45 protein-coding genes and 1 tRNA gene are annotated in these 57,671 nt (G+C 37.8%); 14 read left to right on the top strand and 32 right to left on the bottom strand.

The window, feature by feature from the left end; genetic code table 11:
- Positions 1–114 precede the first annotated feature (114 nt).
- From radA to panC, 4 genes are all read right to left on the bottom strand, one after another.
- Complete coding sequence (radA, locus tag KO524_RS12175) at positions 115–1,482, bottom strand: DNA repair protein RadA (RefSeq protein WP_219294451.1); 1,368 nt, start codon at positions 1,480–1,482, stop codon at positions 115–117.
- A 178-nt stretch (positions 1,483–1,660) separates the two neighbouring features.
- On the bottom strand, positions 1,661–2,635 hold the full coding sequence (locus KO524_RS12170; protein WP_219294450.1) for a lysylphosphatidylglycerol synthase transmembrane domain-containing protein: 975 nt from the start codon (positions 2,633–2,635) through the stop codon (positions 1,661–1,663).
- A gap of 1 nt (position 2,636) precedes the next feature.
- Positions 2,637–2,987, bottom strand: a complete 351-nt coding sequence (panD, locus tag KO524_RS12165; protein WP_219294449.1) for an aspartate 1-decarboxylase — start codon at positions 2,985–2,987, stop codon at positions 2,637–2,639.
- Positions 2,988–3,000: 13 nt separating this feature from the next.
- Complete coding sequence (gene panC / locus KO524_RS12160; RefSeq protein WP_219294448.1) at positions 3,001–3,849, bottom strand: pantoate--beta-alanine ligase; 849 nt, start codon at positions 3,847–3,849, stop codon at positions 3,001–3,003.
- Positions 3,850–3,957: 108 nt separating this feature from the next.
- On the opposite strand from panC, the gene KO524_RS12155 reads away from it, so the two are divergent.
- Genes KO524_RS12155 through glmS form a run of 3 tightly spaced genes read left to right on the top strand, consistent with a single transcriptional unit; the run spans position 3,958 to position 8,306 of the window.
- Complete coding sequence (locus tag KO524_RS12155; protein WP_219294447.1) at positions 3,958–4,761, top strand: glycogen/starch synthase; 804 nt, start codon at positions 3,958–3,960, stop codon at positions 4,759–4,761.
- A gap of 24 nt (positions 4,762–4,785) precedes the next feature.
- Positions 4,786–6,456: a DUF4270 domain-containing protein gene (locus tag KO524_RS12150; RefSeq protein ID WP_219294446.1), complete on the top strand. Its 1,671-nt coding sequence runs from the start codon at positions 4,786–4,788 to the stop codon at positions 6,454–6,456.
- A gap of 5 nt (positions 6,457–6,461) precedes the next feature.
- On the top strand, positions 6,462–8,306 hold the full coding sequence (gene glmS, locus KO524_RS12145; protein WP_219294445.1) for a glutamine--fructose-6-phosphate transaminase (isomerizing): 1,845 nt from the start codon (positions 6,462–6,464) through the stop codon (positions 8,304–8,306).
- A gap of 74 nt (positions 8,307–8,380) precedes the next feature.
- Here glmS and KO524_RS12140 read toward each other — a convergent pair whose 3' ends face one another.
- Positions 8,381–9,295, bottom strand: coding sequence for a hydrogen peroxide-inducible genes activator (locus KO524_RS12140; RefSeq protein ID WP_219294444.1), 915 nt, complete (start codon positions 9,293–9,295; stop codon positions 8,381–8,383).
- 137 nt (positions 9,296–9,432) lie between these two features.
- Here KO524_RS12140 and KO524_RS12135 point away from each other — a divergent pair, with 137 nt between their 5' ends.
- From KO524_RS12135 to KO524_RS12125, 3 genes are all read left to right on the top strand, one after another.
- Positions 9,433–10,947 (top strand): catalase, encoded by a 1,515-nt coding sequence (locus KO524_RS12135; RefSeq protein WP_219294443.1) that lies wholly within the window; start codon positions 9,433–9,435, stop codon positions 10,945–10,947.
- A gap of 292 nt (positions 10,948–11,239) precedes the next feature.
- Entirely contained in the window at positions 11,240–12,751 is a 1,512-nt protein-coding gene (gene atpD, locus KO524_RS12130) for a F0F1 ATP synthase subunit beta (protein ID WP_219294442.1), read from the top strand.
- A 21-nt stretch (positions 12,752–12,772) separates the two neighbouring features.
- Positions 12,773–13,054 (top strand): F0F1 ATP synthase subunit epsilon, encoded by a 282-nt coding sequence (locus tag KO524_RS12125; protein ID WP_219294441.1) that lies wholly within the window; start codon positions 12,773–12,775, stop codon positions 13,052–13,054.
- Between the two features lie 253 nt (positions 13,055–13,307).
- Here the strand turns inward: KO524_RS12125 and KO524_RS12120 are convergent, their stop codons facing one another.
- The 3 genes from KO524_RS12120 to KO524_RS12110 all read right to left on the bottom strand — a co-directional run bounded on the left by KO524_RS12120 (position 13,308) and on the right by KO524_RS12110 (position 14,987).
- Positions 13,308–13,961 carry a hypothetical protein gene (locus KO524_RS12120; RefSeq protein ID WP_219294440.1) on the bottom strand — a complete coding sequence of 218 codons (654 nt, stop codon included), beginning with the start codon at positions 13,959–13,961 and terminating at the stop codon, positions 13,308–13,310.
- A 231-nt stretch (positions 13,962–14,192) separates the two neighbouring features.
- A tRNA-Asn gene (locus KO524_RS12115) sits at positions 14,193–14,266 on the bottom strand.
- An 82-nt stretch (positions 14,267–14,348) separates the two neighbouring features.
- Positions 14,349–14,987 carry a trimeric intracellular cation channel family protein gene (locus KO524_RS12110; RefSeq protein ID WP_219294439.1) on the bottom strand — a complete coding sequence of 213 codons (639 nt, stop codon included), beginning with the start codon at positions 14,985–14,987 and terminating at the stop codon, positions 14,349–14,351.
- 239 nt (positions 14,988–15,226) lie between these two features.
- On the opposite strand from KO524_RS12110, the gene KO524_RS12105 reads away from it, so the two are divergent.
- A complete protein-coding gene (locus KO524_RS12105; protein ID WP_219294438.1) occupies positions 15,227–15,394 on the top strand; it encodes a hypothetical protein in 168 nt (55 codons plus the stop codon).
- 194 nt (positions 15,395–15,588) lie between these two features.
- Here the strand turns inward: KO524_RS12105 and KO524_RS12100 are convergent, their stop codons facing one another.
- Complete coding sequence (locus KO524_RS12100; protein ID WP_219294437.1) at positions 15,589–16,542, bottom strand: NAD-dependent epimerase/dehydratase family protein; 954 nt, start codon at positions 16,540–16,542, stop codon at positions 15,589–15,591.
- A gap of 249 nt (positions 16,543–16,791) precedes the next feature.
- Between KO524_RS12100 and KO524_RS12095 the strand changes: the two genes are divergently transcribed.
- From KO524_RS12095 to KO524_RS12085, 3 genes are all read left to right on the top strand, one after another.
- Positions 16,792–17,376 carry a hypothetical protein gene (locus KO524_RS12095; protein ID WP_219294436.1) on the top strand — a complete coding sequence of 195 codons (585 nt, stop codon included), beginning with the start codon at positions 16,792–16,794 and terminating at the stop codon, positions 17,374–17,376.
- Between the two features lie 6 nt (positions 17,377–17,382).
- Positions 17,383–20,730, top strand: coding sequence for a transcription-repair coupling factor (gene mfd, locus KO524_RS12090; protein ID WP_219294435.1), 3,348 nt, complete (start codon positions 17,383–17,385; stop codon positions 20,728–20,730).
- Between the two features lie 151 nt (positions 20,731–20,881).
- On the top strand, positions 20,882–21,517 hold the full coding sequence (locus KO524_RS12085) for a DsbA family oxidoreductase (protein ID WP_219294434.1): 636 nt from the start codon (positions 20,882–20,884) through the stop codon (positions 21,515–21,517).
- Between the two features lie 395 nt (positions 21,518–21,912).
- On the opposite strand, the gene KO524_RS12080 is transcribed toward KO524_RS12085, so the two are convergent.
- The 12 genes from KO524_RS12080 to uvrC form a co-directional block, all read right to left on the bottom strand.
- Complete coding sequence (locus KO524_RS12080) at positions 21,913–22,386, bottom strand: hypothetical protein (RefSeq protein ID WP_219294433.1); 474 nt, start codon at positions 22,384–22,386, stop codon at positions 21,913–21,915.
- Between the two features lie 291 nt (positions 22,387–22,677).
- A complete protein-coding gene (locus tag KO524_RS12075) occupies positions 22,678–25,593 on the bottom strand; it encodes a pitrilysin family protein (protein WP_219294432.1) in 2,916 nt (971 codons plus the stop codon).
- A gap of 174 nt (positions 25,594–25,767) precedes the next feature.
- Positions 25,768–29,697 carry a T9SS type A sorting domain-containing protein gene (locus KO524_RS12070; RefSeq protein ID WP_219294431.1) on the bottom strand — a complete coding sequence of 1,310 codons (3,930 nt, stop codon included), beginning with the start codon at positions 29,695–29,697 and terminating at the stop codon, positions 25,768–25,770.
- A 544-nt stretch (positions 29,698–30,241) separates the two neighbouring features.
- Positions 30,242–33,100: a TonB-dependent receptor gene (locus KO524_RS12065; RefSeq protein WP_219294430.1), complete on the bottom strand. Its 2,859-nt coding sequence runs from the start codon at positions 33,098–33,100 to the stop codon at positions 30,242–30,244.
- Positions 33,101–33,200: 100 nt separating this feature from the next.
- The gene (gene pgi, locus KO524_RS12060) at positions 33,201–34,826 is read right to left on the bottom strand and encodes a glucose-6-phosphate isomerase (RefSeq protein WP_219294429.1); all 1,626 of its coding nucleotides are present in this window, start codon (positions 34,824–34,826) and stop codon (positions 33,201–33,203) included.
- Positions 34,826–36,058 (bottom strand): peptidoglycan DD-metalloendopeptidase family protein, encoded by a 1,233-nt coding sequence (locus tag KO524_RS12055; protein ID WP_219294428.1) that lies wholly within the window; start codon positions 36,056–36,058, stop codon positions 34,826–34,828. Before KO524_RS12055 ends, pgi begins: the two co-directional genes overlap by 1 nt.
- Before the next feature lie 21 nt (positions 36,059–36,079).
- Positions 36,080–37,015, bottom strand: a complete 936-nt coding sequence (locus KO524_RS12050) for a tryptophan 2,3-dioxygenase family protein (RefSeq protein ID WP_219294427.1) — start codon at positions 37,013–37,015, stop codon at positions 36,080–36,082.
- A 7-nt stretch (positions 37,016–37,022) separates the two neighbouring features.
- Positions 37,023–37,799, bottom strand: coding sequence for a DUF3108 domain-containing protein (locus KO524_RS12045; RefSeq protein ID WP_219294426.1), 777 nt, complete (start codon positions 37,797–37,799; stop codon positions 37,023–37,025).
- A gap of 353 nt (positions 37,800–38,152) precedes the next feature.
- Positions 38,153–39,313, bottom strand: coding sequence for a 4-hydroxyphenylpyruvate dioxygenase (hppD, locus tag KO524_RS12040; protein WP_219294425.1), 1,161 nt, complete (start codon positions 39,311–39,313; stop codon positions 38,153–38,155).
- A gap of 34 nt (positions 39,314–39,347) precedes the next feature.
- On the bottom strand, positions 39,348–40,514 hold the full coding sequence (locus tag KO524_RS12035; protein WP_219294424.1) for a homogentisate 1,2-dioxygenase: 1,167 nt from the start codon (positions 40,512–40,514) through the stop codon (positions 39,348–39,350).
- Positions 40,515–40,872: 358 nt separating this feature from the next.
- Positions 40,873–43,119, bottom strand: coding sequence for a patatin-like phospholipase family protein (locus tag KO524_RS12030; protein WP_255555252.1), 2,247 nt, complete (start codon positions 43,117–43,119; stop codon positions 40,873–40,875).
- 11 nt (positions 43,120–43,130) lie between these two features.
- Positions 43,131–44,927, bottom strand: coding sequence for an excinuclease ABC subunit UvrC (gene uvrC, locus KO524_RS12025; protein ID WP_219294423.1), 1,797 nt, complete (start codon positions 44,925–44,927; stop codon positions 43,131–43,133).
- 127 nt (positions 44,928–45,054) lie between these two features.
- Here uvrC and KO524_RS12020 point away from each other — a divergent pair, with 127 nt between their 5' ends.
- From KO524_RS12020 to KO524_RS12010, 3 genes are read left to right on the top strand one after another with little or no spacing between them, the layout of a single operon-like run.
- Entirely contained in the window at positions 45,055–46,029 is a 975-nt protein-coding gene (locus tag KO524_RS12020; RefSeq protein ID WP_219294420.1) for a succinylglutamate desuccinylase/aspartoacylase family protein, read from the top strand.
- On the top strand, positions 46,022–46,585 hold the full coding sequence (locus tag KO524_RS12015) for a 5-formyltetrahydrofolate cyclo-ligase (protein WP_219294418.1): 564 nt from the start codon (positions 46,022–46,024) through the stop codon (positions 46,583–46,585). The genes KO524_RS12020 and KO524_RS12015 overlap by 8 nt, the downstream gene beginning before the upstream one ends.
- A 44-nt stretch (positions 46,586–46,629) precedes the next feature.
- Positions 46,630–46,851 carry a hypothetical protein gene (locus tag KO524_RS12010; RefSeq protein WP_219294417.1) on the top strand — a complete coding sequence of 74 codons (222 nt, stop codon included), beginning with the start codon at positions 46,630–46,632 and terminating at the stop codon, positions 46,849–46,851.
- 164 nt (positions 46,852–47,015) lie between these two features.
- On the opposite strand, the gene KO524_RS12005 is transcribed toward KO524_RS12010, so the two are convergent.
- From KO524_RS12005 to KO524_RS11990, 4 genes are all read right to left on the bottom strand, one after another.
- Positions 47,016–47,609 carry a lipoprotein signal peptidase gene (locus tag KO524_RS12005; RefSeq protein ID WP_219294415.1) on the bottom strand — a complete coding sequence of 198 codons (594 nt, stop codon included), beginning with the start codon at positions 47,607–47,609 and terminating at the stop codon, positions 47,016–47,018.
- Between the two features lie 88 nt (positions 47,610–47,697).
- A complete protein-coding gene (locus KO524_RS12000; protein WP_219294413.1) occupies positions 47,698–48,078 on the bottom strand; it encodes a TraR/DksA C4-type zinc finger protein in 381 nt (126 codons plus the stop codon).
- 7 nt (positions 48,079–48,085) lie between these two features.
- Entirely contained in the window at positions 48,086–51,487 is a 3,402-nt protein-coding gene (gene ileS, locus KO524_RS11995; protein ID WP_219294412.1) for an isoleucine--tRNA ligase, read from the bottom strand.
- Positions 51,488–51,953: 466 nt separating this feature from the next.
- Positions 51,954–52,382, bottom strand: a complete 429-nt coding sequence (locus KO524_RS11990; RefSeq protein ID WP_219294410.1) for a hypothetical protein — start codon at positions 52,380–52,382, stop codon at positions 51,954–51,956.
- A 400-nt stretch (positions 52,383–52,782) separates the two neighbouring features.
- Here KO524_RS11990 and KO524_RS11985 point away from each other — a divergent pair, with 400 nt between their 5' ends.
- Positions 52,783–53,082 carry a hypothetical protein gene (locus KO524_RS11985; protein WP_219294408.1) on the top strand — a complete coding sequence of 100 codons (300 nt, stop codon included), beginning with the start codon at positions 52,783–52,785 and terminating at the stop codon, positions 53,080–53,082.
- Between the two features lie 594 nt (positions 53,083–53,676).
- On the opposite strand, the gene KO524_RS11980 is transcribed toward KO524_RS11985, so the two are convergent.
- The 7 genes from KO524_RS11980 to KO524_RS15580 form a co-directional block, all read right to left on the bottom strand.
- Entirely contained in the window at positions 53,677–54,543 is an 867-nt protein-coding gene (locus tag KO524_RS11980; RefSeq protein ID WP_219294406.1) for a hypothetical protein, read from the bottom strand.
- Positions 54,527–55,186: a hypothetical protein gene (locus KO524_RS15465; protein WP_370629740.1), complete on the bottom strand. Its 660-nt coding sequence runs from the start codon at positions 55,184–55,186 to the stop codon at positions 54,527–54,529. Before KO524_RS15465 ends, KO524_RS11980 begins: the two co-directional genes overlap by 17 nt.
- A 45-nt stretch (positions 55,187–55,231) precedes the next feature.
- Positions 55,232–55,768 carry a hypothetical protein gene (locus KO524_RS11970; protein WP_219294403.1) on the bottom strand — a complete coding sequence of 179 codons (537 nt, stop codon included), beginning with the start codon at positions 55,766–55,768 and terminating at the stop codon, positions 55,232–55,234.
- Positions 55,710–56,381 carry a hypothetical protein gene (locus tag KO524_RS11965; RefSeq protein WP_219294401.1) on the bottom strand — a complete coding sequence of 224 codons (672 nt, stop codon included), beginning with the start codon at positions 56,379–56,381 and terminating at the stop codon, positions 55,710–55,712. The genes KO524_RS11970 and KO524_RS11965 overlap by 59 nt, the downstream gene beginning before the upstream one ends.
- Before the next feature lie 464 nt (positions 56,382–56,845).
- The gene (locus KO524_RS11960) at positions 56,846–57,352 is read right to left on the bottom strand and encodes a hypothetical protein (protein WP_219294399.1); all 507 of its coding nucleotides are present in this window, start codon (positions 57,350–57,352) and stop codon (positions 56,846–56,848) included.
- Entirely contained in the window at positions 57,313–57,546 is a 234-nt protein-coding gene (locus KO524_RS15585) for a hypothetical protein (RefSeq protein ID WP_219294397.1), read from the bottom strand. The genes KO524_RS11960 and KO524_RS15585 overlap by 40 nt, the downstream gene beginning before the upstream one ends.
- A gap of 12 nt (positions 57,547–57,558) precedes the next feature.
- Positions 57,559–57,624, bottom strand: a complete 66-nt coding sequence (locus KO524_RS15580; protein WP_370629739.1) for a hypothetical protein — start codon at positions 57,622–57,624, stop codon at positions 57,559–57,561.
- Between the last annotated feature and the right edge of the window lie 47 nt (positions 57,625–57,671).

Raw genomic sequence — 57,671 nt, 5'->3', positions numbered from 1 at the left:
TATTTTGGTTAAGTCCTTTTAATCATTTTGCCGTACCGATTCTATTTCTTTATTTGAACCTACTATCAACACAAAGGAGCGGATTTACAATCTTATAATCCAATACCTTGCCAATTATCCAAAAAGGTATTCCACCACATCTTCAATTTTAGAAACCAGTATTACTTTTATACCTGTTCCCTTATAAGAAATCTTGTTGTATTTAGATACAAACATCGAGGTAAAGCCCAATTTCTCAGCTTCTTGTATGCGTTGATCAACTCTATTGATTGGTCGAATTTCACCAGATAATCCTACCTCACCTGCAAAACAAAATTCTTTGGGCACTGCTATATCTTCGTTAGACGATAAAATAGCGGCAACCACAGCTAAATCAATAGCCGGATCATCAACGGAGATACCGCCAGTAATATTTAAGAAAACGTCTTTGGCTCCCAATCGAAAACCGGCTCTTTTTTCTAAAACCGCCAAAATCATGTTTAGTCGCTTTAGATTATAGCCCGTAGCGCTACGCTGTGGAGTCCCATAGACCGCAGTACTGACCAAAGCTTGTATTTCAACCATCAAGGTACGCATGCCCTCTAAAGTTGCAGAAATAGCCGTCCCAGACAATTCTTCTTCTTTGTGAGAAATCAATATTTCGGACGGATTAGATACTTCTCTCAAGCCATTTCCTTGCATCTCATAAATTCCCAATTCAGCTGTAGATCCAAAACGATTTTTTAGTGAACGCAAAATGCGATATACGTGATTGCGATCGCCTTCAAATTGAAGCACGGTATCTACCATATGTTCCAATATTTTTGGTCCAGCTATATTTCCATCTTTGGTAATGTGCCCGATAATAATTACAGGAGTATTGGTTTCCTTTGCAAACTTGATGAGTTCGGCAGTCGTTTCCTTAATTTGAGAAATACTACCTGCTGACGATTCTATATAATCGGTATGTAAGGTTTGTATGGAATCGATAATCAACACATCGGGTTCGATAGCTTCTATTTGGCGAAAAATATTCTGAGTGTTGGTTTCCGTCAATATATAACAGTTTTCACTTGTGGGATTGATGCGTTCAGCCCGCATCTTAATTTGCTTTTGGCTTTCTTCACCAGAAACATAAAGTGTTTTGTAAGGCAACTTTAGAGAAATTTGAAGCAGCAAAGTACTTTTTCCAATACCGGGCTCCCCTCCTAAAAGAATCATAGACCCTGGAACAATTCCACCACCCAATACGCGATTCAATTCTCCATCTAAGGTATTCATTCGAATTTCCTCAGTACTGTCGATTTCTTTGACACGCAGGGGTTTTGAAACCCGCTTGGTTCCGGAACCGGAACTAGCTGTTGCCCAAGCCGTTTTTTCTTCCTTTTGAACAACCTCTTCAACCAGGGTGTTCCACTCTTTACATGACGGACATTGTCCCATCCATTTCGGCGATTGCGCACCACAACTCTGACAGAAAAATGCCGTTTTTACCTTTGCCATACTTTTTTCATTAAAAGGTAAAAGTACGATTTTTTGCTGATTCGTTTATACGCTTGGAGTCGAGTACGAATTTTAAACAGTACTTGATTGGCTGGAATCTCGAGCAGTAGATTCGTTTATTCGCTTTGGAATCTTGTCTGAATTTTGAGTAGTGTGTAATTCGGCATGCAGTAGCACGCTAGTTACTGGTAACTTTCTTATAAATAAGTGGTAAAAACAAAAAAGATAAGGCTCCCAAAATAACGACTAGAGCAGTTTGTGAAGTCCATAATATCCACCCAAAAGCCGTTCCTGCCGTTTGAGGAATGTGATAAAAAAGAAGTAGTTCTGAAACGATTAAAGGAAAAGCTCCAAAGCCACCGTTTGTGAACGTAACGGCAAAACTACCGGCTACAAACGAAGACATCACCATACCTAAATCCATATCACTGGTTGCGGTCAAAGCAAAAATTCCAAAATAAAAAGTGAGTATGTAGGTGCTCCAAATAATTAAAGTATGAAAGAGGAAAGCGCCTCTTTTGGGCAATTTATAGATACTGCTCACGCCTTCTATAAGTCCTCCCACTTTTTTCTTAATCAACAGTATAAACTTCCACTTCGCATAGCGAAAAAGCACTACCACCAACAAAAAAAGGAAGAGACCGATAACCCCTAAGACAATCAATTGCTTTACGGGAATTTTTTCGAGTAGAAATTGCTTTAAAATATCGTATTGAAATACCAAAGCAATCACTACACATAACAGCAAGCAAATCAAATCGATAACCCTTTCAGATATGATGGTACCAAAACCTTTATCAAACGGGACTTTCTCGTACTTCTGTAAGATTAAAGCTCTGGAAAACTCCCCAGAACGCGGTAGGGTAAGGTTGAGTAAATAGCCTATGGAAATGGCCATAAAATTGGTGGTGAATTTGGATTTATAACCCAAAAATTCCAAGGAAAAATTCCATCGATAAGCCCTTGAAGCCAAACTGATTATAGAAAAAATAGAAGAGAGGATAATATAATTATAATTGGCATTTTTAAAATAGCCTTTCATCTCTTCTATTTGCTCTGGACTAAACTTATTATAAGCATAATATACCAAAAAAACGCCCAACAAAAGCGGCAGTACAATATTGGCTATTTTACCTATTTGAGGTTTGGTCATATTAGGTTAGCGTATTGTCTTTTTCATTAGGGAAAACAATTGACGGCTTGAAAGATTTAGCCTCTTCGGCATCAATGATACCATAAGCGATAATGATAATAACATCACCTTGATGTACTTTACGAGCCGCAGGCCCATTAAGGGTAATCTCTCCGCTATTTCTAGGTCCAGGTATGGCATAAGTCTCAAAACGCTCCCCATTGTTAATGTTAACAATGGCAACCTTTTCCCCTTCAACGATGTTAGACGCTTCCAATAGCGCTTCATCAATAGTGATACTTCCAATATAATGAAGATCAGCACCAGTTACCGTTACACGATGAATTTTAGATTTTACTACTTCTATTTGCATCAGACAATATTAATTAATTTAAAGATATGTTATCTATGAGACGAACCCCTTCTAAATGAGCGACAAGAAATCCCCTATATTTATGACCGGCTTCTTTTTCAACAATCGGTTTTAAAGTTGCCTCGTCAGCTATAGTAAAATATTCGAGCTCAAAGTTAGGATTATTTTTAAATTCACTCTCAACAAATTGCTGAACTTTAACGGGATTTTCAGAAACAAATCGCTTTTTGGCCTCTTCCAAGACTCGATATAAGTAAGTTGCGTCTTTTAATCCTTGAATCGACAATCTTTCGTTTCGAGAACTCATCGCTAATCCGGAATGCTCTCGATGTATAGGCACTCCAACAACTTCAACATCCAATCCTGTTTTTTCGACCATTTTCTTTATAATCTGCAATTGCTGAAAATCTTTTTCGCCGAAATAAGCCACGTTGGGACGTACTATTTCAAAGAGTTTTTTTACCACTGTTCCAACACCGTCGAAATGCCCTGGGCGCTGTGCCCCTTCCATTTCAAACTCCAATCCATCATAAGAAAAGGATTCGGAGACCGTATTATTTTCATAAATCTCGTTAACACTAGGAGCAAAAATGACAATTTGATTCGAAAGTGATTCAATTGTCGTCACATCGCGGTCCAAATCACGAGGGTATTTCTCCAAATCTTCGGCATTGTTAAACTGCGTAGGATTAACAAAAATACTGACCACAGTACAATCGTTATTTCGCATCGATTTCTCAAGCAAAGTCAAGTGTCCGTGGTGAATGGCACCCATTGTTGGCACAAAGCCAATGGTTTTGTTTTGATCTCTAAACGCTTTTAAATGACGCTCTAAAGTCGTTTTTGTGGTATAAATAAACATCTCATTTAGATTTAAAATGACTGCAAAATTAGTTAATTACCAAATAACTCACTAAATTTTTGTAAATTTGCAACGTTTTTTATAACGAACATAAAATCAAAATTCAAGATGGAAGATAAGAGGATATTGTATGTATCATCTGAAGTGGTACCGTATTTAGCAGAAAATGAGGTTTCATTAATGTCCTATGACGCCCCAAAGATGATCAACGACCAAGGAGGTCAAATCAGAATCTTCATGCCAAGATACGGAAGCATTAACGAGAGAAGACATCAATTGCATGAGGTGATACGCTTATCAGGTATGAATCTGGTAGTAAATGACATGGATATGCCCTTGATTATCAAAGTGGCTTCTATCCCAAAAGAACGCATTCAAGTTTACTTTATCGATAACGACGAATATTTTAAGAGGAAATCAACTTTTACCGACGAGGACGGGAACTTATTTACCGACAACGACGAAAGAGCCATTTTCTTTACCAAAGGGGTTATAGAAACGGTTAAGAAATTAAATTGGGTTCCAGATATCATCCACGTACAAGGTTGGTTGGCTTCTTTGTTGCCTGTTTATTTAAAAAACTTTTATAAAGACGAGGCTATTTTTTCTGAAACTAAAATTATCACCTCCGTTTTTAGTCAGTCTTTTGACGGTCCATTAGGGGCGAATATGAAGAGCAAGGTAGCTTTTGACGAATTGCCAGAAGCCACTATAGCAGATTTGGACGACCCAACTTATGAAAACATTATGAAGAACGCTATACTTCACTCAGACGGGGTAATTATAGCCTCTGAAAACGTGTCTTCAAGTTTAACAAAATTTATAGAATCTTCAAAAAAACCTTTTTTACCTTTCACACCGAAAGAAAAATTTGCAGAAGCATATACTGATTTTTATAAAAAACAGGTATAATCTTAAAATTGGAAAAACCCACACATGAATAGAAAAGCATTATTAAAAGGTATATTACTCTTAATTGGGACTCTGAGTATCCAATCTTGTGACAAAGATTTCAACACCATCGGTTCGGAAATTATCGGAGAAGAAAATTTCTTACTGGACAAATACACTGCCCAAAACGTTGTTGCTTACAATCAAGTTACAGGAGAAGGAACCCAACCAGGTGCAGTAGAAACTGGTTATTTACCCTATAATGCAATAGGAGCTATGGTCGACCCTGTCTTTGGAAAAACCGTAGCGAATTTTGTAACTCAAGTGTCATTTCCCACTAATAACAGCTTGGGGTCTTTGGGGAAAAACCCAAAAGTAGATTCTGTATATGTTTACATTCCCTATATAGCAGACACCCCGACAACGAATAACGATGTCACAGAATACCAATTACCCTCTACTTATGGTACAGGTGTTTTTAGTTTAAAAGTTTATGAGAACGGATATTTCTTAAGTAATTTTAGCCCCGATCCCACTAATGTCAGTAGAATTTACTCGGATGAAAACTCCAAGATTGAGAACTTTATTAAAGGAACTCCGTTAAATGACTCGAACGACGTTTCTCAAAATTCGGCTTTCTATTTTAAAAAGACCGCCATTAACCTGTATCAATACAATGAAGACGGTTCTATAAAAACAGACGAAAATACAGGAAAACCTATAGTAAAAGAGACTTTAACTCCAGGTATGTGGCTAGACTTAAACAAAGCATACTTTGAAAAAATGTTATTCACACCTGAAAACCTACCAAACTTTGGCAATAATAATCTTTTCCAAAACTTTTTTAGAGGACTTTATTTTAAAGCTGAAAGTACTATTGGAACAGGCGCCCTAGGTGTTATGAACTTTGCCGCGGCAAAGTTGGTTATCATTTATTCTCAGGACTCTGAAACCGCAGGTAAAAAGAGAGAGAGAAAACAACTTGAATTAGACATCAGCAGTGATGTTGTCAAATTAGGTGTTACCGACAATACCCTGATAACAGGTAATTATTTCAATAATGACTTCAGCAGTAACTACCTTCACAACATAGCAAACCCAAATAAAACTCAAGGAGATGAAAAACTGTTCATCAAAGGCGGTAGTGGTTCTTTTGCGGTAATCGAATTATTTAAGAAAAACAGCAACGGCGTTTCTGAGGAATTGAATTATTTAAGAGAAAACAAGTGGTTGATAAACGATGCTCGACTGAATTTCTATGTGGACAAAGTAACCATGTCCGACGGTAAACAAATAGAACCAACACGTATTTATTTATATGACTTGGACAACAACATGATTTTAAAAGATTATGCCACGGACAATACTGCTCAAAATTCTATATATGCTAAAGCCGTTTACGGAGGAATTTTAGAAAAAGAAAATACAGAAGACAAAAAGGGGATACGATATCGAATAAAAATTGCTGACCACATCAACAACCTGATCAATAAAGATTCTACCAATGTAAAATTGGGATTGGCAGTTAGTTATGATATCAACAATGTTTCTTCTAAACGATTGAAGACACCGATAAACAATTCACCCCGAGCTATAAAATCGATTCCGACTTCGTCAATTATGTCTCCACTAGGTACTGTTTTATATGGAACAAATACCAGCGACGAAAACAAAAAACTGAAACTCGAAATCTTTTACACCAAATCTAAAAACTAAAAACTATGTGTGGAATAGTAGGATATATAGGTTATCGTGATGCCTACCCTGTAATCATCAAGGGTTTGACACGACTAGAATACAGAGGTTATGATAGTGCTGGATTGGCAGTATATGACGGAAATCAAATCAATCTTTGTAAAACCAAAGGGAAGGTTTCCGACTTAGAAGCTATTGCAACTGATGCCGTTAAAGTAGGTACCGTTGGAATTGGACATACCCGTTGGGCAACTCACGGTATTCCTAACGACGTCAATTCACATCCTCATTTTTCTAATTCAGGAGAACTGGTTATCATTCACAACGGAATTATTGAAAACTACGATTCGCTAAAAAAGGAATTGATCAATAGAGGTTATACTTTTAAATCCGACACGGATACAGAAGTTTTAATTAACTTGATTGAAGACATACAAAAAACAAATAATTTAAAACTTGGAAAAGCCGTTCAAGTAGCACTTAACCAAGTTGTGGGCGCCTACGCGATTGCCGTTTTCGACATTAAAAAACCCAATGAAATTATAGCCGCAAGACTGGGAAGTCCTTTGGCAATAGGAATTGGAGAAAATGAATACTTCGTAACTTCAGACGCTTCGCCATTTATAGAATACACCAATAATGCCATCTATTTAGAAGACGAAGAAATGGCGATTATCAGATTGCATAAACCTCTAAAACTAAGAAAAATTAAAGACGATTCTTTGGTTATTCCTTATGTTCAAGAATTGCAGTTGAACCTTGAACAAATAGAAAAAGATGGTTACGACCATTTTATGCTTAAAGAAATCCACGAACAACCCAATGTAATCAAAGACACTTATAGAGGTCGATTACTTTCTGATCGTGGCTTAATAAAAATGGCTGGAGTTGAAGACAACTTAGAGAAATTTCTAAACGCCGATCGCATCATCATTATCGCTTGCGGAACTTCTTGGCATGCTGGTTTAGTTGCAGAATACATCTTTGAAGAATTTGCAAGAATTCCGGTTGAGGTTGAATACGCTTCAGAATTTAGATATAGAAATCCGATTATTTATCCAAATGATGTGGTTATCGCTATTTCTCAATCAGGTGAAACGGCCGATACTTTGGCTGCTATCAAATTAGCCAAACAACGCGGAGCCTTTGTTTTCGGAGTATGTAATGTGGTTGGTTCCTCTATCTCTAGAGAAACGCACGCAGGCGCTTATACCCACGCAGGTCCAGAGATTGGAGTGGCATCTACCAAGGCTTTTACAACACAAATTACGGTGCTAACACTTATCGCATTGCGTTTAGCCAAGGCTAAGGGTACCATGAATAATTCAGACTATCAGCGCTATTTATTAGAGATGGAAATGATTCCTGAAAGAGTGGAGGAAGCTTTAAAGATGAATGAAGAAATTCTTAAAATAGCTAAGGTATATCAAAATGCAACAAACTGCCTTTATCTAGGTCGTGGTTATAACTATCCAGTAGCATTAGAAGGTGCCTTAAAATTGAAAGAAATTTCTTATATCCATGCGGAAGGTTATCCTGCTGCAGAGATGAAACACGGCCCAATCGCCTTAATAGACGAACATATGCCTGTAATCGTAGTGGCACAACAACAAAATCATTACGATAAAATTGTCAGCAACGTACAAGAGATTAAAGCTCGTAATGGAAAAATTATCGCTGTCGTTACCAAAGGTGACGAACAAGTCCGATCATTGGCCGATCACGTTATAGAGGTACCTTATATCTCTGAAGCGCTTTCGCCAATTATAACAACCATTCCTTTACAGCTTTTATCTTATCACATTGCCGTGTTGAGAAATTGCAATGTCGATCAACCGAGAAACTTGGCAAAATCAGTTACGGTAGAATAAGACTTTCTGAAATATATTAAATCAAAAACTCGGATTTGCTGTTGCAAATCCGAGTTTTTTTATATTGCCAATTCCTATTTAAAATCGTTTAAAAGTGGCGAGACAGTATGTATAATTTCCTTTTTAAAAACATCTAGAATACCCTTCTTTACAAAATTTTTATGCACCAACAAACAAATTTCTCTAGTGGGATTCGGGCTTTGAAACGGGTATAATTTAGTCAAATCAGCGTCTTTAAAATCCAGAGTAGCCAAATACGGCAACAAAGTCAACCCACCCGTCTTTTTTACCAAACGGATTAAAGTATCCAATCCCCCCGCTTGATAATCAACATTACTCCAGTTCTTTTGCACTTGATTTTCAGCACAAAGCGTCTGAATCTGAGAGCGCATACAATGCCCTTCGGCCAGCAACCACAGTTTTTCACGGTCAACATCCTTAATATGCAATGGAAAGGCATGCTCACGCTCTGAATAATCAAATAAGACAAACGGCTCTTGATAAAGCGGGATACTGACTACATCACTAAATCTTGAATCAATCGGAGTCGAGGCAATGCCAAAATCCAAAGTGCGATTTTCAATTTTCTCCAACACACTTTCGGTAATCAATTCTTGAACTACGAGCTGAATGTCTTTATATTGCTCAACAAACCGACTTAAAAATAACGGCATCAAATATGGAGCTACTGTCGGAATTACTCCTATACGTATCAACCCTGACAAATCTCCCTTCATCTCTTTTACCACTTCCTGTAAGTCGTATACACCCGCCAAAATCAACTTTATTTTATCTATAATAATGCTGCCCTCTTGAGTCACACCCACCGGCTTACTTCTCCTGTCAAAAATCCTAACCCCCAGCTCCTCCTCCAATTTAATTATCATGGTACTCAAAGTGGACTGAGAAACAAAACACTTATCCGCTGCAAAACTGAAATTAGTTTCTTCATAAACCGCCAATACATATTCCAATTGTTGTAAATTCATAGTATATTTATTAAACAACAAAAATAAGCATTATCTACGAAATAGATATAACTATCTAAATATTCGTTTTTATCAATACACAATTAGCTATACCTTTATACTATATAAAAAGAGCCATTAACTAAACTAATTTAATTATGGAGAACAATTCTAAAGACAATAAGCACACCAACTGCCCAATAACCACTAATGCTGGGGCCGCAGTAGGACATTATGAAGATTCACAAACAGTAGGAGCACGCGGACCTGTGTTATTGCAAGACTACTTTCTTCATGAAAAATTAGCTCAGTTTAACCGAGAACGAATCCCCGAACGCATCGTACACGCCAAGGGAACTGGAGCCTATGGTAAATTTGTGGTTACCCACGATATCACCAAATACACCCGTGCCAAATTATTCTCAGAAATCGGAAAAGAAACAGATATGTTTGTTCGATTCTCTACAGTTGGGGGAGAAAAAGGATCTGCAGATAGCGAAAGAGACCCTAGAGGATTCGCTTTAAAGTTTTATACAGAAGATGGCAATTGGGATTTAGTTGGTAACAATACACCCGTATTTTTTATTAAAGATGCCAAAAAATTTCCAGATTTTATACATACTCAAAAGAGAGAACCACACACCAACTTAAAGAGCCCTACGATGGTTTGGGATTTTTGGTCGCTTAATCCCGAGAGTTTACATCAAGTATTGATCTTGATGTCCGACCGAGGAACACCCGACGGTTACCAGCACATGAATGGATATGGGAGTCATACCTTTTCAATGGTCAATGCTCAAAACGAATGGAATTATGTCAAATTCCACTACAAAACCCAACAGGGAAATCGAACATTAACAGGAGCGCAGGCGCAAGAAATGCGAGGAATCGACCCTGATTTTGCACAGAAATCATTAGTAGACACGATTTCGAGAGGTGAATTTCCAAGATATACTTTTTCCATACAGGTGATGTCTCAAGAACAGGCTAAAAACTTTCGTTGGAATCCTTTTGATTTAACCAAAGTATGGTCGCAAAAGGAATATCCTTTAATCGAAGTCGGCTATATTGAGCTTAATAAGATCCCGAACAACTATTTTGCCGAAGTAGAACAAGCTGCCTTCGCCCCAACCAATTTGGTAGACGGTATCGGTTTTTCGCCCGACAAGATGTTACAAGGACGAATTTTGTCCTATCCAGATGCACAACGATATAGAATTGGCGCCAATTATCAAAGTTTGCCGGTAAACGCCTGTCCTTTTATGACAAACAACTACCATCGCGACGGTGCCATGCGATTTGATGGAAACAACGGCAGTGCGCCAAATTATTTCCCCAATAGTTTTGACGGTAATTACGAAGCTCAAACAGCAAAAGGAATACCTTACGAACTCGATTCAGCAACCGTAGCTTATTACGACAGAAATGAAAACGACGATGATCATTACACCCAACCGGGAGAATTATTTGACCGCGTTATGAACGATGAGGCAAAAGCGCATACAATCAACAACATCGTTGGTGCCATGAGCGGTATAGCAGGTCCAAAAAGAGACGAAATCATTATGAGACAGCTTTGTCATTGGTTTAGAGCAAGTGTACCTTTGGGAATGGGCGTTGCAAGAGGACTTGGAGTCGATATGGAGCAATTAAAAGCATTTATGCCAAAATAAGCAATCAAAAGCATCCTTTTTTCTACTAAAAAAGGATGCTTTTTAAACATATTACAATTTCTACGCTAAAACAAAGCGTAAGATAACGAAATCAGGCATTAGAAACAGAAGAAAACACCCGAATTTACATTTAATTAAACGCGCCTTTAACAATTCTATAAAATATATAAATATGCTGTGAAAATTTAATTTTCAAACTTTTTTAATTTTCGGATAAAAAAACTATCTTTGCAATCTGAAAAAGAGTGTTTTTTCATTAAAGGTAAATAGCTGTTAAATAAATACATAAGCAATGTCTAAAGTCACAGGAAAAGTTGCACAAGTTATCGGACCAGTAGTTGACGTAGTGTTCAACACACAAAACGCCGAACTTCCAAGAATTTATGATTCATTAGAAATCAAAAGAGAAGATGGTACCATACTTGTACTAGAAGTACAATCTCACATCGGAGAGGATACCGTAAGAACCATTTCAATGGACTCCACCGATGGTTTGAGTAGAGGTTATGAAGTAATCGCTACTGGAGCTCCAATCCAAATGCCTATCGGAAAAGACGTGTTTGGACGTTTGTTTAACGTTATTGGAGATGCTATTGACGGTCTTGGTAATTTACCAAAAGCCGGAGTAGATGGTTTACCAATTCACCGTAATGCACCAAAATTCGAAGAATTATCTACTTCATCAGAAGTACTATTCACAGGAATTAAAGTAATTGATTTAATTGAGCCTTATGCAAAAGGGGGTAAAATTGGTCTTTTCGGAGGAGCTGGAGTTGGAAAAACAGTATTGATTCAGGAATTGATTAACAACATTGCAAAAGGACACGGAGGACTTTCGGTTTTTGCAGGTGTAGGTGAGCGTACCCGTGAAGGGAACGATTTACTTCGCGAGATGTTGGAATCGGGAATTATTAAATATGGTGATGATTTCATGCACTCTATGGAAAACGGCGGATGGGATTTATCCAAAGTGGACAAACCAGGTATGAGAGATTCTAAAGCTACTTTCGTATTCGGACAAATGAATGAGCCACCAGGAGCACGTGCACGTGTTGCTTTGTCAGGACTTTCAATTGCAGAATACTTCCGTGATGGAGCTGGAGAAGACCAAGGAAAAGACGTACTTTTCTTCGTAGATAACATCTTCCGTTTTACACAAGCGGGATCTGAAGTATCTGCACTTCTTGGACGTATGCCTTCTGCAGTAGGTTACCAACCTACTTTAGCTACAGAGATGGGAGCTATGCAAGAGCGTATTACTTCAACAAAAAAGGGTTCTATTACTTCTGTACAGGCGGTTTACGTTCCTGCGGATGATTTAACTGACCCGGCACCAGCAACAACGTTTGCTCACTTAGATGCTACAACCGTATTGTCTCGTAAAATTGCGGAATTAGGTATTTACCCTGCAGTAGATCCATTGGACTCTACTTCAAGAATTTTGACTCCTGAAATCTTAGGAAAAGATCATTATGCTTGTGCGCAAAGAGTAAAAGAAATTCTTCAAAAATATAAAGAATTACAAGATATCATCGCGATTCTTGGTATGGAAGAACTTTCTGAAGAAGATAAACTTTCTGTATCTAGAGCACGTCGTGTACAACGTTTCTTATCTCAACCGTTCCACGTTGCGGAACAATTTACAGGTTTGAAAGGTGTTCTTGTAGACATTAAAGAAACCATTAAAGGTTTCAATATGATTATGGACGGAGAATTAGATCATTTACCTGAGGCTGCATTTAACTTAAAAGGTACGATTGAAGAAGCAATCGAAGCTGGAGAAAAAATGCTTGCTGAAGTATAATCTAATATAAACGCTATTCCCATGAAACTAGAAATTGTATCACCAGAGGCCACATTATTCAAAGGAGAAGTTATTTCGGTAGCTGTACCTGGATTAAATGGAGAGTTTCAAATGCTAAACAATCACGCACCTATAGTATCTGCTTTAACAAAAGGCAATATTAAGATTGTAGGTAGTGACATCAAAATAGCTAAAGAATTCGCTTCTAAATTTCAAAAGATAAACGATACCACCTATTGGCTATCTATCGCTTCTGGAACATTGGAAATGAACGACAATAAGATCAACATTTTAGTAAACTAAAACAACGATCAACCCTTATTAAAAAAAGCTGTTTGAATTAATTTTCAAACAGCTTTTTTGTTTAAAAGAGCACGCTATAAGACTGGAAACTCAACGCCAGACCACATTATAGCCTAAACTAAGAAAAACACTTTAAAACCGCCTAAAAATCATTCTGCAACTAGCTCAAAACGGCACTGTAACCATTTCGAACAAAAAAAAGACTACCTAAAACAGTCTTTATACAAATCTCCTCTAAGAATTCGAAAACCTGTTATTTACGCTCAGCATAATCATCGGTCCATAATCTCCCCATACCAACGGCAACCAAAATACCATGAGGGTCCCCAAAATCATCCAACATCACTGAAGCCAATTGAAAATTTGCAATCCCCTTGACCTTTCCTAGCTCGTCGACAACCAACTCACCAGATACCGCCACCAAGTTTTTATACCATGCCGACACACCATTTCCCACTTCTAAAGATCCTTCCGTATGAAAAACCACAGAAAATTTGTTAGCAGCACCCGAGATAAAACACCCCTTACCATCCCAACGCTCTAACTTTCCATTAAAACCCGGATTGTAAGTCAACAAACTATTAAAATCAATACTCTGAACTAAATTGTTCTGATTAAAAAAAGTTAAATCGGTACTCCCAAAATTTAAACCTTCCGAAAAATCAGGAAAATTAGATTTTTTACAAAAGAATGGGCTCGCAACAAAAGACCCCTCAATCACAGGAGGCGTATCACCAGGATAAATATCCATACCAAACTCTTCAGTGAGCACCTGATTCATTTTTTTATCGACAAAATCTTCGTATTTCAACTTAACCTCAACCTTTCCTGATTCAGATGAATCGTCACTAGAACAAGACACCATAACGAAACCTATGAACAGCAAGAACAAACCTATTTTTCTCATAACGAAACCTTTTAATCTACCAAAGATAACAATCCTAACAAATAAGAATAAAAATCATAGAACATAAAAAGAGTACTCAGGGGTTAGAAATCAGGAATCGGTATACTCAAAATCGTACTTTAATAAACAAGAAAGACCTCACTAAACATTCATTAAATAGAACAGCGACATAAGAAAGCACTAAAAACAAAAAAGTCTTTTAAACATTACGTTTAAAAGACTTTCTATTTGCTCCCCCTCTTGGGCTCGAACCAAGGACCCTCTGATTAACAGTCAGATGCTCTAACCAACTGAGCTAAGGAGGAAGGTTTATAACCCTTATTGCGGTTGCAAATATAGAAATTATTTAGGGCTTTCCAAACAAAACAATTGAAATTTTTCGCTTTTTTATTGTTCTCCTTTTAACACCGGTAACTTCCATTTGTAACGCGCTGCGGCTATGCGAATTACAAAAACAAAAACGGCAGTAGAAATTTGCGTCACCGGAGCAGAAACCCCCATATAATCGAAGCTATAGTAAAGAAGAGCCCCCAAAATACACGCCACCGCATATAATTCCTGCGTAAAAACAGCCGGTATCTCATTTATCAAAATATCGCGAATCATCCCGCCTACAACTCCCGTAATAGTCCCCATCATCACCACAACCCCTATGGAATAATCCAAGGTCAAAGCTTTCTCAACTCCTACAACGACAAATAACCCCAAACCAATACTATCAAACCATAAAAAAGGTCCGTTTAGATGCACTAATTTTTTACGAAAAACAATAACAAAGAGCAAAGAAAGCACCGTGCACCAAGCATACACACTTGAAATCATCCAAAAAGGAACAACCCCCAACAATAAATCGCGTAAGGTTCCTCCACCTGTGGCGGTAACAAAACCAACTACAAAGGCACCAAACCAATCGAGTTTCTTTGCCGATGCCAATCGAATACCACTTATCGCAAAAGCAAATGTTCCCAAAAATTCGATAATATCGACAAAAGAAACATTTTTCCAAAAATCAACCCATTGTTCCATATACTGTATTTATCTAAAAAACTCTTTACTACACTCCCGAATCCATACTCCCAAGGAAAGTTGCTTTGGTTAAACGAAAATATCATTCCTTCACACAATAAACAAGCAGCAGTTCTTTTATTGTTAAAAATTTATTTTAAAACCCCACTATTACCACACGAATTGTTATTTCTCTGGTATTCATTTTACGATATAACAAAAAAAACACTAATTTAGTACTAATATAAAAAAGGACTCCAATGAAGATAAATCCACTCACTATATTAGTAATCGGCCTAGCACTTATGGTTTTAGGCTATATACTAAAATCAACCGCAGTGCTAAACAATCACCTCATAACCATCGCAGGTTTGATTCTGATTGCAGCTTCTTTAGCTAGTTTGGTTTTTAATCGCTTAAGAAAATAAATTAGTTTTAAACAACGAGTATAAAACACTAAAATGCGAAGGCTACTAATTGCGCTTTAGTAAAAAAGATTTTTAACTCAACCTTCAAGCACCGCTTCAAAGGAAGGGAATGTTGTAAAAACAATAGAGGCTGTCTTTTGAGACAGCCTCTATTATATATTTCGATTTTTGTTGTTTTAAATACGCTTTTCCACTTATTTGGATAAGCTGATTGCCAAGTTATCGAGCATCACTTGGGTCATGCTTTTTAAGTCGTATTGATGCTTCCAGTTCCAATCGGTCTGTGCAGCCGTATCATCAATACTCGCCGGCCAACTATCGGCAATGGCTTGACGGAAATCCGGAGCATAATCAATCGTGAATTCTGGAATATGCGTTTTAATTTCCGCTGCAATTTCTGCAGGAGTAAAAGAAATACCTCCTAAATTATAGGATGAACGAATTTTTACCTTTTCGGCTGGTGCCTGCATAATAGCTACCGTAGCAGCTAAAGCATCATCCATATACATCATCGGTAAAGCGGTATTTTCCGCAAGGAAACAAGTGTACTTTTTATCCTCCAAAGCTTTGTAATAGATATCCACAGCATAATCCGTAGTTCCACCACCAGGAGGTGTAGTCCAAGATATCAATCCAGGATAACGAATACTTCTAACATCAACCCCAAATTTAGCGTGATAATATTCACACCAACGTTCACCGGTTTGCTTCGAAATACCATATACCGTTGACGGTTCCATTACGGTATATTGAGGCGTATTAATCCTTGGTGTAGTTGGTCCGAAAACGGCAATACTCGAAGGCCAGAAAACCTTTTTAATTTTGCCTTCTTTGGCCAGATTCAACACATGAAACAAAGAATTCATATTTAAATCCCAAGCAAATGCCGGGTTTTTTTCTGCTGTAGCAGACAACATCGCCGCCATTAAATAGACTTCATCAATCTGATGTTTTTCTACGGCCTGAGCTACTTGCTCAAACTCCATAGCATTGACAATTTCAAAAGGACCACTAGCCATTAACTCTGGTTTACCTTCCCGAATATCTGAAGCAACAACTTGGTCGTTGCCATATATCTCACGGAGTTTCATAGTCAATTCTGAACCGATTTGACCACAAGCCCCAATAATTAGAATTTTTGTACTCATTATGCACTATTTTATTTGACAAATATACTTAATTCACGGTGAACTGAAAGCATTTATAAGTTGAAGATTCAGCAACAAGTCGATTTGCAATTACACCCATTATCACAGTGACTTGGCTACTGCCATACACTTATGAAGCCCTCAAATTCTCCATAGAACGCGAAATATAAAACCTTTCTGTTGGATTCTGATTTAATAGTTTAAAAATTCGATATAACATTCGTAAATTTGTTGCTTAAAAAATTAACTATGAGGCATTTTTTGCTTATCGGAATTCTCTTTATCAGCGTGTTCGCTTCCTGTAACAAAGTGGATACTCGCGAACAAGAAAATCAATTGCGAGCTCAAAAACATACCGATACTGTATTCACTATACTTACCAAAAATTGGGTTTTTAAAATCCCAACACAGTCCACTGCGTTACAAACAGAAGTTAGCGATTGGAAAGCTTGGCTAGAGTTTCGAAATGATATCAGTATTACACCTGTATCGTCTATTAGTGCTTTTCAAAAAAAATCAGAAAAACTCAGCAATTCCTCGTTGAATTTATTTAACGAAATTCCTACAAACCTCAATCGCCCCGATATACGCAGTAGAATTACTGTTTTAAACACGCTATTGAGCAATTTAGAAATGTATTTGACACTCGATAAAATTCAAGAAAAACAAATCATCCGATTAATTCCTCAGATCAATACCGCCATTGCCTCTTTGGTGAGCCAAATGGAAGAGATAGTAGTAAAAAAATCCATCCCAAAAGAAATTGGTGAGGCCGAAATGTTACAAGCTTTAGACACCCTAAGACTTGCGAACCCAACCTTTACTGAAAATTAATTGAGCATGGATTTAAAAACTTTATACCGCGAATCGAGTAAAACCCTTCAACTCGGGGAAGCATTAAACCAACGAGGACAAAAAATTCATGCCAAAGGACTGATTGGTTCGGCTTTGTCTTTTTTGATTCAAGGTGTCTTTAAAAAATCGGAACACCCTTTTTTGTTGTTGTTTCGCGATAAGGAAGAAGCCGCTTATTACCTCAACGATTTAGAAAGTTTGGTCAACAAGGAAGACGTTTTGTTTTATCCCGGATCATACCGACGTCCCTATCAAATTGAAGAAACCGACAACGCCAACATACTGTTGCGCGCCGAGGTACTCAATCGAATCAACTCGCGTAAGAAACCCGCTATCATCGTATCTTATCCCGATGCCTTGTTTGAAAAAGTAGTTACCAAAAAGGTGTTGGATAAAAACACTCTAAAGTTGGCCATGGGCGATCAAATCTCCATCGATTTTATCAATGAGGTTTTGTTTGAATACCATTTTAAACGGGTCGACTTTGTAGCCGAACCCGGCGAATTTTCCGTACGTGGTGGAATTATTGACGTTTTTTCATTTTCAAACGACCATCCATACCGTATCGAATTTTTTGGTAACGAAGTAGACAGTATCCGCAGCTTTGATGTGGAAACCCAACTTTCTATAGAAAAGCAAAAGAAAATTTCGATTATACCCAATGTTGAAAATAAATTCTCTCAAGAAAACCGCGAGAGTTTTTTAGATTATATATCAGAAAAAACCGTTATTTTCTCTCAAAGCACGGCCTTGGTTGTAGGCCAATTAGACAAGTCGTTCGACAAGGCTTTGTCGGTTTTTGACACCTTATCCAAAGACATCAAACACCAAGTGCCGAGCGATCTATTTCTCGACAGCAAATCCTTTTTACAACGCGTAGAAACTTTTACTTATGTAGAATTGGCTCAGCAGTCGTATTTTGAAACGAATACGATAATTGATTTTCACATCTTACCGCAACCGTCATTCAACAAACAATTCGAATTGTTGGCCCGAGATTTAAACGACCGCGCCGACGACGGTTATAAAAATTATTTATACTGCGCCAACGAAGGTCAAGCCAAACGCTTTCATGAGATTTTTGAAAGCCTTAAAGATCAAAACGACGAAGTAGCTGTTAAACAATTTAAGACCGTTGTGTTTCCGCTTTATCAAGGTTTTATAGACGAGGAAAATCAAATAGTCTGTTATACAGACCATCAAATATTTGAGCGTTACCACAAATTTTCGATTAAAAACGGTTACTCCAAAAAGCAAACCATCACTTTAAAGGAATTGACTACTTTGTCCGTTGGCGATTATGTAACACATATCGATCACGGTATTGGAAAGTTTGGAGGGCTTCAAAAAATTGATGTAGAAGGCAAAATGCAAGAAGCTATTAAGTTGGTGTATGCCGATAACGATATCGTTTACGTCAGCATCCATTCTTTACATAAGATATCCAAATACAACGGTAAAGACGGTACAGCACCCAAGATATATAAATTGGGTTCCAATGCTTGGAAAACCTTAAAGCAGAAAACCAAAGCCCGTGTTAAACACATTGCGTTTAACTTGATTCAGCTCTATGCCAAACGCCGTTTGGAAAAAGGATTTCAATACAAACCCGATAGTTATTTACAGGCAGAGCTAGAAAGTTCCTTTATATACGAAGATACTCCCGATCAGATTACCGCTACTCAAGACGTTAAAAACGACATGGAGAGCGAGCGCCCTATGGACCGATTGGTTTGTGGTGACGTCGGATTTGGAAAAACAGAAGTCGCTATACGTGCGGCATTTAAGGCCGTAGATAACGGAAAACAGGTTGCTATACTTGTGCCTACTACTATATTGGCTTTTCAACATTATAAAACTTTTACCGAACGTCTTAAAGACATGCCGGTAACGGTTAATTATATCAACCGTTTTCGCACGGCCAAACAAAAAAGTGAAACGCTTAAGGATTTAAGTGAAGGTCGATTAGATATCTTAATCGGAACCCATCAATTGGTCAGTAAAAATGTTGTTTTTAAAGACCTAGGACTCCTAATCATCGATGAGGAACAAAAGTTTGGCGTTGCAGTTAAAGACAAATTAAAAACCATAGCACAAAACGTAGATACTTTAACCCTTACGGCTACACCAATTCCGAGAACCCTACAGTTTTCGTTGATGGCCGCACGAGATCTATCAGTAATCACCACTCCTCCACCCAATCGTTATCCGATCGACACCCATGTGGTTGGTTTTAATGAAGAAATCATTCGCGATGCCATTGCCTATGAAGTGGAACGCGGAGGTCAGGTCTATTTTATCAACAACCGCATTGAAAATATCAAAGAGGTAGCGGGCATGATTCAACGTTTGGTTCCCAATGCTCGTGTTGGTATTGGACACGGACAGATGGATGGAAAAAAACTCGAAGAACTGATGTTGGCGTTTATGGATGGCGATTTCGATGTATTGGTAGCTACTACGATTATTGAAAGCGGCTTAGATGTACCCAATGCCAACACCATTTTAATCAATAATGCCAATAATTTTGGTCTGTCCGACTTGCATCAAATGCGCGGTCGCGTTGGTCGAAGTAATAAAAAAGCCTTCTGTTATTTTATATGCCCTCCCTATTCTGCGATGACCGAGGAAGCGCGTAAGCGCATCCAAGCCCTCGAACAGTTTAGTGAATTAGGCAGTGGTTTTAACATAGCCATGAAGGATTTGGAGATTCGCGGTGCCGGTGATATACTCGGTGGGGAACAAAGTGGATTTATCAATGAAATTGGCTTTGAAACCTACCAGAAAATCATGAACGAAGCCATAGACGAATTAAAAGAAAACGAATTCAAGGATTTGTATGCCGATGAAAACGACATAGAAACCAAAACCTTTGTCAAAGAAACCCAAATCGATACGGATTTCGAAATACTGTTTCCCGATAATTACGTCAATAGCGTATCGGAACGTTTGAATTTGTATAACGAGTTGAGCAACGTTAAGGACGAAACCGAGTTGCAGGCATACGAACAAAAACTGATTGACCGTTTTGGCGCCTTACCCAAAGAAGCCGTAGCGCTGTTAAACAGTTTGCGCATCAAGTGGTTTGCCGCTAATGCCGGTATCGAAAAGTTAGTACTAAAAAACGGAAAAATGGTCGGTTACTTTTTGGGTAATCAGCAGTCGGACTATTACCAATCGCCGCGTTTTAGAAAGGTTTTACTGTTTGTACAACAACACGGAAACATTTGTAAGATGAAGGAAAAAGAAACCAAAAACGGCTTGCGATTATTACTGACTTTTGAAAATGTGAAAAGCGTAAACAAGGCTTTGGAACTAATTCAATTGATTTGATTTTTTTTGTTGCCGATGTGCCCACTCGTTAATTCGCCTGGGACATTAGGCAAATTCGTTTTGATACATTGAAATTTAAATATTTTCTTTCTATCTTTACTTATAATCAGTAATAGGCCGATTCACGAATAGGCCGATAAGTAAATAAAAAATGACTATAGATATTTGGAGTGATATACGTTGCCCGTTTTGTTATATCGGCAAAACGCGGTTAGAGCAAGCTATTGCAGAGTTCGAACACGGTAGCGAAGTAACGATTAATTGGAAAGCTTTTGAACTCGATCCGACTATAAAAACGGATTTATCCGTTAGTACCAAGGAATATTTGGCGCAACAAAAGGGCATGCCTCTGGAACAAGTTGATCAGATGTTTGCACAGGTCACTCAAATGGCTCAAGCAGAAGGTTTGGTTATGGATTTGGAGCAATCGATTACCGCCAACAGTTTTAAGGCACATCAATTGTCTTATTACGCCCAATCCAAAGGTTTACAAAATGAAGCGGAAGAAGCGTTGTTTCAAGCTCATTTTTCCAATGCCATCAATATAGACGATGTCGAAGAATTGGTTAAAATAGGTATTCAAATAGGCTTGGATGCCGACAAGGTTCGCGATGTGCTCGCCAACGACACTTATACTCGTGCCGTAGAAGAGGACGAGGCTATGGCTAGAAGCATCGGAGTAAATTCCGTACCCTTCTTTATTGTAAACCAGAAATACGCCCTTAAAGGAGCCCAATCCAAGGATTACTTTTTGGAAACACTTAGAGAGATTTATAAGGAGAACTAGGTTTTCACTCGTAAACTTGAGAAATAAAATGACAAAAAAAGGCTAACCAATATATAAAAAGGTTAGCCTTTTTCTTTAAAATAAAAATTTCATTCAATAGCTTATTCAAAGTGCCTGTTTCTACTAGTCCTCTCTTAAAACACAAGCAATACACAAGAAACCTCATTCTATTTTACCAAAGTTAGAAGACCTACTTTTATCGATAAACTTTCTTTCTAAACACAAAACTCCCAATAGAATTGAGAGTTTCTTTGTTTATTATATACCATGCGAGAGTACTCACACTGTAGCGTAACCTGGTATTTTAGTTCTTCATGAGTCAGTGGCGTAAACATCAAAATTCACTTCAGAAAGCCTAGGTCAACCAAAAATTTTTGGAACGGCATCTTTCGTATTTATGAGATTAAGATTATTCCATTTTTAATTGCAATTCTTTCTATTCTACAATTGCATTTAAGCCAACCATATTTATACTTTATATCATAATTTTTAAACGCTCTATCTCGCCAAATCAGCTTCGAAAATTTAATTCGACCCTTGGAGTTTAAATAATATTTCACAATATAATTTCCATTAAACAATTCATCTATCAATTCCTTAATTTGATCGTTATCTTCCAAAACAAAATACTGTTCTATACTATTGATCTGTAGACTTAGATAAACAGCTGTAAATTCTATCTTGAAGAACTCATCTAAAAACTCCAATTCAATTAGAAATCGAGTGTCTTCTATTGAAAAACAAATAATAACTCCCTCTTTTAGTAAGGATAATTTTTTATAGACAACTCGAATTACATCAATAAAACGGTCCTTACGATCATAATTTAATATATATAATTGTAGCTTTTCTAAATCTAAATTATCCATTTCTATTTTACTTTACATTAACCTTATTTCTGTTGTCATCATAACCGTTATCATCAAGCGTAGATACTTCCATACGCATCAAGTGATTTAAACCAACTAACACGGTCGATGTAGCCGCGATCAGCCAAAAAACACACACTTCCAAGTTTAGCCAGAACCTCAACTGCCGTACAAATTCTTTCGAGTGGCAAAATTCAACATACTAATATCCTTCTCTTAAAACTCAAGTACTATACAAAAAAGAGCTATCCTTTTGAGACAGCTCTTTTCTATAATCAAGTTCAGCTATTCTTAGTACCCGAACAATTCTTCCAAAGTCAATTCTTTGATGGTTCCGAATTTTTTAACGGCTTCCCAATCCAAATTGTCTTTCTTACCGATTAATCCAACATTGAATTTTTTACCCTTAACGTGTTTGTCAAAGAAACTCGCCAAATCTTTCATTTCGATTTTCTGGGTTTGTGGGAATAAATCTTTGTTGATATCGTAATTAAATCCTTTCTCTTGTAAAGACAACCAATAAAAGAAGATGTCTGACTTGCTATAACGCTTGGTAGACAATCTTTTTAAAGCAGAAGCTTTGGCGTTTTGAAATTGATTTTCTGCCTGCGGCATATCATTCATCAATCCCATCATGGCATCAACCGCTTGCGGTAATTTATTGGCTTGAGTACCTACATAAGCAATGACATAGTTGTGTTTGTCTTTTTTAGCGGCATCGGCATAATAAGAGTAAGCCGAATAGGCTAATGATTTTGACTCTCTGATCTCTTGGAATACGATAGACGATAATCCCGATCCGAAATACTCGTTAAACACACCCGAAGAAACCAAGTTTTCCTTGTTGAATTTTTCTTCTCTAGCACGGAAAGATATTTCGGCTTGTACCATATCATAAGGTGCAAAATACACCGTTCCGTTTGTAGCGGGCTCCGCATATTTCTTAGGCGTTGGAATCGCTTTGCTTTTTCCAAAATTATGATTGGCTGTCAACGCTTTTTTAGTGTTGTTTAAGTCGTTTCCATAGTAGAAAATCTGTTGATCAAAATTAAAGAAGTCGTGAATGATTTTCACCAATTCCTGTGGTTTAATCGCTTTTAGTGTGGATTCGCTTAAGATGTCTCTAAATTTACTTTCGGCACCATACATAACATAACTGTTTAGCGCACGTTGAATACCCGCTTTACTCGCCTTGGCATCACTGCGTTCTTTCAAAATTTGATCGACATAGTTATCGTAAGCCTGTTGATCGGCCTTGGCATCGGTAAGTAAGTGTTCGAACAATTTGATTCCTGCAGGAATATTCTCTTGTAATCCACTTACATAAACATAAGTTCTATCTTCTCCAGCGCTAACACCGTAGTCAACTCCGAGTTTATAGAATTCTTTTTTAATATCTTCTGGCGAGTATTTAGACGTTCCTAAGAAATCCAAATAGTTGATTGCCAAAGCTAATTTATTGTCGTGATTAGACCCTACTTCTGTAATATACATGACCGTTGAAAGGTCGTTAGTCGTATTTTTAATAAAGGCCAAAGGTGTTTTTTTACCGATGGTTTCTCTCTGAATTGCCTTGTCAAAATCAACAAACACCGGAGCGATATCCTTTACTTTAATGTTTTTAAAATCTTTATAAAATTTAGATTCGTTTTCGCGATTTAAATCAATAGGTGTTATTCCTGGATTCTCAACACGAACCAATTCTTTGTTTTCACCTTGCTTTTTATATACTACAACATAGTTGTCTTTGTAGTTTTTATTGGCAAAATCAACGATTTCCGCTTTGGTAATTTTAGATAATTCGTCTACTTCTGAAACGACTTTATCCCATGATTTTCCTTGGATAAAAGCGCCATACATTTCTGTAGCTAAGGCGTCGTTACTCTCTAAGGATTTCATGGCCTGTTTTTTAAGATCATTAACTACTGCTCCTAACATCCACTCGTCGAACTGTCCTTTTTTGATTTTGTCCAATTCCCCCATCAATAAGGTTTTTAGCTCGTCTAAGGATTGTCCCTCATTCGGATAAGCACCCAATTGGTGTACCGAAAAATCTTTCATGATCATCGGTGAACTCTGAGCACCCAATGCTTTTTGTTTTTGATTGATATTTAAATCGATCAATCCCGCTGCACTATTGCTCAACAACATATCAACTAAAGTCAAATATTGCGCATCTTTTGAGTTGGCTCCTCCCAATCTATAACCGATTTCGATACGCTCTGATGACGGGCTAAAGATTTCTTTGGTTTGGATTTTGGTTAAAGCCGGTTCTTTGGCAACATATTGCTCCGGTTGAACTCCTTTTTTCATTTTACCCAAATAACGATCTACCAATTGAATGGTCGGTTCGAACTCCAAATCTCCTACCAATACTACAGCCATATTATTAGGCACATAATATTTTTGGAAGTAATCGTGAATCGCTACCATCGAAGGATTTTTTAAATGCTCCGAAGTTCCAATTGTCGTCTGAGTTCCATAATGTGATTTTGGAAACAACAACTTCATCATGGCTTCGTGTGTTGCCCAATAATCGTTGTCTTGTCCGCGGTTAAACTCTTCATAAACCGCCTCTAATTCGGTGTGAAACAAACGCAATACCAATTCGGAGAAACGCTCGTTTTCAACCACCAACCACTTTTCCAATTCATTGGAAGGAATGTTGTTTTTATAAACGGTTTCATCAAACCAAGTATGGGCATTGGTACCAGTAGCACCTATAGAAGCCACTAATTTGTCGTACTCATTTGCTACAGCATATTTTGACGCTTCCTTAGAAACTTGGTCAATTTGCTTGTAAAGTGCTACTTTTTTTGCTGGATCAGTTTCCTTTTTATGTGCTTCGTACAAATCAGAAATTTGTTTTAGCAACACTTTCTCTACTTCCCAATTGCTCGAAGCCATTTTGGAAGTACCCTTGAACAACATATGTTCTAAGTAATGCGCCAATCCCGTGTTGTCCTCCGGATCGTTGTTTGACCCCGTACGAACGGGTACATAGGTCTGAATACGCGGCTCGTCTTTGTTTTGTGCTAAATACACTTTTAAACCGTTACTCAAAGTATAAATTCGAGTGTGCGAGGGGTCGTTCTCAACGGATTCATAAGTGTATCCATTAGAATCTTTAGTGGTGGTTGTTTTAAATTGTGCTTGTATTGTAAAGGCAGTAAACAACAATCCCACTATTAGTAATTTCTTTATCATAAGAAGATTAGATAGATTAATAATAAGCTGTCCAAAAATAACTATTTAAAAGGAGAATATTATAAATACCAATTAGTATTCACTAAAAAAGGCTTACCTCCGCTATGGAGACAAGCCTTTTTATTTAGGATCACGAAGTCAATACCGGCCATATAGCCTATCAACAGCACTTCATCAATTTTTAATCACTTTGATTATTTGAGTTCCAGTCTTGGTATAAACACGAATCAGATAAGTGGCTTTGGGTAGCCCGTTCATGGCTAGTGTTACCTGCTGCTGTGCATAATTTTCACCAAATAGAAAACTTCCATTGATGGAATAAACCGCTATTCTAGTTATGATTTCATGATGAGACACGGTCAAAACATCACGGACTGGATTTGGATAGTATTGAGGCTGTTTACCTTCGAAATCAGGGATTCCCAAAGTGATTTTGACCGTTACAGCTATAGGCTCACTCCAACATCCTTCAGCAGAAATCACTATGCCGTAATAGGTGGCACTATCGATTAAAAGTGTTTCAGAATCCAAACTGTTTCTATTTTCGATAGCGTCTGCCAAAGAATCGAACCAAACCACACCCTCTTGATCTGTAACCAGGTCATGAATCACGGCGCTTCCTTCAAATCGCTGCAGCGCATCAGCTGTTGGTTTTTGCGGAATTTCATTTAGCCGCACTTCTACCCTATGTCTAGGCGATTCACAGCCGTAAATGGATTGGCTTACAAAGTACCAGCCGCTTTCCAACAAATCATCAGCGTTTAAGACCGCTCCTTCACTTTCTTGTCGGTACCATTTTGCTGTCATTTCAGGCAATAGATTCACTTGAAGCTGAGAAACCGTAGCTTGCCCGCAGAAATTTTGGTGGTCTGCTTCAGGAGCAACTAAATTATCAACTACAGCAACGCCAAATCGAACCCGTTCTGACTCGCATTCACCTACGGTTTGCGACACATAATACAAACCGGTGGTTAACACTTGGTTTAGCGTTAAGGCCTGACCCCCATGTTGTGTTTGATACCAGTTAACAGCAGCTCCTTCCAGTGTATTAGCTACTAAATCCGAAACTCGAGTAGCCGATGAGCAGAAATTCTGATTTTGTACTTGTGGATTAGGCACCGCTGCAAATACAGTTACCGGCACTGCTACTCTTTCCGATTCACAACCATCTAGGCTTTGAGTAACATAATAATCTCCTGCTACTAAAAGGGAATTTCCTTGAAGCGGATTACCTCCTTCGGGTGTTCGGTACCATTTTATATCTTGTCCCACTACTATTAAATCTGATATTTGTGCCTGCGCACAAAAACTTTGAACCGCTTCTACTTCGGGTAGTGGCGTTAAAAAAGCATTTATATAAAAGGTTTTACTCAGGCTACAACCTCCTATATTACTATAAGCCAAAACCTCATGGAGTCCGGCTACTTGTGGTTTATAATACACTCTATCTACTTGGTTTTCGCGTACATACGGAATTGTTGCGCCGGCATCTATATATAAATTACCCGCTGTTGTTACCCATTCCAAATGAAGTGGGTAAATCTGTTTGAACTTTATATTAAATCGCTCTTTGGAAAGCCTTACACCTCCATTGTTAGAGCTGTAGGCAAGCTGATTTTCCGCAGTTAAGGAAAAGTGTGTATTCGCGCTTGAAAAGCTGTTGTTCCCCTGGTGGGTAAGTTCTATAAGTAAGTTCTGCATACCGTCCCAGTTAAAAACCTCGTCAAAAACAATTTCTTGCCAACCCGAAGCGGTATGCACGTGTATGTCTCTATAATAAACCGTTCTTAAGCTATCGGATAGAAAATTGCGATTTTCAAATTTTGTCTGTTGGGTAGTCGCTATTTTTACCGTATAATCTGCATTGCTATTACTACCTCCCAAACTACTCACATAAAACGCTATGGAGTTGATAGGTCCGCTTCTCATTCCCAAACTCCGCAATTCCTCAGCAGTAAACAACAACTGTAGCTGAGTCAGGTTACCAAAATTATTAAAAGCAGATAAAACATCTTGAAAATGAGTAGGTACTTCATCACCAACTTCAACCTGATTTTCTGTAGCAGCAGTCACTATTTGTAAAGGAACAATTGAATGGACACAGACCGAATCGATAGCTTCTTCTGGAAGATAAGTAACGGCCGGTTCTGGAACAGGCTGAACCAATACCTTCTTGACCGCAGTACAATGCTGCCCGCTTGATTGTTGAGCTGTCAAGGTATAGACTTGATTCGTTGTACCCGTAAAAGTCCAACCGTTTTGAGGGTCTCCTGAAACAGCTGTATTCGGAAACCATTCGTAGGAATCGAAGGCATCCATACCGTCAACAACTATGATGCGTTCACTTTCAGATCCGCCACAAACAAATAAAGCATCTTGACTTAGCGTTAATTCTGGCGCTGCATTAACAGTTACTACAACTTGTTGCCTGGCAGACCGACATCCTTTTACGTATTTTATGTTGTAAAAATATAGATATAACCAGCTTGTGGGATTACCCCAATATGCTGCTGAAGTCAACGTTAAAACTTGCTGTTCATCTAAAACGGGGTAACGAACGGAGAATTGGCGCAATAACTGTAGATTAGACTGACTTTTAACCTGCATACGGTAAGCTGTACCCGCCTGAATTTCAAAATTCAACGGGATCACATTGGGTCTGAGTGAATCATAGACGACAATTTGAACGTCACCAGTCGAATAAATTTCGCTCCCACTTTCATCTACAATCATAATATCTAAAGTACCCTCAGTAGTCGAATAGATGTCAACACTTTCTAAGAAAACCGGTTCTGCTATATCAAAAATAATTCCCATACCGACTTCCGTAAAGGGTGTAGCATCAGTCCCTGCAAAAGGAGCTCCACCATGCCCTTCTATAGTGCCGTCCAATTCGGACGAAAACCAATAGGATTGCGTATCACTTAAAATTGGTGTTTGAAAATTTCCACCGATATGGAGTGGCTCTCCTCCAAACTCATCAGCATACCATTTTATAGTACCCGATGTGGTTAGAGCCTCCAATGCCGCAGAGCCGATTCCACAAATAGTTGGATTTTCAAAGCTAATATTTGGAAACTGACATACGGTTTGGAATTTCTTTACATTAGTCCAGTCTGTAAAAAGCGTGCTTTTGCATTTGGATCTCAAATAAACAGCGTATGGCGTTGATGGTGACAAGCCGATAAAGCGTTTAAATGTCGAATCTTGTGCTAATGCACCGGAATCTATAAGTCCCGGAAGACCACTACCTGGAAGTCCTTCTGTTCTGATTTCATACTCAAACCCCATAGCAGGCAGCTCGAGTGGAGACGTCCAACTCAATCTTGCGCTGTTTTCCGTAATTTCATCAACCACTAAAAATGAAGGCTCAATGCATTCTGGCGTACTTAAAACACTAACTGCAAAAATATTTAAAGCTGTTTCTGCATTACTAACTTTTGAAAATTCAATCCGGTCTATTTCCTTAAACCAATGTTCTTCGGGTACTAGCATCTCTAAGGCAAATAATTTAGGATTTTGAAATACCGCTTCCACTTCATCGGTAATGGCGTTTACTCGTCCAAAACCCGATAGGGCGGTGTGTCTTATGAGTCCCCCGAACCAATCAGCAACCGATAAGTTAGGAATTAGAAAAGCAGTACTGTCGGTAAAAATCAGCTCTGCATTAAAGACAACAGGTGTTAAACCGGCATCGGTAGCAGTGGCTAAGAGATAAACTTTTGAGGCTTTTTCTTTATTGCTAAAAACCACACTTGCTACCACATCCGATTGCACCATTTTCAAAACATTGTTCTGATCGTAGGACGGCAATTGAAAAGTGAGTCCAGGCACATTTGCCGCAGCAATACGGCCGTCGATTGGCAGACCTACTGTAGCTGCAGGTGCTGACGCAGTCGCTTTAAAATCTAAACTGTGCAAGTTAAAACTATATAAATCCACCAGTTGGGTAGTCGATTGTGTAACAGGTCCTACGCCATTGGCAATGACATCGGCATTAAGACCAGAAGTGACATTCAAACTTATATATTCCTGAGCAACAAGGGTATCACTACACCACATTGCTAGTAATATATAAAAAATTAATCTTGTAATTTTTTTCATATTGTATTTTGTATTTATTAAGATTAAATAAAAATACATCTATAATCAGAAAATGAAAAAACTATCTAAAGTTTAACTATTTACCCCAAATAGCCAAAAACTTAACATCAATATACTTAATCACTAATTAAATTAACTCTATAAAAAGCCTGCATTTCTTCCTGATAATTTGCAATAACATTCGCAGTACAGCCACATAAAATAAAATTACAAACTCCGTTTGCAAATAAAATATCCTGAAACCACAAAGGTTCACATTTTACTGAGCCTACGCTTCGCAAAGGTTGTAATAGCAATCTTTTTATAAAAGTGTTAATCTGCTAAACTCAAATTCACCCGCTTAAATACCGATATGGATTTATAAAGTCCAAAAACAACAAATTGCAGCAATCTCTCTGGATTTTTAATCTATTAATCCCCATTTTAGTTGCCGTTTGAATAACTTAGAGGATATCGTCGTCACCATCTCCTATACCTATATAACCAACAAAAAAAGGCTACTCCAAATGAATGGAATAGCCTTTTGCAATGATATTGTTTTATTTTAGAATTCGAAACGCATCGTAAAGTTCCAAGTTCTACCAACTCCGAAGTACACTTCGTTAGTCTTATCGACACCATTATAGAATCCGTCTGCTAAATAAGCATTGTAGTCTCCTTTAAACGTTTTGTTTTGCCCTGATGGATCACCACTCTTGTCTTTAAGAGCAGCAAATTCATCTCCAGTAAGCGTAACATTATTTGTTCTAGATTCTGAGATATACACTTTATCCAAAACGTTGTTTACGTTAAAACGGAAACTCAAGGCGTTTTGTTTCGCATTACCTACTTCCATTTTATATGATACCCCTGCATCCAATAATCCGAATGCCGGTAATTTCAAAGATCCTTTATGGTCTTCTTTCGAAAAGTTTTCCGGATTGATGTTTGCGTAGAAACGATCGTTGTATCTAAAATTACCATCCACACTCAAACCTTTAACTACTTTGATTACAGCTCCGATATTCATTGATGTTTGTGGCGCTTCTCCTACTTTAACACCATCTAAATACAAGGTATTTTTTAAAGGATTACCATCATCACCTAAAATCGCTTTGTTGTCTTGTTCATCCAAATAAGTAGCCGTTACATTCCCTTTATATTTCCAGTCTCCATAAGAGAAGGAACCGGTAATTGTAGCCCAATCTGTAGCATAGTAAACAAAATCTAATTCCGCACCCATATGCACTTGTTCTACACCGTACATATTAGCAAATCCGAAAATTTCTTTCTTATCATCTTCACGATCTTTAAATGTAGCTTTAGTTCTTAAAATTCTATCTTTCCAAGTTGTTCTGTATAAGTTCACATTGGCATTGAATTTACTCGTTCTCAATCCGTAACCCGCTTCAAAACCAATGATTTTTTCATTTTTTAAATCTGGGTTAATATCATTTTTGTTGTTTAAATAAACACCACCATTCATATAAGGTTGTCTCGAGTAATATCCTGCATTAGCGAATACATTGTGGAATTGGTTGATATTATAGTTAACACCCCCTTTTACATTCCCACCAACGATATCTTTCCAATCGGTGATATAATTTGGATCCTTTGGATTTGGATTTGCTTGATTATAGCTAAAATAATCCAATCTTCTAAAGGATTGGTTAGAAAGTGCCCCTTGAATAAAAGCTGTAAGATTGTCTTTAGAGTATTCTAATTGGGTAAATCCACCAATCCAGTTCACTTCACCATCGTTGTCGTAACCAATTTTTTCTCTACCACTCATACTTTCGAATGGGTTGAAGCTAGGCTTTGCATTGTATGTTTGGTAAACATAAGTACTTCCTGGATAATTCTTATTGCTTTTATCTTCGAAACCATCAGCGCCCAATAGATCTGTTAAGATTTGATAGTGGTAACCTTTATAGGTTCTTGCATCAAGTCCAATATCCCATGTCAAGGTGTTGGAAATTTTGGTGTTTAAGTTAATTACAGCACCATACCAATCGTGTGAATTAATATTTGATCTTCTAGAAAGTCCGTTTGTAGCAGAGTTAAAGTTTTTACCGTTAGTCATCACTTTGTCAGCGCCAAAATCAGCCACATGACCTCCTTGATTCCAAGCTACGATATCGTCAAAACGAACATTTCCGTTTGCATCTCTAAAAGTAGCCGAACGTTCTCCACTAACTTTGTTGATTTGTCCGATGGCACCAGTACCACCTCCACGACCCCAAGATCCGTAAAATACCGAACTCAATTTCATGATGTCGTTGATTTTAAAGTCCCAGTTAAAAGACGCCACCGGTTTGTGGTAGTAGTTTCTCTTCCAAGAAAACTCTTTTCCATTTAAATAACCCGAATCCGCGTTGTATTTACGGTTTGGTTCTCCGTCTAATCCGTATTGTAAATAGTCGTTAATACTACTATTTGTACTTCTTTGATCATGCCATTGTGTAGCTCCTGTAAAAGTAAACTGGAAGTTGTGTCTATCATCTTTAGTTCTGTATCCTAAACCAAAATAATAGTTTGTTCCTTCAAACTTGGTTCCATCAACATAACCATCGCCCATTGTTTGTGACAATAATACGGAAGCCGAAAGACCGTTTTCCAATAATCCTGTAGAATAAGAAGCTAAAGCTTTAAAATAATCGTTGTTACCTACACCCGCAGAAAGAATTGCTCCTTCCTTAGCATCGGCCGTTCTCGTTAAAATATTGATCGTTCCTCCAACAGAAGAAATAGCCAATTTAGATGACCCCAAACCTCTTTGAACCTGCATGGCAGAAGTAACATCAGCTAATCCAGACCAGTTAGACCAATATACACTACCGCCTTCCATATCGTTGATAGGCATACCGTTCACCATTACCGCGATGTTCTTTTGATCAAATCCACGGATATTAATTTTAGAATCACCATATCCTCCACCACCTTTAGTAGCAAAGACAGATGGTGTGGTGTTTAATATCTCCGGAAATTCTTGTGAACCCAGTTTTTGTTGAATCTCAGCAGCTTTGATGGTCGAAACCGCTACTGGTGTTTTACGGTCTTTCGCCACATCGGCTACTCCCATAATAACAATATCTCCTAATAAGTTTCCATCCTCTTCCGATAAAACCACTTTACCTAGGTCTAGTGTTTTTCCAGCAGTGATAGTAAAGGAAATCGTTTTTGTAGTGTATCCGATAAACGAAATCTCCAATTGCCCCGAGTTAGCCGCGGTGCTGATGTTGAATTTTCCATTTAAATCGGACGAAGTGCCATTAGTGGTACCTTTAACCACAATACTCGCTCCGGGTAATGCGCTGTTAAGGCCTCCATCAAATACACTACCGGTAATTTGATTTTGTGAAAGTGCGGATATGGACGTAAAAATCAATACGACCATGAAAATCCAGTTCTTCAAGTTTTTCATTTTGATAAGTGATAAGTTTATTTTTCACTGCAAAATTACAAAAACAGGGGCATTCAACGTTAAGTGAACTTTAACTTTTACGATTAATTGAATTATTGTCTTATAATAACTCTCGTTTTGATAGATAATATTCTAATAAGAACTGAGTTGAACTATCATGCCTATCGATTTGTTGCATTTTTAATTCCGACTGTATGCTCGAAGCCAACTTTTTTCCATATTCGACACCAAATTGATCAAAACTAAAGATATTCCATATAAAACCTTGGATAAATACCTTGTGTTCATACAAGGCGATCAAGCTTCCGAGGCTCTCCGGCGTCAATTGATCGATTAAAAGAGTATTGGTCGGTTTGTTGCCCGCAAATTCTTTATAGGGTTTTAGAAAATCTGGTGCAGCATCGCTCTGATAGTTTACACCAACTTTTCCATTGAGTAAAGCTTCTGTTTGTCCAAAAAAGTTTGACATTAGTATGTCGTGATTGCCCTTTTCTTTTGAAAATGGTTTTACAAATCCTATAAAATCAACGGGTATGATTTTGGTCCCTTGGTGAAAAAGCTGAAAAAATGCATGTTGCGCATTGACTCCTACCTCACCCCAAATAATGGTACCTGTTTGGTAGTTAACAGGATATCCATCTCTATTTCTATTTTTTCCATTACTCTCCATAATCATCTGCTGCAAATGAGCAGGAAATTTTTCCAAGAATTGACAGTAAGGCACTAGCGCTTCGGTTTCATAACCGTAAAAATTATTGTACCAAATGCTTAACATCGCCATTAATACAGGGATGTTTTTTTCCAAAGGTGCGGTTTTCAAATGTTGATCCATTTGATTGGCCCCTTTTAATAGCTTTTCAAAATTGTCGTAACCCACTGCCAAACTGATCGATAAACCAACACTACTCCAAAGTGAAAAACGTCCGCCAACATAATCCCACATCGGAAAAACATTATTTTGGGAAATACCAAATTTTACCGCTTCGTCCACATTAGAACTCACCGCTACAAAATGATTTTCGCAGCTAGAATCTGCTATACCCTCTAACAACCATTTTTTCACCTTTTGAGCATTTTGGATGGTTTCTTGAGTGGTAAATGTTTTGGAAACCACGATGACCAAGGTGGTTTCTGGGTCTAATTTGCGCAATAAAGACTCGGTATGATCGTCGTCAACATTGGATATAAAATGAACTTGTACGGCGTTGCGGTAACACTCTAAAGCGTTTACCACCATACGCGGACCCAAATCAGAACCACCGATACCTATGTTGATAACATCGGTAAAGGTTTTTGCAGTACTGCCTTTAAATGCTCCAGAAGTAAAAGCGTTGCTGAAATTTTTTATGCGATTTCGCGCATCTTTTATCTCCTCTAATACATTTTTCCCATCCACAACTATCGGCTGGTCAGAAAAATCTCTTAACGCGGTGTGTAAAACACTTCTGTTTTCAGTTAGGTTGATTTTATCGCCTTGAAACAAACTTTCAATAGCTGAAGGCAAACCCATTTCACGTGCCAAATCAAGAAGCAGCGTAATGGTTTTGTCGGTGATTTTATTTTTTGAATAATCGAATAAAAAATCGTTCCATGAAACATGCATTTTCGCTACACGATCGGTTTGACTTTCAAACAAATCTTGCATTTTTACATACTCCATCTCTTCGAAATGATTTCTAAGATTGTGCCACGCCAAAGTCCCAGAAGGATTCGTATTTCTAAACATTATTCAGCAAATTTTTCTAAAAACTTCTCGTCTAATTCTTTTTTCAACGGTTTAATATGCTCTAAATAAGCGGGTAAATCTCTTTTTTCCATCGGTACCGAATTCGGCAACATTTGGTTTAGTGGATCGACCTGTACTCCATTTTTCCAGAAGCGATAACACACATGGGGTCCGGTAGCCAAGCCGGTGCTTCCCACTTTACCGATAACATCGCCCTGTTGTACCGCTTGTCCATTTCTAACTAAAATTTTGGACATATGCAGGTATTGGGTTGAATAGGTACCGTTGTGTCTCACCTTGACAAAATTACCATTTCCAGCGGTGTATCCCGTACGTTCTACAACACCCGAGGCGGTAGTCATGATTGGTGTACCTGTTGGAGCAGCATAGTCCGTACCGTTATGTGATTTCCAACGCTTTTGAACGGGATGAAAACGGTTGTTAGTAAAACGTGAGGTGATGTGAAAAAACTTTAAAGGCGCTTTTAAAAACATGCTTCGCATGGGTTTCCCCGCTTCATCAAAATACTCCACCCCTTTTGCTCCTGGTTTTTTATATGGAAAGGCGTATAACTTACGACCTCTATATTCGAAATAAGCTGCTTCTATTTTTTCAATACCCACATAAGTGGTGTCGTTAATAAATTTTTCTTCTATGGTTACAGCAAATTTATCGTCTTTCTGCAATTTAAAAAAGTCAATCGACCAAGCAAAAATCTGCGACATCTTTGTCGCCAATGACTGATCAACACCTTCTTTCTGCAAGCTCACAGACAGCGAACCATCTATAGTTGCTGCCACAGTACGCCTTTTAATGGTGACAGGATAAATCTTCTTATAGGCTTGAACACTATCTCTTAAATCAATCACATAATAACCCATAATATTGGGATGATAAACCAAAGCTTCCAATTTATGGGGTTGGGTTTTGCTTTTGAGCAAAGCATAAGGTTGACCAATACGAATATTTTTCACATTGATCGAATCCTTTACCGTTTCTATAATTTTATGTATTTCCGTTGCAGAAAGGTTGTTCTGAGACAAAATTTTACCCAAGTTATCACCACTTCTAATGGTGTCTTCAACGAGTTCTATGTCTTTTAAATTAAATCCATAGGCTTCTGCTACAACTTCCTCTACATCTCCTTTTGTTTGTTCCACGACCGATGTTTCCGCTGCCTTTTTACAAGAAAAAGCGACTAACAAGGTCAATAAATAGGCTAAATACTTCAATATATGTGTTTTATTCTATTTCTAAATGGTTTCTAATCCCCAATTTTTCAATTCTTCTTCGCTCCATAATTCAGGAAAGAAAATTCGTCTTTGGTATTGCGGAAGCATGTATTTTTTCCAATCGCTACCTCCGGTGGCTTCTTGTTTACCCGGAACGCTTTCGATATACTTTTTGGCCGTATAAAAATGCCCCATCACCCAAGTGATGTTGACCGTTTTATCATAATGGCGCATAGCGGCAATCAATTCTGGATTTTGACGGTCTTCTTCGGGTAGTTGAATAAACTTTTGCCAAAGATTCGTCTTGTTATAGTTTTTCATCGACGTTATAAACGACGCTTTATACTTTTTCTCAAACTCTTGAATGAGATAGGATTTTTGTCCTGTCTTATAATCTTTACCCGCAGCTTGCCAATACAAATGTTCAAAGGCGTGTTCGTAGGGCGTATTTCTATCAATAGTTGCACGAAAACGGATGTCGATTAAGTTGATCAAATCCGTTGATCCAAATTCGATTAAGCGGTATTGCGCACTTTGAAAACCACTAGCAGGCGTCAAGGTGTTTCTAAACTTCATATATTGATCCACATCCATACCGTCTTTCATGATGGTAAAAGAAGTTGTCAACATATCGAAATAACGGCTAATTCGCATTAATTTATCACTAAAAAAATCAGTAGTAATCTCCAGTGCTTCGGTGATTTGATCCATTTCCCATAGAATCATCTTAAACAACAATTCATTGACTTGATGGTACATGATAAAAACCATCTCGTCTGGTAAAGTACTCCGTTGCGTCTGTAAACTAAGTAAGGCATCAGTCTGGATATAATCCCAATAGGTTATGGGTTTGGCCCAGCGAAGACCTTCTAAATGCGTCTGTGTTTTTTGTCCAATCTGAGCAAATTTTTCTTCTAATGCCGCAATTTGAGGTTGAAGATTCGGATCGATTTCCATTCTTACTTTATTTTTTTATTTTGAGTTCGTTTTTCAAACCGCGATATTCTTCCAAGTCTGCACTTAGAGAACCCACTGCCAAACTTGCCTTGATACGCAAGGGCACTTTGTTTTCGTCGGCCGAAACCCAAACCGTTAAACTTTCTTTTGCTTTAAAGACCCTTCCTGCCTGAACATAAGGGGTAAATTTCATGGCCTCAATAGTACCAAATTTTGTGCGTATATCCTCTTTCCCTTGGTACTTTAACTTAAATTTAAAGACCTCTCCATCGAAGAACATATCTATTTCTAAAAACTCTCCTGATTTCAAAGAATTGATTTTCGGATGGTTTCGCAAATAATAAAACGAAGATACAATGTCTTGCACATTATCGGTTACGGAATAGGTGTTTTCTTCTTTATTTTTGTAATCTTTAACCAAAACCGTACCGCGGTCGTGATTAAAAAAACCTTCTTGATTTTTAGTATAACCCCCTTCGTTTATCTTTCGGATAAATCGATAAGGTTCATTGGTGTTTTTATTAAAATAGCTCTGATAATCGTCTTCTACTTTAAAAAAGAATTTAGTCACACCTGTAGTATATCCGTGTCCAATAGCGTGCAACGCCTTTTTACCATCATATTGAACTTCTTTAAGCTCCATAGTGGCTATTCCTGCATTTACGATACCATACGTTATTTTGAATTTGAAAAACTCCCCTGCAGCAAAGGCTTTGTTCTGCTGAGCGAATACACTGCTAGAACATAGCAGCAAGAGAAAAAGCAATGGTGTGATTTTTTTCATAAATAGATGGTTTTAATTTTTAACAGCAAACTGCAATCATTCAAACTTAGCAAATGTTTATATTATACAAACAAATTGTAGTGAACAATTTTTACAGTGTTATTTTTTTATCAAAAATAAGAAACAAAAAAACCCAGCCAAATAAATGACTGAGTTTTTATGCTATTAACCAACCAAAAAACTATAAATTATGAAAAATTTATTACACTCCAACAAGGCTTATGACGACCTTATTTTTGCGAGTGCAAATGTATAATTTTTTTCTATTTATAAAAGACCATTGATGTCAATTAACTTTTTTTTAACCTTAAAGGCCTTTTTGATGGGTTTTTTTATGATTAATTAACTGAATACTAAAGCGTTCCTCGTTTCTCTTGCTCTCTTTCAATAGACTCAAACAAGGCTTTAAAGTTACCTGCTCCAAATCCTCTTGCCCCCATTCTTTGGATTATTTCAAAGAATAGTGTCGGACGATCTTCTACTGGTTTGGTAAAGATTTGCAATAAATATCCTTCTTCATCGGCATCAATCATGATCGCCAATTTTTCCAATTCATTCATATCTTCATGCATCATTTCCATATGCTCTCCTAAACGAGCTGGAATAGCTTCATAATAAGAATGTGGTGGTGCAGATAAAAACTCAACACCTCTTGCTCTTAATTGCGTAACTGTTGTAATGATATCATCTGTAGCTACCGCGATATGTTGGATACCAGGACCTCCGTAGAAATCCAAATATTCTTCAATTTGCGAACGTTTTGCTCCTTCAGCCGGTTCGTTGATTGGGAATTTAATTCTTCCATTTCCGTTTGACATTACTTTACTCATCAAAGCAGAATACTCTGTGTGAATTTGTTTGTCGTCAAAAGACAAGAAGTTTACGAAGCCCATAACATCTTCGTACCATTTTACCCAAGTATCCATTTCATTCCATCCAACATTACCCACCATGTGGTCAATGTATTTTAAACCTACTGGTTCTGGATTGTAGTCCGATTTCCACTCCACATATCCCGGTAAGAAAGTTCCAGTATAATTTTTACGCTCTACAAACATGTGAACGGTTTCTCCATAGGTATAGATACCAGCACGTACAACTTCACCAAATTCATCTGTTTCCACAGTTGGTTCCATATACGATTTAGCTCCACGGCTTACTGTTTCCTCATAAGACTTTCTAGCATCTTCTACCCAAAGAGCAACGATTTTAATACCGTCACCATGCTTAACGATATGGTCGTTTAGCGGAGAGTCAGCTGTTAATGGCGTAGTCAATACGATTCTAATTTTGTCTTGAACCAAGACATACGATGCACGATCTCTTACTCCTGTTTCTAATCCCGAATAAGCTAGGGATTGAAAACCAAAAGCCGTTTTATAAAAGTGAGCCGCTTGTTTGGCGTTTCCTACATAAAACTCCACATAATCCGTTCCAAATAGAGGAAGAAAATCCTGCGCACCTTCAAATATTTTTTCTAAGCCGAATTCTACTGACTTTACTTCTTTTTTCATTTTAAATTCTTGTTTTGAGTGTTAGTTGTTTTTTTTATTTGTGACCATCAAGCCACGACTGATAATAGGATTCATCCGCAATTTGCATTGCTTCTTCTGTAAGCATTAACGGTTTAAAGGTATCAACCATTACCGCCAATTCTTCAGTGCTTGTTTTTCCAATACTGCGCTCTACCGCACCCGGGTGCGGTCCGTGAGGAATACCCGCTGGGTGGAGGGAAATGTGTCCGGCTTCAATATCGTTTCTACTCATAAAATCACCGTCTACATAATAAAGCACCTCATCACTGTCTATATTACTGTGATTGTAAGGGGCTGGTATAGAATCGGGATGATAGTCGTACAAACGCGGTACAAAGGAACAAATCACAAACGCATCGGTCTCAAAGGTTTGATGTACCGGTGGCGGTTGATGAATACGTCCTGTAATCGGCTCGAAGTCGTGAATGGAAAAAGCATACGGATAATTATAACCATCATAACCAACAACATCAAAAGGATGTGTAGCATAGACCATGTCGAAGATTTCATCTTGTTTTCTGACCTTAATCAAAAAATCCCCTTTTTCGTCATGAGTTTCCAAATGATCAGGACGGCGGATGTCTCTCTCGCAAAATGGTGAATGCTCTAGTAATTGTCCAAACCAGTTACGGTATCTCTTAGGGGTATAAATCGGCCTACGCGACTCTACTATAAAAAGGCGGTTGTCTTCGGTATCAAAATCTATTTTATAAATAACTCCTCTTGGAATCAAAAGGTAATCCCCATATTTAAAGGTTAAATTCCCTAACATGGTTCTCAATGTTCCCGTCCCTCTGTGCACGAAAATAAGTTCGTCAGAATCGGTGTTTTTATAAAAATATTCTGTAGTTGACGCTTTAGGGGCAGCCAAAACAATCGTACAATCGCTATTGGTCAACACCGCTTTACGACTTTCTAAAAAATCGTTTTCTGGTTTTACCTGAAAGCCTCGTAAACGATAAGATTGGATGTTGTTTGCACGTGCAATTTTTGGGGCAACACTATACTGTCTCTTAATCTCTTTTACTTGAGTAGGACGGTGTTCGTGATACATATTGGTTGACATACCGTCAAAACCAATAGTTCCAAAGAGTTGTTCGTAATACAAATCTCCATTGGGCTTTCTAAAAATAGTATGTCTCTTCGGAGGAATAATTCCTAATTGATGATATAAGGGCATAATTACTTTGTTTGATTAATGCTAGTTATTCTTATCTACAAAGTTGCAATCTCATTCAGGATTTCTCTTGATCAGATATTTAATTAATGCCAATAAACCGTTCCAAGTTGTTTTCATTACTTTACAAATATCGAGAAAAAAATAACATCTGCAATTTTATACCTTAAAAATACTGCATTTATTTGAAAAGGGAATTTAAAATTTCGGTTTTAACAATTGCGCCTCTATGCTATTTTGATTTTTTTGATAAAAAAAACCCTCTAAGCCACAAAAAAACATTAAAAACGGACCTTAGCGCAAAGATCATGACGGACCATTACCAACAAGCCGATTATCAATGGTCTAAGAAATACCCGAACTAAAACCAAAAACCTACCCCAAACCACGTATAATGGCTGCGGGTATCTGGCGACCAAGAGTGTTTAATCTCTATAGGTCCAAAAAGGGTTTCCATACCATATCCTATAGCGTATCCGGTATATTCTGGTTTTGAAATCCAATCGGTGTTTTCAAAAATCACGTTACCAATATTGGCGAAGTTTGCCGTTAAATTGACATGGTTGCGTTTAAAAATTTCGTAATCCAACTTGATTGTCCCCTTGATATAGGAATTATCGTATAAACTAAGGAAATCATAACCAAAAAACGGCACCACATTGCTGGTTTCCGCATACCCATATCCCCCTAAGAAGTAATTAAAAAAAGATGATTTGGGCTGAGACCCTAAGGTCATACCAATTTCTGAATGCAGATTCAAGACCAAACCCTTGTAGATTTTCTTGACAAATCCAACCTCTGCATTGATATGAGAAAAAGGCTCGAAATCATTGTTGTAATCGCTCGAAAACACATATTGAGTATATTCTCCTTTCATCATAAATCCCTTAGTCGGGAAATACTTATTATCATAGCTGTCAAAAGTGAGGTATGCATGCCCAGCCACATAGTGGCTCTTATCGAAAATCGCTCGTTCCAAACTAATTGTTTTAGACTGTACATTGAGGTATTTGTGTTCTGCACCAATCCCGATTAAGAATTTCTGTGCAAATATGGTTTGGAAGTACAAACGATTGGACAATTCTTCATAATCCAAACTCAAATTACCTGGCATTCCTTCACCCCGATTCAAATCGCGATAAGGTACCGTACGCGAAAAACGCTTTAGCTTAGAAGACAGCCCAACACTCCAATAAAAACCATTATCGATATAGTAGTTTAAATTGTAACGGGTATTATCTCCCAAGATTACATCTAGCGAAGCCACATCGTTCTTAAATAACAATTTTTTCTGCGTGATATTAACCAAAGCAGCACTTTTATACAAGCCGTCGTAATGCAATCCCAACTTTAAAAAACGTCGAACCGGGTTTTCATCCAATCTTACCTGTAGGATATCTTGATCGCCATCTTGTTCAAATTGATAGGCTATACCACTAAAGTTCTGGGTTCCATTTAGATTATCAATCCCTTTCCCCAAGGTTTCATAGGTGATTTTGGAATGGGAACGAAAACCCAACTTTCCCTGTACATAAGCAGATGTATAGGTATCTAGTTTGTTGTTATCTATAGCCGATATTCGAAGGGTATCATTAAACTTAGGTACAAAATGCTCTTTAACGGCGTTAAAATTACCTCCTATTTCTAAGAGCTCCTCTTTGGATTTTTCAGCAGCTTCCTCCCCCTTTTTAATGATGTCTTTTCCCAAGTCAAAAGAGACTACGTTATAACCCGAAATATCTGGTTTGATATAGATATCGGTTTTTTTCTTTTTTCGTTGCATTTGCCGAATGGTCGAAAAATTGGAAATCTGCAACAACAGATCTGTGGCGCCGGTTATGGCATTCCGGTCTTTTAAGCCGTCTTGTACATCAACTCCGATAATAAACTCGGCACCCATATCGCGCAATTCTTGTATGGGATAATTGTTAACCACTCCCCCGTCAATCAACATGATACCTTCGATTTCAACCGGAGAATACAAAGATGGAAATGCACCGCTGGCTAAAATAGCCTGAGGTAAATTGCCCGACCTCAAAATCACCGCCTCACCTGTTTCCGCATTGGTCGCTACACATAGAAACGGAATCTTCAGTTCGTCAAAATCTCGAACATGCCGAACATGTGCCAATAAGCGACTCAGTAAATTATAGTTATACATCCCCTTAGACAAGGCCTTGGGAACGCCAATTTTAAATTTCTCGAAAGGTAAACTGACCGTATAAATTTCGTCGTTTTTCTTTTCGTAAAACGATTTGGAAATTCGCGGCACATAATCTTGAATAAGTGCGTCGGAATCGACTTTTTGAAAAATGGAATCGAGTTCCGAAGCGGTATAACCCGCAGCATATAAACCGCCGATTATAGCCCCCATACTCGTTCCGGCAATATAGTCCACTTTTATACCAGCTTCTTCAATCACTTTAAGTACTCCAATATGTGCCAATCCCTTTGCACCACCACCACTTAACACTACACCTATTTTCGGACGATCCGCTTCTTCATCCTGAGCCACAGCAACAGCTGTCACACAAAAGAAAACCAAAACAACAAAAAAGTTTCTCATATCTAAATACCTATTGTTTTTCGAAATTAATGAAGCTACCATAGTAAGTGTTTTTATTCCTTATTATAAAATTGGCGTATTTTTCTAGCCTTAGACAAGCCAACTACCGCCTCTAGTTCTTTCTCAGTAGCCTCCTTTATACGTTTTACTGACTTAAAATGGCCAATCAAAACTTCCGTGGTTTTCTCACCTATGCCTGGAATATCATCCAGTGAAGTCTGTATTGCCCCCTTACTTCGCTTGTCCCGATGGAAGGTAATTCCAAATCTATGTGCCTCGTTTCGAAGATACTGAATTACTTTTAAGGTTTCGGATTTTTTATCCAAATAAAGCGGTACGGTATCGCCGGGATAAAACAACTCTTCCAAGCGCTTAGCAATTCCGATAATCGCAATTTTTCCTCGTAAACCCAAATCGTCCAAACTCTTTAAAGCCGACGATAATTGCCCCTTTCCCCCATCGATAATGATCAATTGCGGCAACGGCTGCCCCTCGTCTAAAAGTCGCTTATAGCGCCTGTAAACCACCTCCTCCATAGATGCGAAGTCGTTGGGACCCTCTACGGTTTTTATATTAAAATGTCGGTAGTCCTTTTTGCTGGGTTTCCCATCTTTAAACACCACACAGGCAGCAACCGGATTGGTTCCCTGAATGTTGGAGTTATCAAAACACTCAATGTGTCGAGGCTCTACCGACAAACGCAAATCTTTTTTCATTTGCTGCATGATTCTATTGGCATGTCGCTCGGGATCCACAATTTTTACTTGTTTCATCTGATCCAAACGGTAGTAACGCGCATTGCGCTCCGAAAGATCAAGGATTTTCTTTTTATCACCCAATTTGGGTACTGTGACCTGTAAATCCTTACCCAAATTTACTTCAAACGGCACGATGATTTCTTTGGAAAGCAATTGAAATCGCTCCCGCAATTCTACTATGGCCAATTCCAACAATTCCAAATCGGTCTCGTCTAATTTTTTTTTCAATTCCATGGTATGCGAACGAATAATAGCACCATGAGAAACCTGTAAGAAGTTGACATAGGCCATGGCCTCATCCGATATGATGGAAAAAACATCTATATTGGATATTTTAGGACTTACTATGGTTGATCGAGACTGATAATTTTCGAGAGTTTCCATCTTTTCTTTGATTTTCTGCGCCTCTTCAAATTTCATTTCCGATGCCAATTGCATCATATGGGTACGGAAATCCTTTAAACTCTCTTTAAAATTCCCCTTGAGTATTTCGCGAATTGCATCGATTTTTTTTGCGTATTGCGATTCGGTTTCATAACTCTCGCAAGGTCCTTGACAATTTCCGATATGGTATTCCAAACACACTTTATATTTTCCGGTATTGACATTGGTTACGGATAGATCGTAGGCACAAGTTCGCAACGGATACAATTCTTTTATCAAGTCTAATAAGGTATATACGGTTTTACCGCTGGTATAAGGACCAAAATATTCTGAACCATCCTTAACCATTATACGGGTAGAGAATACCCTTGGAAACGGCTCCCTTTTAATACAAATCCACGGATAAGTTTTATCGTCTTTCAACAATACGTTGTAGCGCGGTTGCAGCCGTTTGATGAGATTGTTTTCCAACAACAGCGCATCGGTCTCTGTAGGCACAACGATATGCTTTATCGAAACAATTTTCTTGACTAAAACATTGGTTTTTGCGTTGTCGTGGATTTTGTTGAAATAAGAAGCCACCCGCTTTCGCAAATTTTTTGCCTTACCCACATACAAAATTTTATCTTCTTTGTCAAAATACTGATACACCCCAGGTTCATCGGGTAGTGTTTTAATCTGCAGTTCTAAAGAGGAATTGTTTTTCATCGGTTTTTGGATATGGGCTTTACGCTCTAACAAAAGTAAACCCTTATAGCGGATAATTCAAATCTACTGTTTAAATATACCAATTGGGACTGGCTTTTTTATTACATTTATCTTTTAAAATCACGAAATGAGAAATTCTAGAATAATTGAAATTTTGGATGAGAAAGTGGCTCCTGGAGAAACCAAGACCATCAATCTGGAAATCGCCAAGTTTCATACCGCTACCCGTTTAAAGGTTCCGATCATCGTGTCGCGATCAAAAACAGAGGGCCCCACCGTACTTTTATCGGCAGGTATTCACGGCGACGAATTAAACGGTATCGACATTGTTCGTCAACTGATTCATCAAAAAATAAATATCCCCAAAACGGGAACCATCATCTGTATTCCGGTAATTAATATTTTTGGCTTTATCAACAAAACCAGAGAGTTTCCCGACGGACGCGATTTAAACCGTATGTTTCCCGGTAGTAAAGCAGGTTCTTTGGCCAGCCAATTTGCACACTATTTGGTAAAACACATTTTACCACTGGTCGATTATGCCATCGATTTCCACGCTGGAGGCGCCAGCCGTTTTAATGCACCTCAGATTCGAATTGCCCCAGGCAGCCCCGAACTGGACGAATTAGCCGGAGTGTTTCAAGCACCCTTTGTATTGTATTCCAATTATATAGCCGGTTCGTTTCGAAATGCCTGTGCCAAAAGACAAGTTAAGATGTTGTTGTTTGAAGGTGGGAAATCCATGGATATCAACCGCTCGGTATCCGACATGGGCGTGGCGGGCACCAAGCGCTTCCTCGATCATTTAGGTATGCTTCGCCCCGCATTTACCGTGCCGGTATCCGACCAAAGAATTTGTTATATCGCCAAATCCTATTGGATCAGATCCAAAAACTCAGGGCTTTTCCTCAACCATACTGAAATAGGAGCCTATGTAACCAAAGGAACTGTCTTGGCCGTGATTTCCGATCCCTATGGCAAAGGTGAGCAACCGGTAAAAGCTCCCTATTCTGGCTACATTATCAATACCAATGACGCTTCGATTGTCTATCAAGGCGATGCTATTTTTCATATATCCACCGCACTACTACAACATGACTAAAAAAGAATTACGCCTGAAATACCAAGCATTGCGCAACGCGCTTACCGAAGAACAAATAGATGAGCTGAGTCTAAAACTCGCCAATCAATCTTTAAAGATGCCGATATGGTCGTACACCAATTACCATATTTTCCTACCTATTACCGAAAAAAAAGAAATCAATACCGAATACCTTTTACACATCTTATCGGGTAAAGACAAAAATATTTTACTCTCCAAATCAAATTTTTCCGACGGATCACTGACGCATTTTTTATTAACCGACAACACCCGAATCGAAAAAAACGCCTACAACATACCCGAACCTACAGCCGGTATTACCGTCCCCGATCAACAGGTTGATGTGGTGTTTATACCGTTGTTGGCTTTTGATGTTACGGGACAACGCGTGGGATATGGGAAGGGATTCTACGATCGCTTTCTAGAATTATGCCGACCCGATGTTGTTAAAATTGGATTGAGCTTATTCGATGCCGAAGAAGCTATAGCCGACACACTTAACACCGATATTCCTTTGGATTTTTGCATCACACCACACAAAATTTATAGTTTCTAAAAATTGTTGGCATAGCTATTGAATAGGGTATAAAAAGAAAAGCTATGAAAAATTTTATTTTAAAACATTCGCGATTGCTGATTGTATTGATTATCGCTAGTGTAGGACTCAGCAGCTGCGTGGTACACGAAGCACCTCATCACAGAAGAAGACCTGTTGTTATTGTTCAGGAAAATCCGCCACACCACAATAAACATCACAACAAAAACAAACACAAAAAGCACAAAAAGGATAAGCATAACCACGGACACAACAAACACCGTTAATCGAGAGTCTAAAAGGATTCTTATTTTATAATATCATTTTAGCTCTAAAATCCATTATCTTGAATGCAAAATCAGCTCCGAATTCGGGTATGATTTGAAAGTAAAAAACCACTGATTAGCGAATGCTAGACCGTGGTTTTTTTTATTTTTATTAATGCCTTGTTTTACTTAGCAAAGGCCCGTTTATTAAATGCAATTAAAATTCCAACACCTACTGAGATTGCAGCATCTGCCACGTTAAAGATAGCATTGAAGAAGGTAAAATACTTTCCACCCCAAATTGGTAACCAGTTCGGCAAATACCCCTTCCAAATAGGAAAGTAAAACATATCGACCACTTTACCGTGAAACCAAGTACCGTATGGTTGATCCGAAAATAAAGTAGCCACTTCGTGATGACTTTCGTTAAAAATAACGCCATAAAAAACCGAATCGATAATATTACCTACCGCACCGGCAAGAATTAAGGACACGGCAACTATCATAAAGGAAGATGCCTGCTTTTTAACCGCATCGTATAACCAATAGGCAATACCGCCCACGGCCACAATCCGGAATAAGGTTAAAAACAATTTGCCATAAGCCCCTGGAAGTTCTACTCCCCAAGCCATACCTTCATTTTCTATAAAATGAATGCGAAACCAATCCCAAACAAAGACTTCTTCGTCCAGAAGAAAATTCGTTTTAATATATATTTTAGACCATTGATCTATTAAAAGAACAGCGATTACGAGCAGCGAGGCTTTTTTAAGTGTCATTTTTTGTGATTTGGCAACAAATGTAATTTATTATTTTGAGAGATAAAAAAAACGCTCTACAAGAAGAGCGTTTTTTATTCTTAGAAGACTATCGTTGTAGGTTTTTCGCCTCGATACTCATAGTAGCGTGCGGAACCAATTTTAATCGTTCTTTGTTAATCAATTTACCAGTAACTTTGCAGATACCGTAAGTTTTGTTTTCAATGCGGATCAACGCATTTTTTAAATCTCTAATAAACTTTTCCTGACGGATAGCCAATTGAGAATTTGCTTCTTTTGACATGGTTTCACTTCCTTCCTCAAAAGCTTTAAACGTTGGAGACGTATCATCCGTTCCGTTGTTTAAGTCGTTCATGTAGGCACTTTTGATCAGTTCTAAATCGGCTTGCGCCTTTTCGATCTTTTTCAAAATTAATTCTTTGAATTCTGTCAAATCAGCATCAGAGTAACGGATATTTTCTCCTATCATAACATGCTTATTTTAAAATTAATACTCTTGTTTTAAGTTCGTCAAACTCGATTTCGATTCCGTCTACTACATTTGATACGAATTCTAATGTATGTGTTAACGTTTCTGACTTAATATAGTCTTCATTGGCCAAAACAGCTGCTTTAATCACTGCTTGGTCTTGTAAAACTACTTTGATTTTATCGGTTACTTCCAAACCGCTATCTTTTCGCAAGTTTTGGATACGATTAATCAATTCTCTTGCGATTCCCTCTTTGCGAAGCTCCTCTGTTATGGTAATATCTAGGGCAACAGTAATTCCATCAGAATTAGCAACTAACCAGCCTTCGATATCCTGAGAAGTGATTTCCACCTCCGAGAGTGTTAATATAACACTATTTTCTGCTAAATCTACACAAATTTCTCCGTTTTTTTCAATTTCAGCAATCTGATTCGCCGTAAAAGACTGTATCTTACTGGCAATCAATCCCATGTCCTTACCAAAGCGCGGACCCAAGGTTTTAAAATTCGGTTTGATTTGTTTCACCAATACTCCCGAAGCATCGTCAATTAATTCAATTTGTTTTACGTTTACTTCAGCCATAATCAAGTCAGAAACAGCCATTAACTCTTCTCTTTGCAATTCGTCCAACACGGGAATAATCACCTTTTGAAGCGGTTGACGTACCTTAATCATCTCTTTTTTACGCAATGAGAGTACTAGGGATGAAACGGTCTGTGCTTTTTCCATTCTGCTCTCCAATTTCTTGTCGATAAACGCCTCATCAAATTTAGGAAACTCAGCCAAATGTACCGATTCAAAAGATTCCTTAGCCGTAGTTTGCGTTAAGTCTTTGTAAAGTTTATCCATGAAAAACGGTGCTATCGGAGCCGATAATTTGGCAACGGTAGTCAAACACGTATACAAGGTTTGGTAGGCCGCTATTTTATCGGTAGCATACTCGCCTTTCCAAAATCTTCTTCTACATAAACGCACATACCAATTGCTCAGGTTTTCCTGAACAAAGTCGGATATCGCACGAGCAGCTCTAGTTGGTTCGTAGTCCAGATAAAACGCATCTACATTTTTTATTAAGGTGTGCAATTCCGATAGAATCCAACGGTCTATTTCTGGACGTTGTTCCAAAGGCACTTCAGCCTCACTATAATTAAATCCGTCTATATTGGCATAAAGCACAAAGAACGAATAGGTATTGTAAAGGGTTCCGAAGAATTTTCTTCGTACCTCAGCAATGCCATCTACATCAAATTTTAAATTGTCCCAGGGGTTCGCATTGGATATCATATACCAACGTGTAGCGTCCGGACCGTATGTTTCCAAAGTTTCAAAAGGATCAACAGCATTCCCCCAACGTTTGGACATCTTTTGACCATTTTTATCCAATACCAAACCGTTTGACATGACGTTTTTATAAGCATTGGTATCAAAAACCAAGGTTGAAATGGCGTGTAATGTATAAAACCAACCTCTGGTTTGATCGACTCCCTCGGCTATAAAGTCTGCCGGAAAAGCCGCATGACCGTCTACCATTTCTTTGTTTTCAAACGGGTAATGCCATTGCGCATAAGGCATGGATCCCGAATCAAACCATACATCGATTAAATCAGTTTCGCGTTGCATCGGTTTACCCGAAGCCGAAACCAATACAATTTTATCGACTACGTTTTTATGCAAGTCCACCAATTCGTAGTTTTCCTCAGCCATATTACCTACTTCAAACCCTTCGAATGGATTGCCTTGCTGTACGCCTGCAGCGATAGATTTTTGGATTTCCTCCATCAATTCCGCTATAGAACCGATGATGATTTCCTCCGAATTGTCTTCTGTTCTCCAAATCGGTAACGGAATTCCCCAATAACGCGATCGGGACAAGTTCCAATCGTTGGCGTTTTTTAACCAGTTTCCAAAACGTCCTTCACCAGTAGATTTAGGTTTCCAATTGATGGTTTCGTTTAAGTCAAACATACGGTCTTTTACCTCCGTAACTTTGATAAACCACGAATCCAACGGGTAATATAAAATCGGTTTGTCTGTTCTCCAACAATGTGGGTAACTGTGTACGTATTTTTCTACTTTAAATGCTTTGTTTTCCTCTTTTAAACGAATGGCGATTTCCACGTCAACCGAACGCTCTGGCTCTTGGCCGTCGTCGTAATATTCGTTTTTAACGTATTTACCCGCCAAGTCTCCCATAGCACTTACAAATCTCCCCTGCAAATCGACCAAAGGCACAGCATTTTCTGCTTCGTCTAAAATCAACATGGGCGGTACTTCCGGAATGGCTTCTTTGGCAACACGTGCATCATCTGCACCAAAAGTTGGCGCCGTATGCACAATCCCAGTTCCGTCTTCTGTGGTTACAAAATCACCCGCAATAATTCTAAAGGCGTTTTCCGCGTTTTGATACGGCAACGTATAAGGTAACAACTGCTCATAGGTAGCTCCAACCAAATCGGCTCCTTTAAATTCTTTAACGGTGAAATACGGTATTTTTTTGTCGTTGGCAACGTAATTGGCCAGTTCCTCTTCAGTTTCAACAGCCGTGAATTTTCCAGCAAATTGCTTAGCTACCAAAGCCTTGGCCAAAACCACTTGAATCGGTTCAAACGTATATTGATTATAGGTTTTAACCAACACATAATCAATTTTTGCTCCAACAGTCAAAGCCGTATTCGACGGCAAGGTCCACGGTGTGGTGGTCCAAGCCATAAAGTGAATCGCTCCATAACCCTTTAAAAATTCGGGTAAGGTAGCCTCTATCGCCAAAAATTGCGCTACGATAGTAGTATCGGTTACCTCTCTATAACTTCCGGGTTGGTTAAGTTCGTGTGTGGACAAACCAGTACCCGCCTTAGGTGAATACGGTTGTATGGTATAACCTTTGTACAACAGGTTTTTATCGTAAATTTGCTTTAACAACCACCAAACGGTTTCCATATATTTGGATTTATAGGTTACATATGGATCGTCCATATCTACCCAATATCCCATTTTTTCGGTCAATTCGTTCCATAAATCAGTATAACGCATTACGGTTCTCTTACAAGCTTCGTTATACTCTTCTACCGAAATTTTAGTTCCAATATCTTCTTTGGTGATTCCCAATTCTTTTTCGGTTCCCAGCTCTACCGGCAAACCGTGGGTATCCCATCCGGCCTTACGCTTTACTTGAAATCCCTTTTGAGTTTTATAACGGCAAAAAATATCTTTAATCGCACGAGCCATTACGTGGTGAATACCCGGTTTTCCATTTGCCGAAGGAGGTCCCTCAAAAAACACAAACGGTTGATTACCTTCTCTGCTGGTAATGCTCTTCTCGAATATAGATTGTTCATTCCAAAACTGCAGCATTTCTGCAGCTACATTTGTCAAGTCTAGTCCTTTATATTCTGTAAATTTCGTGCTCATTATATCTTTTTTCAAAATCAGTAGTGCGAAATTAAACAATTTCAACTAATTATCCCCTTACTGTAATAGTAAAAGACAAGCAAAACAACATTATCCACAATTTGAATTGTAAATACAGCCCGTAACTCGGAATTATACCGCGGTATATCTTGGTTTTTACGCGTTTATAAAACAGCAATCAGGGCGATATAGACCGCCCATTAGTTCAGTAAAACAACCCAAAAACAAATTAAAATTTGATTAATTAATTTATGGAAAAACAGCTTGAATTATAATTTCAAAACGTGAAATGCTTTACTAAATAAATGCTTCTTATTTCAAAAACATGGGACGAAAACGGACTAAAAAAATCAACCAATAGATTAATAAACCTATTTGATATTTTTATAACATTTCAAAACTGCACAAAAACAAAAAACCGTTAAGACCTGAAGTCCAACGGCTAATGATTTAAGGGTTTTAGATATTAACGGATTCGTTGATACAGCTCGGTATAACAATCGTAACACTGTGTTCTCAGAACCAGATTGCCGTCTTTAAAAGTAATAGACTGCGGCATGGACTGTTCTCCTTTTAAAATATCTTGAGGCACTGTACTTTCAATGACTTTTCCCTTTTCTATTACATAGGCTTGCTCAGACTTTTTGACGTCTTTTTCCCAAACGATGAATTTGTTGCTTTCTATAAGTATTACCTTCTCCTTTGCAGCCGGATCAAATGTAGCTGTGGCGCCTGTAATCCCACCAGAACGTTGAACCAATACCCAAGTACCCAAAGGCGATTGCTGTTGTTGTTCCTTTTTTATTGGCGGCTCACTAGCCCCTTCCGCGGTTTTGATTGTTCCACAATTAAAAGCCACAAAAGCTAAGCCCATTCCTATTATCTTTTTTATCATCGGTATTTTGTTTTTTTCTAAGCACCCAAGATTAAGGTTTTTTTTGATTATATCATCGGAGATATTTATTTATTATTAAGTTTGTTTTTAAAAAACACCCTTTTTTAAACAAATAAGAACTTTATTTTCCTCCACACCAAAGGATTAACTTCGTCGAATTACATTTCGTGCGGTAGCGGGGTACGTTCGAGCAAAATTTTGTTTTCAAAGATTGAGCGCTACAATTCTCTTCATTTTGTCTTGACACAAAACGAAGCAAAAAGTCAAGACGCTATAAAAAATTCCTAAAATCACTTGACTCCGCCTAAAAGATTTTAACTCCCTGCGGTCAAACACAAAATCTTTTTTCGGCTGCGTTGCAGCGATTTCTTAACGGATTTTTTATAAGGTCGAAAAGATTGTGCGAAATTCAAAAGTAAAGTACAAAGTGAAAACGATAGTTATCGGGACAGTAAAACCATCCATTGATGTAGTCAAAAGATTGGTCGATGAATTAGGTACTACCGTAGGATACTTACTTGGAGAAACATCTCAAATTAACATCCTCAAAAATCCCGAGATGCTACATCGACTCAACGAAATTGACGATTTACCAGAAGAAGATAAAGCCCCCGCTGCCGCACGAATCCTTTCGTGTGGCACATGCACCTCAACAATACTTAATAAAAAACACTTTCTGCACGATATTACTTTTCGTTAGAAGTTTTCTTAACTATAAGATTCATATACCACTACATTATCAACTAACCCCCCGCTGCCGAACGAATCCTTTCGTGTGGCAAATCAATATTCTAATATTCAACTCTTAAACCGCAGTTAATATACAAAGAAACCTAATTGTTTTTTGACAAAGTTGGAAGACATCCTTTTATCTAAACTACCTTAGTAAACACAAAACGCCCAATATAATTGAGCGTTTTTTATTTGACATAGACCACGCGAGAGGACTCGCGCGGTAGCGTAGCCGGACATTTTTAATACACGCGTAACAGCGGGGGAGACTACTTGGTTGTCAAGTAAACACACGAAATCACTATTAAAAAAACAAGCATAAACACATGTAAATCAAATGTTTAATATATTAACTTAATGACGTGCTCGCGCGATAGCGAAGATTTTATCCTTCGTGCACTAGCGGGGGAAAGGATTCGTGCGGTAGCGGGGTTTCTTGCCAAAAATAAATTACAAGCTATTCTTAAATAAAAAAATCCCAACCGTAAGTTGGGATTTTGTTATTTATATACCACACGAAGGGATTGAGTTCGTCGAATTACATTTGGTGCGGTAGCGGGGGCTATTTTTTAATATGATAATGCATTACTTTATCTTTTGGAATAGAATCTGGTCGTGGTATTATAAAGAACGTTTTTTCAAAACACCTTTCCGCTTCTTGAATACTCAATGTCGTATCATTCGTTTTTTTCATATCGATTTCATATACAAAACCACGAATAGTTTGCTTCCCTAAAACCTTAAAATCCACTCCAAAAAAACCATCATTATTCGCGGAATAAAAAGTATCAACCTTAGAGTCTGTAATATTACTGTAGTCAGGCTTCAAATTATATCCTATACAAATATTGGTATCTGTTCCATACTTAAGTATCTTTTTAAAAATCAATGTCCCAGTACTTTTACCTAAATACAATGTATCTGAAACTAAAAACTTTACATAATTACTCTCCAATTCATTTACCTTTCCATCAGGACTATATCTAATATGTTGTGAATACTCGTTCTCCCCTGTCTTTAACACAAAATATCTTTCTTCTGTTTTTATTCCTAACTCATTATAATAACACCACCAACCTACCCGAGAACCATTAAAAAGATTTCCTTTTTCAATAATATTTCCTTTTTCATCCACTTTCTCATACAAAGAATGACTAATTGAATTTTGCGTTAAATAACTTCGAATTCTTTTATCCGATGAATATCCAAAAATCGTATCGACAATCTTTTCATCATTAAAATACATGACCCTTTGTACTAAACCATCTTTATTAAATACAATTGTTTTTTGCTTTTCATCATTTAAATAATAATTCTCTATTTTAACTGTCCCGTTTTCGAAATATTCTATTTCAAGTCTTTTTTTATTACAAGAAACCACCAAAATCGACACAAATACACTAAGACAAATTTTAATTAGGTTTCTCATATAGTTCTTTTACACTTGCTCTTTGTTTATTTTTCTCTTGTAATGAATCTTGACTTTTTTTATTTTGTTCTGCTGTACCTGTAAACTGAACACTTGTATGATTCTGTTCGACTGATGTTGTTTTACCATCTGAAACAGAAATATCATAATTAACAATTACCCCAATCTCTTTTACAATTTTCGCATTCGCCTCATCATGCTTTTCCACAGCATTAATTGCACTTTCAACCTTCTTTCCATCCTCTACTCCTGCTGCAAATTTTCTAAATGCATTTTGACTTGTTGAACTTCCTGGTTTTCTACTCACTTTCGGGCCTCCAGGTCCAAATGTAGAAGCAGCGTCAATAAATCCCGAAACATCCCAAAAATCTGGACTATAATTCTTATTTGATTGCCTAATTAAAGATTGATTGCCGCTTGCTCCTTTAGATCCATTATACATTATTGCTCCTCCAGCACCATATAAATCATACTTAACAATTGCACTTAAAACTGCTTTTACAACTTTGTTCGTCACAGCAACAACAATCTTAGGAGGACCACTAACAGATTCCGCACTCATCCCCGTAGGGTCAGTAAAATTAATCGGGTTGTTTCCGACGTACGAATACGGTTCCATGGTTTGCTCTACTAACGGATCCACGCTCAAAAAGATACTCGTACTCGGGTCGTAATACTTTAAATCGTATTAATAAATAACACAAGGATTATCTCTTCCTTTCAATGCGACCTCTAATGAATCTCTACGAATAACACTCTTCTGATTTATATTCCAGTCTGCATTAACTCTATATAGTGTCATTACTTCATTGACACCAGGGTTTTCTGTTTTGCGAAGTACTATTGAATCTCGCCCGTAAGAAACTATTTTGTACTTATTATAGCACAACATCTCAATGATACTATCACTTTCCATTTTCCAAATCGGTCTATCTGAGTATTGGGCAATTCTCTCTCCGTTTCTTACACTTATCGAGTAAATTTCACATCTCCCATTTTTGTAAAATAAAAAAGAAACTGCATTCTTTTGTTCAATTAAACTATCTACATAAAAATAATCCCACATCTCTGCTTTATTATTCGTCAAATCATTAATAAACACGTCTAATTCCCTTTTTTCCTTACAAGAAACGAAGAAACAGAGAAATAACAAGAAACTAAATCTGCTATTGACTTGGGTCATCAAGTTTTTTGTATTGAAAACCATTTCTTTTATCCATTCCATCTATTGAAGTTTTAAAATTTGCCCCGTTTAATGTCCCCATATAATTCAAACCATGAATTTTTACACCTCCATTATTTTTATCATTATAATTTTCAATCACTTTTGACATTCCATCACTATCAATTTTACTACTATCAAAAGTATTCAAAACTCTATTGACAAATTGATTTGCATTATTGACTTTGTAAGCATCACTAGTACCTTCTAAATCTTGTCGTAAGTAAACTCCGGCATGCTCTAAAAATGATGACACTGGGTCCTTGCTTTTAGAATGACCTACTTCATGTCCTACAGTAGATTTAATATCGTAGATGTTCTGACTATTCAAATAAGTTATATCTGTCATAGTAAGTGATTTACTTGCAGAAGAATAAAAACCTCCCCGCGTACCACCTTCTGGCTCGATATTATAGTTAACATCGCCCTTAAAACCTTGTTCTCTTGCATAATATTCACTTACCTGCCGAAAGTATGTCCCGTTTCCAATTGAAGAGGGATTTAAAGATTGATTCCTTCCGTTAATATTAAACACTAAAGCATTACCAATTTTAGTATCTACCATACTTATCAACTTTCCGCCAGAAAATGTAAAAATATGGTCTTCTTTACTCATCCCCCGCTGCCGCACGAAATCGAAGATTCGACGGAGTCAATCCCTTCGTGTGGCAAATTGATAAACTAATATTTGAATCTTAAAACTCAAGTTTTATACAAAAACCCGGATTCCATTTTATCTTAGTCAAAAGACTTACTCCCATTTTAAATAAACACCTTTATGCAAGCAGAAAACCTCAGCATGATCGAGTGTTCTTGTATCTAATACAAACCACGCGAGAGGACTCGCGAGGTAGCCTAGTCGAATGTTTTTAATATTCGCGCACCAGCGGGGGGTATATTAAAAAAAGTGCCTATACAACATTATTATTCCCATAATAACAAATATTATTCCTCCTAAATATCCTCTCAATTCCATTGATTTATCCCATAAATTTGTGCTACTATTTTTCCTTTTAATTAAATAAATTAAATACACACTTCCTCCTAATATGCATAATAGTGAATAAATTATTTGCATCATTAATTTCCTTTAACTTGATTTTCAATTAATTTTAATTTAAGCTCAGCTCCTTGCTTAATAATCTCCTTTCCTAAATCATTTTTAGGTCCTGGAATAACTTTATTTAACCCCGTATTAAGTAATTCTCCTGCAACTATAAAACCTACTCCCTGACCAGATTTTCCATAGTTTCCATCAATTACATTAAAAATTGCTTCCATTCCTGAACCTACAAATGACATCCCGTTACCAATACCTGCTAACGGAACTCCAATTTCTGCACCTACTCCAGTTAATGTTAGGCCATAGCCAGCTACTGCCATCCCGTCCCCAACATTTTGAAGTCCTTGTGGTAAATCATACATAAGAGCGTTCTTAATATCAGAATCCGCATTGCTAAAATCAAATCCAGAACCTGTTCTTTGAATAGTAGAAACCGTTGTATCTACTTTACTTTTATCAAATACCCCTTCAACAGAATTCTTCTTTAATTCATTTGAATGTTTTGAATCAAGCTCCCCCCCCAATTAACATTTTGGTTCTTTAGATTAGGAGATTTCCCATCTTTTAATGTATCCGACTTATTATCATTTATACCGTCCGTTCCTAAATAGGTCTGTCCATCGCTCCCATAATAATGACCATCACTTTCCTTTGCACTCATCCCCGTAGGGTCAGTAAAATTAATCGGGTTGTTTCCGACGTACGAATACGGTTCCATAGTTTGCTCCGCTTAGGGGTCTACGCTCAAAAATATACTGGTACTCGGGTCGTAATAACGCGCACCATAATAATACATACCGGTAGCGGCATCCAATTCCTTGGCATTAAACTTATAACCGTTGT

It is taken from the genome of Flavobacterium sp. NKUCC04_CG, from assembly GCF_019345525.1.
GTDB lineage: Bacteria > Bacteroidota > Bacteroidia > Flavobacteriales > Flavobacteriaceae > Flavobacterium.
Note: the sequence above shows the minus strand (reverse complement) of the source record. Positions and strands in the feature narration are given on the sequence as shown.

Bases quoted from the DNA above. Each gene is read 5' to 3' on its own strand.
- KO524_RS12020 (WP_219294420.1), top strand. From the start codon at position 45,055: ATGAGAAATTCTAGAATAATTGAAATTTTGGATGAGAAAGTGGCTCCT.
- panC (WP_219294448.1), bottom strand. From the start codon at position 3,849: ATGTTTATTTATACCACAAAAACGACTTTAGAGCGTCATTTAAAAGCG.
- KO524_RS12010 (WP_219294417.1), top strand. From the start codon at position 46,630: ATGAAAAATTTTATTTTAAAACATTCGCGATTGCTGATTGTATTGATT.
- KO524_RS12005 (WP_219294415.1), bottom strand. From the start codon at position 47,609: ATGACACTTAAAAAAGCCTCGCTGCTCGTAATCGCTGTTCTTTTAATA.
- KO524_RS11965 (WP_219294401.1), bottom strand. From the start codon at position 56,381: ATGAGTAAAGAAGACCATATTTTTACATTTTCTGGCGGAAAGTTGATA.
- KO524_RS12170 (WP_219294450.1), bottom strand. From the start codon at position 2,635: ATGACCAAACCTCAAATAGGTAAAATAGCCAATATTGTACTGCCGCTT.
- KO524_RS12150 (WP_219294446.1), top strand. From the start codon at position 4,786: ATGAATAGAAAAGCATTATTAAAAGGTATATTACTCTTAATTGGGACT.
- KO524_RS12095 (WP_219294436.1), top strand. From the start codon at position 16,792: ATGAGGCATTTTTTGCTTATCGGAATTCTCTTTATCAGCGTGTTCGCT.
- KO524_RS12155 (WP_219294447.1), top strand. From the start codon at position 3,958: ATGGAAGATAAGAGGATATTGTATGTATCATCTGAAGTGGTACCGTAT.
- KO524_RS12140 (WP_219294444.1), bottom strand. From the start codon at position 9,295: ATGAATTTACAACAATTGGAATATGTATTGGCGGTTTATGAAGAAACT.
- KO524_RS12135 (WP_219294443.1), top strand. From the start codon at position 9,433: ATGGAGAACAATTCTAAAGACAATAAGCACACCAACTGCCCAATAACC.
- KO524_RS12015 (WP_219294418.1), top strand. From the start codon at position 46,022: ATGACTAAAAAAGAATTACGCCTGAAATACCAAGCATTGCGCAACGCG.
- pgi (WP_219294429.1), bottom strand. From the start codon at position 34,826: ATGTTTAGAAATACGAATCCTTCTGGGACTTTGGCGTGGCACAATCTT.
- KO524_RS12100 (WP_219294437.1), bottom strand. From the start codon at position 16,542: ATGAGTACAAAAATTCTAATTATTGGGGCTTGTGGTCAAATCGGTTCA.
- KO524_RS11970 (WP_219294403.1), bottom strand. From the start codon at position 55,768: ATGGAATGGATAAAAGAAATGGTTTTCAATACAAAAAACTTGATGACC.
- mfd (WP_219294435.1), top strand. From the start codon at position 17,383: ATGGATTTAAAAACTTTATACCGCGAATCGAGTAAAACCCTTCAACTC.
- KO524_RS12125 (WP_219294441.1), top strand. From the start codon at position 12,773: ATGAAACTAGAAATTGTATCACCAGAGGCCACATTATTCAAAGGAGAA.
- KO524_RS12120 (WP_219294440.1), bottom strand. From the start codon at position 13,961: ATGAGAAAAATAGGTTTGTTCTTGCTGTTCATAGGTTTCGTTATGGTG.
- KO524_RS12080 (WP_219294433.1), bottom strand. From the start codon at position 22,386: ATGGATAATTTAGATTTAGAAAAGCTACAATTATATATATTAAATTAT.
- KO524_RS12105 (WP_219294438.1), top strand. From the start codon at position 15,227: ATGAAGATAAATCCACTCACTATATTAGTAATCGGCCTAGCACTTATG.
- KO524_RS15585 (WP_219294397.1), bottom strand. From the start codon at position 57,546: ATGGAACCGTATTCGTACGTCGGAAACAACCCGATTAATTTTACTGAC.
- KO524_RS12050 (WP_219294427.1), bottom strand. From the start codon at position 37,015: ATGGAAATCGATCCGAATCTTCAACCTCAAATTGCGGCATTAGAAGAA.
- KO524_RS11990 (WP_219294410.1), bottom strand. From the start codon at position 52,382: ATGATAAAAAAGATAATAGGAATGGGCTTAGCTTTTGTGGCTTTTAAT.
- KO524_RS12000 (WP_219294413.1), bottom strand. From the start codon at position 48,078: ATGATAGGAGAAAATATCCGTTACTCTGATGCTGATTTGACAGAATTC.
- KO524_RS12075 (WP_219294432.1), bottom strand. From the start codon at position 25,593: ATGATAAAGAAATTACTAATAGTGGGATTGTTGTTTACTGCCTTTACA.
- panD (WP_219294449.1), bottom strand. From the start codon at position 2,987: ATGCAAATAGAAGTAGTAAAATCTAAAATTCATCGTGTAACGGTAACT.
- hppD (WP_219294425.1), bottom strand. From the start codon at position 39,313: ATGAAAAAAGAAGTAAAGTCAGTAGAATTCGGCTTAGAAAAAATATTT.
- KO524_RS12030 (WP_255555252.1), bottom strand. From the start codon at position 43,119: ATGGTAGCTTCATTAATTTCGAAAAACAATAGGTATTTAGATATGAGA.
- ileS (WP_219294412.1), bottom strand. From the start codon at position 51,487: ATGAGCACGAAATTTACAGAATATAAAGGACTAGACTTGACAAATGTA.
- KO524_RS12035 (WP_219294424.1), bottom strand. From the start codon at position 40,514: ATGCCCTTATATCATCAATTAGGAATTATTCCTCCGAAGAGACATACT.
- KO524_RS11980 (WP_219294406.1), bottom strand. From the start codon at position 54,543: ATGAGAAACCTAATTAAAATTTGTCTTAGTGTATTTGTGTCGATTTTG.
- uvrC (WP_219294423.1), bottom strand. From the start codon at position 44,927: ATGAAAAACAATTCCTCTTTAGAACTGCAGATTAAAACACTACCCGAT.
- glmS (WP_219294445.1), top strand. From the start codon at position 6,462: ATGTGTGGAATAGTAGGATATATAGGTTATCGTGATGCCTACCCTGTA.
- atpD (WP_219294442.1), top strand. From the start codon at position 11,240: ATGTCTAAAGTCACAGGAAAAGTTGCACAAGTTATCGGACCAGTAGTT.
- KO524_RS12065 (WP_219294430.1), bottom strand. From the start codon at position 33,100: ATGAAAAACTTGAAGAACTGGATTTTCATGGTCGTATTGATTTTTACG.
- KO524_RS12085 (WP_219294434.1), top strand. From the start codon at position 20,882: ATGACTATAGATATTTGGAGTGATATACGTTGCCCGTTTTGTTATATC.
- KO524_RS12045 (WP_219294426.1), bottom strand. From the start codon at position 37,799: ATGAAAAAAATCACACCATTGCTTTTTCTCTTGCTGCTATGTTCTAGC.
- KO524_RS12110 (WP_219294439.1), bottom strand. From the start codon at position 14,987: ATGGAACAATGGGTTGATTTTTGGAAAAATGTTTCTTTTGTCGATATT.
- radA (WP_219294451.1), bottom strand. From the start codon at position 1,482: ATGGCAAAGGTAAAAACGGCATTTTTCTGTCAGAGTTGTGGTGCGCAA.
- KO524_RS12070 (WP_219294431.1), bottom strand. From the start codon at position 29,697: ATGAAAAAAATTACAAGATTAATTTTTTATATATTACTAGCAATGTGG.